The sequence below is a fragment of the Idiomarina piscisalsi genome (assembly GCF_003987095.1).
Classification (GTDB): Bacteria; Pseudomonadota; Gammaproteobacteria; order Enterobacterales; family Alteromonadaceae; genus Idiomarina; species Idiomarina piscisalsi.
The window spans coordinates 57672-115342 of the sequence record NZ_PIQA01000004.1; the positions used below are offsets into that span (position 1 = coordinate 57672).

Annotated in this window: 49 protein-coding genes and 2 tRNA genes (2 of these 51 cut by a window edge); 29 read left to right on the forward strand and 22 right to left on the reverse strand. The window is 48.5% G+C overall.

What is annotated here, in order from left to right; all coding sequences use genetic code 11:
• Both glyS and glyQ read right to left on the reverse strand, forming a co-directional pair.
• Positions 1-1809: the 5' portion of a glycine--tRNA ligase subunit beta gene (gene glyS / locus CWI73_RS06810; RefSeq protein WP_126752096.1), read on the reverse strand. The gene continues 258 nt to the left of window position 1, outside the view; 1809 of the gene's 2067 nt are visible here — the first part of the coding sequence; its start codon is at positions 1807-1809; its stop codon lies off the left edge, out of view.
• A 13-nt stretch (positions 1810-1822) separates the two neighbouring features.
• On the reverse strand, positions 1823-2734 hold the full coding sequence (gene glyQ, locus CWI73_RS06815) for a glycine--tRNA ligase subunit alpha (protein WP_126752097.1): 912 nt from the start codon (positions 2732-2734) through the stop codon (positions 1823-1825).
• A 93-nt stretch (positions 2735-2827) separates the two neighbouring features.
• Between glyQ and CWI73_RS06820 the strand changes: the two genes are divergently transcribed.
• Positions 2828-3427 carry a DNA-3-methyladenine glycosylase I gene (locus tag CWI73_RS06820; protein WP_126752098.1) on the forward strand — a complete coding sequence of 200 codons (600 nt, stop codon included), beginning with the start codon at positions 2828-2830 and terminating at the stop codon, positions 3425-3427.
• Between the two features lie 26 nt (positions 3428-3453).
• Positions 3454-3945 carry a GNAT family N-acetyltransferase gene (locus tag CWI73_RS06825; protein ID WP_126752099.1) on the forward strand — a complete coding sequence of 164 codons (492 nt, stop codon included), beginning with the start codon at positions 3454-3456 and terminating at the stop codon, positions 3943-3945.
• A gap of 18 nt (positions 3946-3963) precedes the next feature.
• On the opposite strand, the gene tusA is transcribed toward CWI73_RS06825, so the two are convergent.
• The 3 genes from tusA to fadB form a co-directional block, all read right to left on the reverse strand.
• A complete protein-coding gene (gene tusA / locus CWI73_RS06830; RefSeq protein ID WP_058576471.1) occupies positions 3964-4203 on the reverse strand; it encodes a sulfurtransferase TusA in 240 nt (79 codons plus the stop codon).
• Positions 4204-4477: 274 nt separating this feature from the next.
• Positions 4478-5641, reverse strand: coding sequence for an acetyl-CoA C-acyltransferase FadA (fadA, locus tag CWI73_RS06835; RefSeq protein ID WP_126752100.1), 1164 nt, complete (start codon positions 5639-5641; stop codon positions 4478-4480).
• A gap of 20 nt (positions 5642-5661) precedes the next feature.
• Positions 5662-7818 (reverse strand): fatty acid oxidation complex subunit alpha FadB, encoded by a 2157-nt coding sequence (gene fadB / locus CWI73_RS06840; RefSeq protein ID WP_126752101.1) that lies wholly within the window; start codon positions 7816-7818, stop codon positions 5662-5664.
• A gap of 87 nt (positions 7819-7905) precedes the next feature.
• On the opposite strand from fadB, the gene CWI73_RS06845 reads away from it, so the two are divergent.
• Genes CWI73_RS06845 through CWI73_RS06855 form a run of 3 tightly spaced genes read left to right on the forward strand, consistent with a single transcriptional unit; the run spans position 7906 to position 11902 of the window.
• Entirely contained in the window at positions 7906-9915 is a 2010-nt protein-coding gene (locus tag CWI73_RS06845) for a transglycosylase SLT domain-containing protein (RefSeq protein WP_241968856.1), read from the forward strand.
• 9 nt (positions 9916-9924) lie between these two features.
• Positions 9925-11274, forward strand: a complete 1350-nt coding sequence (gene pepQ, locus CWI73_RS06850; protein ID WP_126752102.1) for a Xaa-Pro dipeptidase — start codon at positions 9925-9927, stop codon at positions 11272-11274.
• Position 11275: 1 nt separating this feature from the next.
• A complete protein-coding gene (locus CWI73_RS06855) occupies positions 11276-11902 on the forward strand; it encodes a YigZ family protein (RefSeq protein WP_126752103.1) in 627 nt (208 codons plus the stop codon).
• On the opposite strand, the gene trkA is transcribed toward CWI73_RS06855, so the two are convergent.
• The 4 genes from trkA to def are packed head-to-tail and all read right to left on the reverse strand — an operon-like array spanning position 11899 to position 16068.
• Positions 11899-13275 carry a Trk system potassium transporter TrkA gene (trkA, locus tag CWI73_RS06860; RefSeq protein WP_126752104.1) on the reverse strand — a complete coding sequence of 459 codons (1377 nt, stop codon included), beginning with the start codon at positions 13273-13275 and terminating at the stop codon, positions 11899-11901. The two genes, CWI73_RS06855 and trkA, sit on opposite strands and share 4 nt — an antisense overlap.
• Positions 13272-14600, reverse strand: a complete 1329-nt coding sequence (gene rsmB, locus CWI73_RS06865) for a 16S rRNA (cytosine(967)-C(5))-methyltransferase RsmB (RefSeq protein WP_126752105.1) — start codon at positions 14598-14600, stop codon at positions 13272-13274. Before rsmB ends, trkA begins: the two co-directional genes overlap by 4 nt.
• On the reverse strand, positions 14597-15544 hold the full coding sequence (fmt, locus tag CWI73_RS06870; RefSeq protein ID WP_126752106.1) for a methionyl-tRNA formyltransferase: 948 nt from the start codon (positions 15542-15544) through the stop codon (positions 14597-14599). The genes rsmB and fmt overlap by 4 nt, the downstream gene beginning before the upstream one ends.
• Positions 15544-16068 carry a peptide deformylase gene (gene def, locus CWI73_RS06875; protein ID WP_053954113.1) on the reverse strand — a complete coding sequence of 175 codons (525 nt, stop codon included), beginning with the start codon at positions 16066-16068 and terminating at the stop codon, positions 15544-15546. The genes fmt and def overlap by 1 nt, the downstream gene beginning before the upstream one ends.
• 63 nt (positions 16069-16131) lie before the next feature.
• Between def and dprA the strand changes: the two genes are divergently transcribed.
• The 7 genes from dprA to polA all read left to right on the forward strand — a co-directional run bounded on the left by dprA (position 16132) and on the right by polA (position 23663).
• Positions 16132-17169: a DNA-processing protein DprA gene (dprA, locus tag CWI73_RS06880; protein WP_241968857.1), complete on the forward strand. Its 1038-nt coding sequence runs from the start codon at positions 16132-16134 to the stop codon at positions 17167-17169.
• Positions 17170-17172: 3 nt separating this feature from the next.
• Positions 17173-17646, forward strand: a complete 474-nt coding sequence (locus CWI73_RS06885; protein WP_126752107.1) for a DUF494 family protein — start codon at positions 17173-17175, stop codon at positions 17644-17646.
• Complete coding sequence (locus CWI73_RS06890) at positions 17646-18158, forward strand: DNA topoisomerase family protein (protein ID WP_126752108.1); 513 nt, start codon at positions 17646-17648, stop codon at positions 18156-18158. Before CWI73_RS06885 ends, CWI73_RS06890 begins: the two co-directional genes overlap by 1 nt.
• A gap of 32 nt (positions 18159-18190) precedes the next feature.
• On the forward strand, positions 18191-18751 hold the full coding sequence (gene tsaC, locus CWI73_RS06895; protein ID WP_126752109.1) for an L-threonylcarbamoyladenylate synthase type 1 TsaC: 561 nt from the start codon (positions 18191-18193) through the stop codon (positions 18749-18751).
• The gene (gene hemF, locus CWI73_RS06900) at positions 18744-19661 is read left to right on the forward strand and encodes an oxygen-dependent coproporphyrinogen oxidase (RefSeq protein WP_126752110.1); all 918 of its coding nucleotides are present in this window, start codon (positions 18744-18746) and stop codon (positions 19659-19661) included. The genes tsaC and hemF overlap by 8 nt, the downstream gene beginning before the upstream one ends.
• On the forward strand, positions 19658-20500 hold the full coding sequence (gene aroE, locus CWI73_RS06905) for a shikimate dehydrogenase (RefSeq protein ID WP_126752111.1): 843 nt from the start codon (positions 19658-19660) through the stop codon (positions 20498-20500). Before hemF ends, aroE begins: the two co-directional genes overlap by 4 nt.
• A 397-nt stretch (positions 20501-20897) precedes the next feature.
• Positions 20898-23663 carry a DNA polymerase I gene (polA, locus tag CWI73_RS06910; protein ID WP_126752112.1) on the forward strand — a complete coding sequence of 922 codons (2766 nt, stop codon included), beginning with the start codon at positions 20898-20900 and terminating at the stop codon, positions 23661-23663.
• Positions 23664-23784: 121 nt separating this feature from the next.
• Here the strand turns inward: polA and CWI73_RS06915 are convergent, their stop codons facing one another.
• Together CWI73_RS06915 and yihA are read right to left on the reverse strand one after the other, a co-directional pair.
• On the reverse strand, positions 23785-24723 hold the full coding sequence (locus tag CWI73_RS06915; protein ID WP_126752113.1) for a DMT family transporter: 939 nt from the start codon (positions 24721-24723) through the stop codon (positions 23785-23787).
• The gene (gene yihA / locus CWI73_RS06920) at positions 24713-25324 is read right to left on the reverse strand and encodes a ribosome biogenesis GTP-binding protein YihA/YsxC (RefSeq protein WP_380298940.1); all 612 of its coding nucleotides are present in this window, start codon (positions 25322-25324) and stop codon (positions 24713-24715) included. The genes CWI73_RS06915 and yihA overlap by 11 nt, the downstream gene beginning before the upstream one ends.
• Positions 25325-25525: 201 nt before the next feature.
• Here yihA and CWI73_RS06925 point away from each other — a divergent pair, with 201 nt between their 5' ends.
• The 4 genes from CWI73_RS06925 (at position 25526) to cysE (ending at position 28473) form a co-directional block, all read left to right on the forward strand.
• Complete coding sequence (locus CWI73_RS06925) at positions 25526-26152, forward strand: c-type cytochrome (RefSeq protein ID WP_126752114.1); 627 nt, start codon at positions 25526-25528, stop codon at positions 26150-26152.
• A 624-nt stretch (positions 26153-26776) separates the two neighbouring features.
• The gene (gene yihI, locus CWI73_RS06930; RefSeq protein ID WP_126752115.1) at positions 26777-27193 is read left to right on the forward strand and encodes a Der GTPase-activating protein YihI; all 417 of its coding nucleotides are present in this window, start codon (positions 26777-26779) and stop codon (positions 27191-27193) included.
• A complete protein-coding gene (locus CWI73_RS06935; RefSeq protein ID WP_126752116.1) occupies positions 27193-27651 on the forward strand; it encodes a DUF2489 domain-containing protein in 459 nt (152 codons plus the stop codon). The genes yihI and CWI73_RS06935 overlap by 1 nt, the downstream gene beginning before the upstream one ends.
• A gap of 9 nt (positions 27652-27660) precedes the next feature.
• Positions 27661-28473 carry a serine O-acetyltransferase gene (cysE, locus tag CWI73_RS06940; RefSeq protein WP_126752117.1) on the forward strand — a complete coding sequence of 271 codons (813 nt, stop codon included), beginning with the start codon at positions 27661-27663 and terminating at the stop codon, positions 28471-28473.
• Here cysE and CWI73_RS06945 read toward each other — a convergent pair.
• The 3 genes from CWI73_RS06945 to CWI73_RS06955 all read right to left on the reverse strand — a co-directional run bounded on the left by CWI73_RS06945 (position 28470) and on the right by CWI73_RS06955 (position 31154).
• Entirely contained in the window at positions 28470-30041 is a 1572-nt protein-coding gene (locus CWI73_RS06945) for a methyl-accepting chemotaxis protein (protein ID WP_126752118.1), read from the reverse strand. The genes cysE and CWI73_RS06945 overlap by 4 nt on opposite strands.
• Before the next feature lie 179 nt (positions 30042-30220).
• Positions 30221-30427: a cold-shock protein gene (locus tag CWI73_RS06950; RefSeq protein ID WP_006954095.1), complete on the reverse strand. Its 207-nt coding sequence runs from the start codon at positions 30425-30427 to the stop codon at positions 30221-30223.
• Positions 30428-30608: 181 nt separating this feature from the next.
• On the reverse strand, positions 30609-31154 hold the full coding sequence (locus tag CWI73_RS06955; protein ID WP_053954127.1) for a hydrolase: 546 nt from the start codon (positions 31152-31154) through the stop codon (positions 30609-30611).
• A gap of 183 nt (positions 31155-31337) precedes the next feature.
• On the opposite strand from CWI73_RS06955, the gene purE reads away from it, so the two are divergent.
• Together purE and CWI73_RS06965 are read left to right on the forward strand one after the other, a co-directional pair.
• The gene (gene purE / locus CWI73_RS06960) at positions 31338-31829 is read left to right on the forward strand and encodes a 5-(carboxyamino)imidazole ribonucleotide mutase (RefSeq protein ID WP_126752119.1); all 492 of its coding nucleotides are present in this window, start codon (positions 31338-31340) and stop codon (positions 31827-31829) included.
• Positions 31826-32914 (forward strand): ATP-grasp domain-containing protein, encoded by a 1089-nt coding sequence (locus tag CWI73_RS06965; protein WP_126752120.1) that lies wholly within the window; start codon positions 31826-31828, stop codon positions 32912-32914. The genes purE and CWI73_RS06965 overlap by 4 nt, the downstream gene beginning before the upstream one ends.
• A gap of 19 nt (positions 32915-32933) precedes the next feature.
• On the opposite strand, the gene CWI73_RS06970 is transcribed toward CWI73_RS06965, so the two are convergent.
• Genes CWI73_RS06970 through CWI73_RS06980 form a run of 3 tightly spaced genes read right to left on the reverse strand, consistent with a single transcriptional unit; the run spans position 32934 to position 36453 of the window.
• Positions 32934-33584: an alpha/beta hydrolase gene (locus tag CWI73_RS06970; RefSeq protein WP_126752121.1), complete on the reverse strand. Its 651-nt coding sequence runs from the start codon at positions 33582-33584 to the stop codon at positions 32934-32936.
• The gene (locus CWI73_RS06975; RefSeq protein ID WP_126752122.1) at positions 33584-34405 is read right to left on the reverse strand and encodes a prephenate dehydratase; all 822 of its coding nucleotides are present in this window, start codon (positions 34403-34405) and stop codon (positions 33584-33586) included. The genes CWI73_RS06970 and CWI73_RS06975 overlap by 1 nt, the downstream gene beginning before the upstream one ends.
• On the reverse strand, positions 34402-36453 hold the full coding sequence (locus CWI73_RS06980) for a S9 family peptidase (protein ID WP_126752123.1): 2052 nt from the start codon (positions 36451-36453) through the stop codon (positions 34402-34404). Before CWI73_RS06980 ends, CWI73_RS06975 begins: the two co-directional genes overlap by 4 nt.
• 129 nt (positions 36454-36582) lie before the next feature.
• Between CWI73_RS06980 and alr the strand changes: the two genes are divergently transcribed.
• From alr to cydB, 3 genes are all read left to right on the forward strand, one after another.
• The gene (gene alr / locus CWI73_RS06985) at positions 36583-37674 is read left to right on the forward strand and encodes an alanine racemase (protein WP_126752124.1); all 1092 of its coding nucleotides are present in this window, start codon (positions 36583-36585) and stop codon (positions 37672-37674) included.
• A gap of 124 nt (positions 37675-37798) precedes the next feature.
• A complete protein-coding gene (locus CWI73_RS06990) occupies positions 37799-39187 on the forward strand; it encodes a cytochrome ubiquinol oxidase subunit I (protein WP_126752125.1) in 1389 nt (462 codons plus the stop codon).
• Between the two features lie 3 nt (positions 39188-39190).
• Complete coding sequence (gene cydB / locus CWI73_RS06995; protein WP_126752126.1) at positions 39191-40192, forward strand: cytochrome d ubiquinol oxidase subunit II; 1002 nt, start codon at positions 39191-39193, stop codon at positions 40190-40192.
• Positions 40193-40359: 167 nt separating this feature from the next.
• Here cydB and CWI73_RS07000 read toward each other — a convergent pair whose 3' ends face one another.
• Entirely contained in the window at positions 40360-41895 is a 1536-nt protein-coding gene (locus tag CWI73_RS07000) for a leucyl aminopeptidase family protein (RefSeq protein WP_126752127.1), read from the reverse strand.
• A gap of 192 nt (positions 41896-42087) precedes the next feature.
• Here CWI73_RS07000 and CWI73_RS07005 point away from each other — a divergent pair, with 192 nt between their 5' ends.
• From CWI73_RS07005 to CWI73_RS07025, 5 genes are all read left to right on the forward strand, one after another.
• Positions 42088-43650, forward strand: a complete 1563-nt coding sequence (locus tag CWI73_RS07005) for a serine hydrolase (protein ID WP_126752128.1) — start codon at positions 42088-42090, stop codon at positions 43648-43650.
• A 63-nt stretch (positions 43651-43713) separates the two neighbouring features.
• Positions 43714-43790: transfer RNA gene (locus CWI73_RS07010), tRNA-Arg, on the forward strand.
• Positions 43791-44006: 216 nt separating this feature from the next.
• Positions 44007-44780, forward strand: a complete 774-nt coding sequence (locus CWI73_RS07015; protein WP_126752129.1) for a type IV toxin-antitoxin system AbiEi family antitoxin domain-containing protein — start codon at positions 44007-44009, stop codon at positions 44778-44780.
• A gap of 6 nt (positions 44781-44786) precedes the next feature.
• Complete coding sequence (locus tag CWI73_RS07020) at positions 44787-45713, forward strand: nucleotidyl transferase AbiEii/AbiGii toxin family protein (RefSeq protein WP_126752130.1); 927 nt, start codon at positions 44787-44789, stop codon at positions 45711-45713.
• A 404-nt stretch (positions 45714-46117) separates the two neighbouring features.
• Positions 46118-46194: transfer RNA gene (locus CWI73_RS07025), tRNA-Arg, on the forward strand.
• Positions 46195-46667: 473 nt separating this feature from the next.
• Here CWI73_RS07025 and CWI73_RS12590 read toward each other — a convergent pair.
• Together CWI73_RS12590 and CWI73_RS07035 are read right to left on the reverse strand one after the other, a co-directional pair.
• Positions 46668-47699, reverse strand: coding sequence for a helix-turn-helix domain-containing protein (locus CWI73_RS12590; protein ID WP_241968859.1), 1032 nt, complete (start codon positions 47697-47699; stop codon positions 46668-46670).
• Positions 47677-48612, reverse strand: coding sequence for a GGDEF domain-containing protein (locus CWI73_RS07035; RefSeq protein WP_241968860.1), 936 nt, complete (start codon positions 48610-48612; stop codon positions 47677-47679). Before CWI73_RS07035 ends, CWI73_RS12590 begins: the two co-directional genes overlap by 23 nt.
• Positions 48613-48810: 198 nt before the next feature.
• Between CWI73_RS07035 and CWI73_RS07040 the strand changes: the two genes are divergently transcribed.
• Together CWI73_RS07040 and CWI73_RS07045 are read left to right on the forward strand one after the other, a co-directional pair.
• Entirely contained in the window at positions 48811-51351 is a 2541-nt protein-coding gene (locus CWI73_RS07040; protein WP_241968861.1) for a TonB-dependent receptor, read from the forward strand.
• A gap of 36 nt (positions 51352-51387) precedes the next feature.
• On the forward strand, positions 51388-53193 hold the full coding sequence (locus tag CWI73_RS07045; protein ID WP_126752132.1) for a phytase: 1806 nt from the start codon (positions 51388-51390) through the stop codon (positions 53191-53193).
• Between the two features lie 67 nt (positions 53194-53260).
• Here the strand turns inward: CWI73_RS07045 and CWI73_RS07050 are convergent, their stop codons facing one another.
• A complete protein-coding gene (locus CWI73_RS07050; protein ID WP_126752133.1) occupies positions 53261-54664 on the reverse strand; it encodes a purple acid phosphatase family protein in 1404 nt (467 codons plus the stop codon).
• Positions 54665-55100: 436 nt separating this feature from the next.
• Here CWI73_RS07050 and CWI73_RS07055 point away from each other — a divergent pair, with 436 nt between their 5' ends.
• Positions 55101-55838 carry an endonuclease/exonuclease/phosphatase family protein gene (locus CWI73_RS07055; RefSeq protein WP_126752134.1) on the forward strand — a complete coding sequence of 246 codons (738 nt, stop codon included), beginning with the start codon at positions 55101-55103 and terminating at the stop codon, positions 55836-55838.
• 85 nt (positions 55839-55923) lie between these two features.
• Here the strand turns inward: CWI73_RS07055 and CWI73_RS07060 are convergent, their stop codons facing one another.
• Positions 55924-57671, reverse strand: partial view of a S41 family peptidase gene (locus tag CWI73_RS07060; protein ID WP_126752135.1) — the 3' portion only. 1459 nt of this gene lie beyond the right edge of the window; the window shows 1748 of its 3207 coding nt (coding positions 1460-3207); its start codon lies off the right edge, out of view; the stop codon is at positions 55924-55926.

The following is a 57671-nucleotide window of genomic DNA, read 5'->3' on the forward strand; positions in this document are numbered from 1 at the left end:
GTTTGGTTGAACCTTACCGTCTATCGATTCCTTAGATTTCGCCAGTATATTACCTACGCGTTTATTCGCGGCAGCTAAGCTCTCTGCTGAATCCAGCGATTTAAACGCATCAACGGCCTTAACACGCTTGTCGAAATCAACCGGTTTTGACGGAGAGCGAGCAAGCACCGCCTGAATGACGTCAACGGAAATGCCTTGCTCTTGATACCATGGGCGGAAACGTCCGAGTAGGAAGTCGAAGACATCCGCTTTTACCGCTTGGTTAGATAGCTTATCTCCAAAACCTTCGGCAGAGGCTGCTAAAAGCTCATTTAAGTCGAGTGGTAAGTCACGCTCAACCAATGTGCGTAAAAGCCCAAGTGCAGCACGGCGCAGAGCAAATGGGTCGCGGTCACCTTTAGGCACTTGGCCAATACCGAAAATACCGACCAGGGTATCTAGCTTATCTGCAAGTGCAACGGCACATGCCTCTTTGCTTTCGGGTAAATGGTCGCCCGAGAAACGAGGCCAGTAGTGTTGCTCTATAGCCTCTGCAACACTGGCAGTTTCGCCATCATTAAGCGCGTAGTGTTTACCCATAACGCCTTGAGTTTCGGGGAACTCTGAAACCATATCGGAAACCAAGTCAGCCTTACACAGCAAACCGGCGCGTTTAGCTGCTTGAGCGTCCGCTTTAAGAAGCGACGCAATTTTTCCTGCCAATTTAGCGATACGACGAGCTTTGTCGCCAATACTGCCAAGTTGCTTCTGGAAAAGAACCGAATCGAGTTTGGCGACTCTCGATTCAAGAGACTGTTTCTTGTCGGATTCAAAGAAGAACTGAGCGTCAGCCAGGCGAGGGCGAATGACTTTTTCGTTACCGTGAATGATTTGCTGCGGGTCGCGACTTTCAATATTCGTAATGAATATGAATTGCGGCAGTAACTGGCCGTTACCGTCCTCGACCGGGAAGTAACGTTGGTCATCTTTCATGGTGACAATAAGCGGCTCTTTAGGTACGTCCAAAAAGCCTTTATCAAAACTTGCTGTTAAAGCAACTGGCCATTCGACTAATGCAGCCACTTCTTCGACTAAATCATCGTCCTGAATAACGCGACCACCAAGTTCGTTTGCTAAGCGCGTAACTTCGGACTGGATAATATCAATGCGCTCTTCGAAGTTAGCGATCACTTTCGCTTCACGCAGCTTGTTTAAGTAGTTGTCGACATGATCAAGCTCGAAGCCGTCTTTGGAGTGGAAGCGATGCCCCTGAATAAAACGAGCGCTTTTCGTTTCCAATACTTCGGCATTAATGAGTTCATCGCCAAGCATGACTGTCAGGGTGTGTACCGGACGAATAAATTGAGCCGTACTGTCTCCCCAGCGCATGGGCTTAGGAATAGGCAGTGTCTTAATCGCTGACTCAATAAACCCTTGCGCTAACTGCTTTAAAGACTGGCCTTTAACCGTTGTTTTATGAAGTAGCCATTCGCCTTTATCGGTTTTTAAGCGCTCAGCCTGGTCAACCGTAATGCCATTAGAGCGAGCCCAGCCTTCCGCTGCCTTGGTCGGGTTACCAGCATCATCAAAGGCAACGTTAACAGCAGGACCTCGTTTTTCTACAACTTTGTCCTGTTGTTCTGTCTCTACCTGATTCACAAGCACCGCTAAACGACGTGGTGTCGCATAAGCGTCTATGCTCTCGAAAGACAGCTCGGCCGATTCTAAACCTGCTTGTATGCCCGACTTAAAACTATCACGTAATGCTCTTAAAGCCTTTGGAGGAAGCTCTTCCGTGCCTAACTCAATCAGTAAATTGTCTTTATTCACAGCTATGCTCTCCTTAGTCTTCGGCTTTCTTGTCGGCCAGAGGGAAGCCTAAAGCTTCTCGTGCCTGATAATAAGTTTCAGCAACTGCCTTAGCCATGGTACGTACTCGCAATATATAACGTTGTCTTTCGGTCACGGAGATTGCGTGTCTGGCGTCCAATAAGTTGAATGCATGAGAGGCTCTCATGACTTGCTCGTAAGCAGGAAGTGGCAATGCTTTCTCTATGAGTAATTCACATTCTTTTTCGCAGTCTTCAAAGCGCTGAAAAAGAACATCGACATCGGCATACTCGAAGTTATAAGTCGACTGCTCAACCTCATTTTGATGGAACACGTCGCGGTACAGAATTTTACCGCGTGGACCGTCTGTCCAAACTAAGTCGTAAATGCTGTCTACGCCTTGAATATACATTGCCAGGCGCTCAAGACCGTAAGTAATTTCGCCGGCAACAGGTCGACACTCTAAACCACCCACTTGCTGGAAGTAAGTGAACTGGGTGACTTCCATACCATTGAGCCATACTTCCCAGCCTAAGCCCCAGGCGCCCAGAGTAGGCGATTCCCAGTTATCTTCTACAAAGCGTATGTCGTGAGTTAGCGTATCAAAGCCCAACAGTTCCAGAGAGCCCAGATAAAGCTCCTGAATGTCCTTTGGCGACGGCTTCATAATGACCTGAAACTGGTAGTAGTGCTGAAGGCGGTTTGGGTTTTCGCCGTAGCGGCCGTCTGTTGGACGGCGGCAGGGCTGCACATACGCAAAGCTGGCAGGCTCTGGCCCTAAAGAGCGTAAGAACGTCATGGGATGGAATGTACCTGCACCCACTTCCATATCGAGCGGTTGCACCACCGCGCAGCCTTGCTGAGCCCAGTAATCTTGTAAGGCTAAAATAAGCCCCTGAAAGGTTTTTACATCGTATTTCGACATACGCTTTCTCTGCTTTGTTATTTGTGGTTGACCGATGGTCGAAAAATATGCGTAGATTATACCCTCTGAAGCGCCTTGGTTATAGGGGATGACATGACAAATAATGCGCCAGAACGGTGTTCATGGTGTGAATCTGCTGACGATTACCGAGCTTATCACGACAATGTCTGGGGCAGACCGGTCAGTGACCCGCAAGAGCTCTTTGCTAAGCTTTGCCTGGACGGGCAGCAAGCAGGTCTCAGCTGGATAACCATTTTGCGCAAACAAACGGGCTACGAAAACGCTTTTTTAAACTTTAACCCACGAGCTATTGTGGCAATGAGTGACGAAGATAAAGAAGCGCTGTACACCAACAGTGATATTATTCGCAGTAAGAAGAAAATAGACGCCATTTTTACCAACGCCGAAGCTTATTTAAAGCTGGAAGAGCAGGGTATTAAGTTTGAACAGTGGTTATGGTCTTTTGTTGGCGGAAAGCCCGTTATTAACAAGTACAAAACACAAGCGGAAATACCCACCGAAACAGAATCTTCCAGGGCGATGGCAAAAGCGTTGAAAAAAGCAGGATTCAAGTTCGTTGGCCCCACCATCTGCTATGCTTTTATGCAAGCAGTTGGTATGGTTAACGACCATGTTATCAGTTGTCATTGTTACGAACCCGTCGTAAAACAGATGAAACAATTTACGTTATAGAACGTTGTCAAAAGAGCGAAGGAAGAATGATTGAAATAACACTGGCGGATTACAATAATCCCAAACATCGCAGCGCGGTTATCGCTATGCTCGACGCTTATGCCAAAGACCCAATGGGCGGCGGCGAAGGTATCTCAGACGAAGTGAAAGAAAACCTGATAGATGAAATGGCAAAAAGAGACCATGTATTTTCACTGCTGGCATACGATGGTGATACCCCGGTTGGTGTTGCAAACTGTGTGGAAGGTTTTTCTACTTTCGCAGCAAAACCGTTAATGAATATTCATGACATAGCCGTTATTCCCGAATACCGAGGGCAGGGCGTTGCTAAAAAGCTTTTAGAAGAAGTGAAAACGCTGGCGGAATTTCGCGGTTGCGTAAAACTGACTCTGGAAGTGCTTGAGAACAATGACCGTGCTAAACAGGCCTACAAAAACTTCGGGTTTGAACCTTATGAACTGGGCGATGTTGGACAGGCTGAGTTCTGGGAAATGTACTTAAATAAAGATAAAGCCTGATATCTGAACGTCAGGCTTTTAGTGGGATTTCCTGACCCAGTAGCGGTAAGGCATCTCTTCGGTTTCAGAGCCCACTAGTTCATGCTCCATAAACTCGCAAAAGCCCGGAATATCCCGGGTTGTTGCGGGATCATCCGCAATAATCAGTAACACCTCACCAACTTCCATTTTACGAATAGCCGCACGAACTAACATTACGGGCTCTGGGCATTTAAGGCCAAGGGTATCGAGTTCTTTGTCGCAGGTAATTTGAGTCATGACTTCTTTAAAAGACGTTAGGTGAAATTAACGGAGAGTTTAACACTTTCGCGCTTAATAGGTGAGGGGAGAGGAGCCATTTGGCAGCTCCTCCTTTTATTTAACGCAGGGTACTCAGAAACACGCCGTGAACCCATCCGTGGGGGCTTGACTGCAGCCATCCATGGCTGCAGACAGTTTCTGAGTACCCTACGTCAATTAACAGCGGAGGAGTTACCAAATGGCCCCTCTGCTGAGAGCGTCGTGTTAAACCGCCCTAACTTTGCTGTTTCTTTTAAACGCGTTCAAATACCGTCGCAATCCCCTGGCCAAGGCCAATGCACATGGTGGCTAAGCCAAGCTTCGCGTCTTTTTCTTCCATCAGGTTAATCAGCGTGGTTGAGATACGTGCGCCAGAGCAGCCTAATGGGTGACCTAAAGCGATAGCACCGCCGTTCAGGTTCACTTTCTCTTCCATTTTGTCGAACAGCTTCAAGCCTTTAAGAACTGGCAGAGACTGTGCGGCAAAGGCTTCGTTCAACTCGACAACGTCAATGTCGTCAATAGACACCCCAGCACGTTTCAGCGCTTTTTCTGTGGCTGGTACAGGACCGTAACCCATAATAGAAGGATCGCAGCCTGCAACCGCCATTGAACGGATTTTAACGCGTGGTTTGAGACCCAGTTCTTTGGCTTTGTCAGCAGACATAACCAGCATAGCAGCTGCGCCGTCAGACAAGGCTGACGAGGTACCTGCGGTTACCGTGCCGTTGGCAGGGTCAAACACCGGGCGAAGCTGTGACAGACCTTCTGCAGTGGTTTCCGGACGAATCACCTCGTCTTCTGTCACGCGTACCAGCTCACCGTCGGCGTTGTGCCCGTTAATTGGATAAATCTCTTTTGCAAAACGGCCTTCCACGGTCGCTTCGTGCGCTTTCTTATGAGAGCGCGCGCCGAATTCGTCTTGTTGTTCACGAGTAATACCGAACTTGCGAGACAACAATTCAGCGGTCATACCCATGCTGCCTGAAGCTTTTGCTACAGACTTGTTCATGCCCGGGTGAAAGTCGATGCCGTGAGTCATTGGTACGTGACCCATGTGCTCAACACCACCGGCCATAAAGATGTCGCCATCGCCGTTCATGATAGCGCGTGCTGCGTCGTGCAATGCCTGCATTGAAGAGCCACACAGACGGTTAACGGTAACGCCGGCCACTTTATGAGGAATGCCGGCAATTAACGCTGAGTTACGCGCAATGTTGAAACCTTGCTCCAGGGTTTGCTGCACACAACCCCAGTAAATGTCTTCCAGTTCTTCAACATCCACTTCCGGATTACGCTCAAGCAAGCCCTTCATCAGCGCAGCTGAGAGGTCTTCGGCACGAGTATGGCGGAAAACACCATTTTTTGAACGCCCCATTGGCGTACGAATACAATCTACAATGACGATGTCTTTCATTTTAATAACCTCCTCAAGCCTTACTTCGCGCTGGTTGTGTCAAAGTAAGATTTACCGGCTTTAGCCATTTCGCGCATGCCGTCGGTAACCTGATAAATTTCGCCCAGGTGCGCGTACTTGTCTGCCAGTTGAATAAAGTTGTCGATACCTACAGTTTCCAGGTAACGGAACGGGCCGCCACGGAATGGAGGGAAGCCTAAGCCATAAAGCAATGCCATGTCTGCTTCGGCAGCAGAGCCCACGATGTCTTCTTCCAGACAGCGAACCACTTCGTTCACCATTGGGATCATGCAGCGAGCAATGACTTCGTCTGCGTCCAGCTTTTTGCCTTGCTCACAGCCGAGTAATTCGTAAGTCGCCGGATCCGCTTCTTTGGTTGGCTTACCTTTTTTGTCGGTGCCGTAAACATAGAAGCCTTTACCGTTTTTCTGACCGTAACGCTCAGCAGCTGCCAGTTTGGCAATAGCGCTTGAGGTGTCACGTTTCATGCGGGTAGGGAAGCCATCTTCCATAACGACCGTACAGTGATCAGCGGTGTCGATGCCGACAACGTCGCTTAAGTACGCGGGGCCCATAGGCCAACCGAATTGCTTCTCCATAACCTTGTCGATGCCAACAAAATCGACGCCTTCGTCGACCATACCGGCAAAGCCTGCCAGGTAAGGGAACAATACACGGTTAACTAGGAAGCCAGGGCAGTCGTTTACGACGATAGGCGTTTTGCCAAGTTTCAGTGCGTAGGCGACTACCGCATTAACGGTTTCGTCTGAGGTTTTCTCGCCACGAATAATCTCAACCAGCGGCATCTTATGTACCGGGTTAAAGAAGTGCATGCCGCAGAATTTTTCAGGGCGCTTCAGGTTCTTCGCTAATTCAGTAATCGAAATAGTTGAGGTGTTTGACGTTAAAATAGCGTCGTCACCGATAACGCCTTCAATTTCAGCCAGCACTGAGCCTTTAATCTTCGGATTCTCAACAACGGCTTCTACGACAATGTCGACATCTTTAACGGCTTCATTCAGCAAGGTTGGGGTAATAGAAGACAAGACTTTAATCATCTTCTCGTTATTTACCTTACCGCGCTCAACGCCTTTTTTCAGGATCTTGCCGGCTTCTTTCATGCCCAGGTCTAAAGCGTCTTGCTTGATGTCTTTCATCACGGCAGGGACGCCTTTTAACGCTGACTGGTAAGCGATACCGCCACCCATAATACCGGCGCCTAATACACCCGCAGTTTTGATTTCTTTGGTTGCGGCTTTGGCGTATTTCTTCGACTTACCTTTAACAGCTTGATCAGCCAGGAATATACCAACCTGAGCCTGGCATGCGTCAGTTTGAGTCAGATCGAAAAACGCATTATTTTCTGCTTTCAATGCGCCTTCGCGATGCTCGCGAGCGCCGTTTTCAATTGCTTCTAGCGCCTTGTGTGGTGCCGGGTAATGTTTACCGGCTTTCGCTGCAATCAAGCCTTTTGCTGTAACCAACGTCATCATTAACTCAGTGTCGTTAGCTTTAAGCGGCTCTAACTTAGGCTGACGCTTGGCTTTCCAGTCTTGTTCGCCGGCAGCGGCAGCTTTCGCTAAATTCAACGCCGCTTTTGTCAGGTTTTCTGGTTCAACGACCGCATCGACAGCACCCACTTTCAGCGCGTCTTCTGCTTTGTTGTTTTTACCTGTGGTGATCCACTCTAAAGCGTTGTCAGGACCAATAACGCGTGGTAAACGCATCGTGCCACCAAAGCCAGGTATAAGGCCCAGTTTAACTTCAGGCAGGCCGATAGTTGCTGTGGTGTCCGCTACACGGTAGTCACAGGCTAATAGCGCTTCACAACCACCGCCTAATGCGAAACCTTTAACCGCACCAACGGTTGGTACCGGCAGGTCTTCTAATTGGTCAAATACGCGCGATGCTTTTGCGACCCAGCTGCGGGTCTTTTCTTGATCAGAGAAGAGTGTCAGGAACTCTGTAATGTCAGCGCCGACAATAAAGGTCGACTTGCTACTGGTGACAATGACGCCACGCAGGTCATCTGTATCTTTAAGTTTTGTCAGCGCTTCGCTGAATTCTTCTAATGTTGCCTGGTCGAATTTATTAACCGAGCCTTTCGCATCAAATTGTAATTCTGCGAAACCTGGTTCGATAAAATCGACCCGAATGCTTTCACCTTGATAGATCATCTTGGGTCTCCCACGACTTCCATTAATTTGTTGCTGTAAAGAAACTGATTCTGTTATAGCTTTGGGTTAAGGTAGAGAGAGTTTGGCGTGAATACGCTAATTTTTCAACGGTTATTTAAACATGCGTTTGAATTAATGAACAAGCAGTCGTTTATCCTACGTTACAGTCGAACTTGTATTTTTGCTTGCGCGGTTGCTATAAGCGGGTTTTCGCATGCAGAGCCTGCGGTGACAGAAGTCATGGCATCGGAGCAACGAGAACAGCAACGCGAGCTCTTTAAAAAGGCTGAATATGCAGCCAAAAGAGGGCGTTTAAATGAGTACCGGCAGTTACTCAAAGAGCTCGAAGGCTACCCTTTAAAACCTTATCTGGAGCTTGCTCGTCTGGAGCAGGTGGGGTACTTAGCCAACGAAGACAGAGTGTTAAAGTTCCTTGAAGATTATGAAGGCACGCCATTGGATTGGCAGCTGCGCCAACCCTGGTTAAGTTATCTGGCTGGCGAAGACGAGCACAAACGCTTCATTCGCGACTTTAGACACCCCGGAACCCTCACTCATCGCTGCCAGTTTATTCATGCACGCCGTAAACAGGACTTAGAAGACGGTCCCTTCAAGCGGCAGGTCGATGCTATTTGGCAACATGGCTTCTCTTTACCCCAAGCTTGCGACCCAATCTTAAAAGAATGGGCTGAATTAGGTGGTCGTACAGACGAACTGGTTTGGAAGCGTCTGCGATTAGCGGCTACCAGTGGTAATGCGACGCTTGTTCCCTACCTGACGGGCCTGCTTCCGGAACTGCAACAGTATCTTGGCGAGTTTTATCATAAGGTGCGTTACTCACCGGCTGCTTTAGAGGATGAAAGTTGGTTTAAAGGTCGTTATCCCAACAAAGAGGCTGAAATTGCGACCTTTGGCTTAAAAAAGCTTGTTTGGAGAGATGAGAATATTGCTTTACGAGCCTATAAAAAGCTTAAAGAGAGCCTCCCTTTTAATGATGAACAGCTCGCTGAGATAGCTGAAGAATTTGCGGTGGCGCTGAGTTTAGATGACCACCCTGAAGCAAGAATTTGGCATTCTCGAGTACCACCTGAAGCATTGAATGAAAGGGTGTTACAGTGGCGGTTAGCGGTGCATTTAAAGGATAATGATTTTGAAGGGCTAAGAGCCGTTATAAACGCGTTGCCTATCGCCATAAAGCAAGGGAACCAGTGGCGTTATTGGTTGGCGCGTAGTGAGGAGAAGCTGGGGAATGAGCTTGTTGCACAGGAGCTTTATGAGGATTTATCAGACGAGCGCCATTATTATGGCTTTTTAGCGGCTGCGCGATTGCAAAAGCCTATTAGCCTCGAGCAGGAAAAGCTGGAAGTAAGCGTACTTCAGTTAGAGCAGGTACGCAGCCACCCCAGTGTCCAGCGGGCTTACGAGTTTATCCAGCTCGAACGCTGGGTGGATGCTCGCAGAGAGTGGAATTATCTACTGACCCAACTTGACGGCGAAGAGCAAAAAGTTGCTGCGTATTTGGCAAGTGAATGGGGGTGGCACGATCAAGCCATTTGGACACTCGCGCAAATTGGTCATTTCGATGCAGTGGGTATTCGGTTTCCATTGGCCTATCAGGATATTTTAAGTCGTGCATCTCAGGCTGCAGGAATCGATGAAGAATGGGCTTTGGCAATAACCCGGCGAGAAAGTGCGTTTCGACACGATGCCTATTCTAGTGCGGGCGCGCGGGGGCTTATGCAAATACTGCCAAGTACCGCTAAAAAGCTTGATGGAAAGGGCAATTGGCGACGCCTGAATAACCCTTCAGTTAATGTGCGTTTGGGCACTTATTATTTAGGCCGCTTAAAGCATCGTTTCGAAAACAATTGGTTACTGGCAACGGCGAGCTATAACGCGGGCTACTACCGGGTGAAAGAGTGGCTGCCGGAAGATCCTATGGAAGCAGATGCATGGATTGAAACAATACCCTATTATGAAACAAGAGATTACGTTAAAGCGGTATTAAGTTATCAGCAGATTTATCGGATGTTGGGTGGTAAAGAAGATAATTTATTTGAAGACGTGATAGACATGAAAATTGTTGGTTCAGAATAGGACGACTTTATGACCACATCGGCCGGTTTATGGCGGTTGTTTCAAAGCCACATTGATGAATTGCAAAAGCGTGCAGCGCGCTTGTTAGAACGCGAAAATTTAGAGTTACTCGCGATTCATTCAGGTCAGCAAAAGCGCTGGTTTCTGGATGACATGAATTACCCGTTTAGAGCGAATCCTCACTTCAAAGCTTGGTGTCCAGAAACGCAATTACCGAACGCCTGGATTATCGTTCAACCAAAAACAAAGCCGACCTTGGTTTTGCTGGCAGCTGATGACTTTTGGCATACCGTTAAATCGGTTGAGTCTGAAGATTGGACGGCGGCGTTCCACGTGGAACATTTAAAAACACCTGAAGCTATAGAAACGCTATTACCTTATGACAAAAAGCACGCCGCTTATATTGGTGAGCATATCGAGGTGGCTAAAGCCTTAGGTTTTGAGAATATCAACCCAGACCCAGTATTGCACTTTTTCCATTATCACCGATTGTTTAAAACCGACTATGAACTTGCCTGTTTAGAAGAGGCGAATGAACTCGCCGCACGAGGGCACATAGCGGCAGCTGAAGCTTTTGCTGAGGGAGCTTCTGAATTTGAATGCTTACTGAGCTATATGTCAGAAACTAAGCAAGGCCAGAACGAGGTGCCATACAGCCACATTATTGGCCAGAATGAAAATGCCAGTGTGCTGCATCACTGGCAGCTTGCTACTGCAAATAAAACACCGTTGCGCTCAATGCTTGTTGATGCCGGCGCGGAGGTTTGCGGATACGCGGCAGACATTTCGCGGACTTGGTCTTACGAACATAACGAATACGAAGAGCTCATTGTGGCTGTCGATCAGATTACGTTGGCGTTGATTGATAAGTTGAAGCCTGGTGTCAGTTTCCCTGACTTGCACAAGCTTGCTCACGAACAAATAGCCAACTTGTTGTTTGCGTTTGGCTTTGTTCGTTGTAGTCCTGAGCAAATGATTGAAGAGGGCATTACAACGGTCTTTTTCCCGCATGGCTTAGGGCACCCACTTGGTTTACAAGTCCATGATGTTGGCGCAGCGCAAGCTGATGAGCGGGGGACTCCTATTCCGTCACCTCAAGGCCAACTCACGCTGCGAACAACACGTACGGTTGAAGCAAGGCAGGTTTATACCATAGAGCCCGGCATCTACTTTATTGAACCTTTGCTGAATAAGCTGGCGTCGTCGAATAAAAAACACCTGATTAACTGGAAGCGTGTCGACGAGTTTCGCCCGTTCGGTGGCGTTCGAATTGAAGATAACATAGTGGTGTACCGTGAAAAAAATGATAACTTAACGCGCCGAACAGAGCTGAAAGACTTTAAATTAAAGGTGGGTTAAGTTGTCAGACGAGAGCTATTTAATTGCCATAAGTGATGCTGAAGCAGAAATTGAAGTAAAAGGCAGTCGGTTTATAGCGTGTATAAGCCCTGCGAAAACCCCTGAAGAAGCAATCGACTTCAAAGAGTCAGTTAAGAAGCGCTACCCAAAAGCGAGCCACTATTGCACGGCTTCGATATTTGGTCACCCTAATGACAGTAACGGTTATGCTTATAGTGATGACGGTGAGCCCTCTGGAACGGCGGGCAGGCCTATGCTGATGGCACTGTGTGACGTCGGTATAGGACAGGTAACCGCTGTGGTTGTTCGATACTTTGGGGGAACGAAGTTAGGTACAGGCGGTCTTCAGCGAGCCTATAAAGATGCGGTACTTGAAGCTTTGCCTGACTTAGCTGCCGAAACCTTAATATTCAAAAAACCCTTTTCAGTCAATTTTGACTATACCGACCAAGGGGCTGTTGAGCCGCTTTTTGAGCGTTATGACGCTGAGGTTTGGGAAGCTGAATACAGCGACATTATTAAACAAGAAGTACGAATAGAGCCGTCTAAAGTGGATGAACTACAGGAAAAACTAAAGGCCGCCACACAAGGGCGTGTGCAACTGCGGCCTTATGAACCCATCGATTAAAAGAACATTGCACTGGGTTGGAAAACTCGCTCAACCTGATCAATGTACTTCTTATCCAGTAAGAACAGAATAACGTGGTCGTCCGAATGAATGATGGTTTCACTGTGTGCCATAAGCACCTCGTTACCACGCACGATTGCGCCGATGGTTGTACCCGGTGGTAATTTGATGTCTTTAATGGCTTTACCAACCACTTTTGAGGTGTCTTCGTCTCCGTGTGCGATGGCTTCAATAGCTTCCGCAGCACCCTTTCGCAGAGAGTAAACGTTAACAATATCGCCTCGACGGACGTGGGTCAGTAATGCCGACACGGTTGCTCGTTGCGGCGAAATGGCAATATCAATTTCTCCGCCTTGCACTAAGTCGACATAAGCACTGCGTTGAATAAGCACCATGGTTTTGCGTGCGCCCATACGTTTAGCCAGCATGGCCGACATGATATTGGCTTCATCGTCGTTGGTGACGGCAATGAAAACATCAATGTCTTCAACGTGTTCTTCTTCTAATAGCTTTTGGTCAGACGCATCGCCCCGGAAAATTAAAGTGTGCTCCAGGCGCTGAGACAATTCCTCGGCTCGCGCTTCAGAGCGTTCAATCAGCTTAACCCGATGATCACTTTCAAGCTGCTTCGCTAAGCCTGCACCAATATTACCGCCGCCAACAATCATAATTCGGCGATACTTGTCTTCAAGCTTTTGTAGCTCTTGCATGACCGTACTAATGTGTCGGGTATCCGCGATGAAGAATATTTCATCGTCGGCTTCAATAACCGTTGTTCCGGTTGGGCGAATAGGCTTACCTTGACGGTAAATGGCTGCGACACGGGTATCGATATTGGGAATGTGCTCGCGCAAGGTGGAAATAGCATGGCCCACCAGCTTACCGCCATAATAAGCCTTTACGGCAACGAGAGACGCACGGCCACCGGCAAACTCCATAACCTGCAAAGCGCCGGGGTAATCAATAAGCCGCTTAATGTAATTGGTAACGAGCTGCTCAGGTGAAATGATGTTATCGACCGGCGCATCCTGATTATGAAACAGCTGATCTTTGTAGCGAATGTATTCTTCTGAGCGAATCCGGGCAATTTTCTTTGGCGTATTGAAAATAGAGTACGCGACCTGGCAGGCAATCATATTGGTCTCATCGCTGCTGGTTACAGCAATAAGCAGGTCGGCATCGTCTGCCCCCGCACGCCTTAAAACGTCCGGGTGAGCGCCATTTCCTGCTACCACGCGCAGATCATATTTGTCCTGCAGGTCGTCTAACAAATCGGCGTTTGTGTCGACAATCGTGATATCGTTCTTTTCACCGACTAAGTTTTCAGCAAGCGTGCCTCCAACCTGACCAACCCCAAGTATGATAATTTTCATTGTGCTTTTTTGAGTCTCGCGTAAAAGAATCCGTCGCCGTCAGCTTCACCGGGTAAAATTTGCAACATATCCCGATTCGCCTCTATGGGTATGAGAGTAGCATCGCTGTGCTGTTTTAGGAAAGCCTCAACCTGCGTTTGGTTTTCATCTCGTAATATAGAGCACGTCGCGTACAGAAGTTCGCCGCCAGGCGCTAATGTTTCCCATAACGCCCTCAATATTTTGCCCTGAAGCTCTGCAAGCTCGCTTATGTCGCTCTGGCGGCGCAGCCATTTGATATCGGGGTGACGACGAATAACACCGGTAGCCGAGCAGGGGGCGTCTAATAATATACGGTCAAAGGACTTGCCGTCCCACCAGGCTGAAGTATCTGCAGCGTCTGCGCAATGAACCTCTGCGAAGAGTTGCTGACGTGTTAAGTTCTCTTTAATGCGTTCTATTCGGTTTGCATCGAGTTCAACCGCTTGAACGGGGTAATCAAAAGTGTGTCTTTCCAACAGGTGTAACAATTTACCGCCTGGCGCCGCACAACAGTCGAGCACACGATGATTGGCGTCCACGTTTAAGTAATCTGCCGCAAGTTGGGCTGAACGATCTTGTACGGAAACGGCACCTTCGTGGAAGCCGGGAAGTTTATCGACAGAGCAGGGGGTTAACAGCTTAATGGCATTACGGGCCTGAGGGTCTGCAACTGCTTCTATGCCTCCGTCTTGCAGCTGACGAAGATAATCATCACGAGAAAACAGCCGCTCATTGACCCGCAGCCACATTGGCGGATGCTGGTTATTTTCCTGAAGAATAACCTCTGTCTTATTACCGTGGTCGTTTTCTAGCTGCTGAACCAGCCAGCGCGGGTGATTTTGGTTGTTGTCTTCAGGTAATTGGCGTTCAAAGTTGTCGTTTGCCTCGGGCGCTTCTCGCAATAGCTGGCGTAACACCCCGTTAACCAAGCCTTTGTTATTTCGCTTTTTTAAAACGGCAGCGGCTTCTACCGTCGCGCTGACGGCCGCATGGTCTTTTATCCGCTGGCAATAGAGCTGATAAGCACCGACCAGCAACAGATAATGCAGAATCTTAAGCTTACCTTTAAGGGGTTGCTGAAGCTTAGCACCTACTAATTTGTTTAATGTCGGCAGGACACGCAATACACCATAGCTTATTGCACTTGCTAAGCGTTTATCTGACGCAGAAAGCGTTGCTGTAGCATTGGGTAAAGCGGTCGATAGAGACTCACCTTTTTCCAACACCTGAAAAAGCGCAGTGGCAGCGGCGGCTCGGCTCGCGGCTCCTGAGCCATTACTTTCGGTTTTATTAGGCTCACTCATGATAGCTGTAGGCTTTCAGCAAATACTTTGGCGTAACCGTTTATCAGCGTAGCAGCGGGCTGTGGTTTCTTGCCCGGCATCTGCGCTTTAGTAATTCTTAGAACACCGTCTCCGGTGGCAACATCAATGCCGTCATTGGAGCTTTGTAGGATAGTTCCGGGAGCCTCCCGGGTTGCTCCTTGTGCAATTTCAGCTTCGAGTATTTTAATGGTTTTCTGTTCACCCAGTTGGTCAGACTCGCACCAACTGACAGGCCAGGGAGTAAATGCGCGAGTACATCGCTCTATAAAAGCGGCGGACTCATTCCAGTCTATTTTCGCTTCTGCTTTGCTGAGTTTTTTCGCATAAGTGGCTTGTGTATCATCCTGAACGGTTGCGTTCGCCTGATATGCATCCAGGTCTCTCAGCGTTTCAACTAAAGCTTGTGGGCCAAGTGCTTCCAGCTTCTTATACAGCGATGCGGAAGTTTCGTTAGGGTCAATTGCGCAGCGCTTTTCCAGTAGTACAGGGCCTGTATCTAACCCTGCTTCCATTTGCATAACAGCAACGCCTGACTCTGTATCGCCTGCCCATACCGCTCGTTGAATAGGGGCTGCACCTCGCCATTTTGGTAGCAGTGAGCCGTGAACATTCAGGCAACCTTTAGCGGGAATATCGAGCGCCGCCTGTGGCAACAGTAAACCATAAGCGACAACAATCATGACATCCGGTTTTAATGCCTGGAGCTGTTGCTGTGCTTCCTCCGTTTTCAGCGACTCGGGCTGAAATACGGGTAATTGATTGGCTTCAGCCAGCTGCTTAACGGCGCTAGGCTGTAATTTTTTCCCGCGCCCGGCAGGGCGGTCAGGTTGGGTATAGACACCGACAATATCAAAGTCAGTGTCTAAAAGGTGCGACAAGTGCTGTGCCGCAAAGTCAGGAGTTCCGGCAAAAACGATGCGCATTATTGGGCTTCCGAAGCAAACTTCTCTGCTAAACGCTGCTCTTTTTCAAGCTTCTTGCGAATGCGCTCACGTTTCAATGGCGATAGGTAATCTACAAACAGCTTGCCGTTTAAATGGTCAATTTCGTGCTGGATACAAATAGCCAGTAAGCCTTCTGCATTCATTGAGAACTCTTCACCATTTTTATCCAACGCTTTAACAGTAATGGTCTCGGCCCGTTCAACTTTGGCGTAAACCCCCGGGAACGACAGGCAGCCCTCGTCATTTTTAAAATGCCCTTCGGCCTTGGTTATTTCCGGGTTAATAAAAACCAGTGGTTCATTTTGATCTTCGCTGCAGTCAGCGACAAACAAGCGCTGGTGCACGTCTACTTGCGTCGCCGCAAGTCCAACACCTTGTTCGTCGTACATGGTTTCGAACATATCATCGATAACCGCACGGATAGAATCGTCTACTTTCGCAATTGGTTGTGCGACTTTACGTAAACGTTCGTCGGGATATTTAAGAACTGTCATTTTTGCCATAGAAACCTCCAAAACTTCATCTACCCTATAGTTTACCTTAAATTGACCGGTGAAGGACAGGGCATGGATGCTGAGCAGTTATGTTTATTAATGGGGGCGTCAAGGGCGTCAAACAAGGTACAGAAAGCCGCGAGGGAGTGTGCCTCTATTGCCGAGCTATCTGAACGATGGGGGCAATCGTTTAAACCGGTCGACCCTAAATGGGTGAAAGCGGCGAAAACATGGACGCAAACGGAGCGGCAGGGAGTCATTTCGTATTTTTGTGATGACTATCCTGAGCCGCTAAAGTCTATTCAGAATCCGCCGTGGCTGCTGTATTACCGGGGGCGCAAAGAATTGTTGCAAGGCGTCGGAGTGGCTGTTGTCGGCAGCCGAAAAGCATCGCACAGTGGCTTGCAAATTACGGACTGGATAGCAAAAGACTTGGTTGCTGCAGGTATCGTGGTGGTAAGCGGTCTGGCAATGGGTATTGACGCACAGGCGCACAAAACTGCGGCGGATAAAGGCAAAACCATTGCGGTGCTTGGGACAGGAATCGATCAGTATTACCCACGCAGAAATAAAACGCTGCAAGATTTCATTGCTCATCAGGGGCTGCTGATTTCTGAATTTCCGCCGGGACAGACTGCCAGAATTGATCACTTCCCGCGCCGCAACCGTATTATTAGTGGTATTAGTCAGGCTGTTGTGGTGGTCGAGGCGGCTCGTAAAAGCGGCTCTCTGTCGACGGCTATTCATGGTCTTAATGAAGGTCGGGAAGTGGGGGCGGTACCGGGCTCTGTGCTGATGCCGGAACACCAGGGCTGTCATTGGTTATTACAGCAAGGCGCTAAGCTTATTAACACACCACAGGATATTCTTGATTGGTTTGGGGTAAGCGCTACCGGCTCGGTCGATGGCGGCGAACCGCACGAAGAGAATCAAAGCTTGGCAAACTGCCGTTTGTTCGCTAGTCTGAATTCAGAGCCACGAACAATTGATGACATGGTACAATTGTCCGGACTCGAGGTTGCTGAAGTCATGGAGAAGATAGTGTTATACGAATTAGAAGGACTTGTGGCAGCCGTACCAGGCGGTTATATCAAAGTGGGGAGGCGCTAAATCATGTTTGATATCCTCATGTATTTATTTGAAAACTATATCCATTCTGAAATGGAAGTGGTGGTCGATCACGACGAGCTGACCAATGAATTAACGCGCGCTGGTTTCCGTGAACAGGAAATTCAAAAGGCGTTAGCGTGGTTAGAGTGCTTGGCCGACTTACAAGAGTTAGAAACTAAATCCTACATCGATGCATCAGCCACTCAGGCAACTCGCATTTATACGGCCGATGAAATGACTCGTCTGGATAGCCAGTGTCGTGGTTTTATCATGTATCTGGAAAACTTGGGCGTGTTGGACTTTGCTACGCGTGAAGTGGTTATTGATCGTGTCATGGAGCTGGAAACAAGCCGCTTTACATTAGACGACCTAAAATGGGTTGTTTTGATGGTGTTGTTTAATGTGCCCGGACAAGAAGCCGCTTATGATCAGATGGAAGGGCTTCTGTTCGAAGAAGCAGACGGACCCTTACATTAATGTCCGCTGATGAACGCTGCCCGCGTTGTCAGCGGCTGTTAGTTATAAAGCATGTTGGCCATAACAGTTTTTTAGGCTGTACAGGCTACCCGGACTGCGACTACAAGCGTGGCTTAAGAGAACAGTCTGAAATAGAGCCGGAAAACTTAGGCGTTCCTTGCCCTGAGTGCGGCGAAGAATTGCAACTGAAAAGCGGTCGCTATGGCTTATTTGTCGGGTGCAGTAACTTCCCGGCGTGCGAGTTCGTTACTGAACCTGATGCGGGTAATGACGACACCATTCAATGCCCTGAGTGTAAAAAAGGTCAGCTACGACAAAAAACCTCCCGCCGAGGCACCGTATTCTACGCTTGCGACCAGTACCCCACCTGCCAATTTACGGTGAATCAGCCTCCCGTGGATGAGTCTTGCCCCAAGTGTGGTTTTGCACTGCTAGTGAAGCGAAAAACGGCCTCCGGTGTGCGAAAAGTCTGTATACAAAAGCAATGCGACTATAAATCTGACACGCTATAATACCCCGCAACGATTTAACGAGAGAGAGTGCTATGTCTCACGACTGGGAAGCCGCGAAAGAGGCGGTAAAAACCGGGGTGATAGCGTACCCAACAGAAGCCGTTTTTGGGCTTGGCTGTGACCCGTCCAACGAAGTTGCTATTCAACGATTACTCAGCTTAAAACAGCGCCCTGCAGAAAAAGGCGTTATTTTAATTGCCGCTGACTACAGCCAATTGCTGCCGTACGTCGATGATACCGCTATACCGCAAGATAAACGGTTCTCCGTGCTTTCTCACTGGCCGGGGCCTGTGACGCTTATTCTGCCAGCAAGGAAAACAACGTCGCGGCTGCTGACTGGCGGGCGAGACACTATTGCTGTACGTGTGTCAGCTCATGAAGCGGTAAGAGAGTTATGCCGTGGGCTTGGTCATGCATTGGTGTCCACCAGTGCCAACCTAACTGGCGAAGAGCCGGCACGTACCGCCGAAGAAGTTAAACAGCAGTTTGGTGATAAAGTCAGCTGGGTAATGGATGCCCCAACCGGCGGCGCTAAGAACCCGACTCGTATTATCGACCCATTTAGCAATAAGGTGCTTCGAGACGATGCATAGTAGCTATTTAACGCAAGTAAAAGACTACTTAATGGCACTGCAGGACAGTATTTGCCAACAGCTAGAAGAGGCAGACGGTGCAGAAAAGTTTCAGGAAGACAGCTGGGACCGCCCAGGCGGGGGCGGCGGGCGCTCACGAATATTGAAAAACGGGGCTGTTTTTGAGCAAGGCGGCGTCGGTTTCTCGCATGTGTATGGTGAAAAAATGCCTGCCTCTGCAACTGCGCATCGGCCGGAGCTTGAAGGTCGTGACTTTAATGCCTGCGGCGTATCGTTGGTGTTGCACCCTAAAAACCCATTCGTACCCACTGTTCATATGAACGTGCGCTTTTTCATTGCACAAAAAGAAGGCGAGGAGCCGGTCTGGTGGTTCGGTGGTGGCTTTGACCTAACTCCGTTTTATGCGTTTGAAGAAGACGTTGTTGGCTGGCATAAAACCGCGAAACAGGCGTTAGACAGCGTTGATGAAGCCTTTTATCCAGAATACAAACAATGGTGTGACGACTACTTCTTCCTTAAACACCGCAATGAGGCGCGTGGTGTGGGTGGTGTTTTTTTTGATGATCTGAACGACCGACCATTCGAAGAATGCTTTTCGGTAATAAAGGCGGTGGGTGGTGCGTTTACCCGGGCTTATTTACCGATAGTGGAGCGCCGTAAAGATACGCCTTACACGGAGCGCCACAGAGATTTCCAGCTGTATCGCCGCGGGCGTTATGTTGAATTTAACCTGGTTTGGGACAGAGGCACTTTGTTTGGCCTGCAAACAGGTGGCCGTACGGAATCAATTTTAATGTCGATGCCTCCGCTTGTGCGTTGGGAGTACAACTGGACACCGGAGCCTGGTTCGCCCGAAGAACAGCTAACATCTTATTATTTGCAACCCCGAGACTGGCTGGCAGAGAAATGACGAACCCAGTGCGTTTAGGTGTTTTCGGCAATCCGGTGGCCCACAGCTTGTCACCAATCATTCATAGTTTGTTTGCAGAGCTTCGCGATGAACGTATTTTGTACGAGCGAATGCTTGCAACGCCGGCTTATTTTCCAAAAGCGGTAGCGCAGTTTTTTCGAAACGGTGGCTCGGGTGCGAATGTTACCTTGCCGTTTAAAGAGCAAGCTGCACAACTGGCGAACACCTTAACGGATAGAGCGCGGGTTGCTGGCGCAGTAAACACTTTAATAAAAGTCGGTTCAGGCCTTGTTGTTGGAGATAATACTGACGGTGAAGGTTTAGTTAAAGACTTAAATAGCGAGGGTTTTGATGTAAGTGGGCGCTCACTTGTCTTGTTGGGTGCGGGCGGCTCGGCTCGCGGCGTGTTACCGGCATTACTGAGTTTGAATCCGGCGAAGGTGTATTTGGTTAACCGAACGTTGGAAAAAGCCCAGGTGCTTAAGCAACTGCTTGTCGATTTGAGCGTTCACGGTGCCGAAAATATTCAGGTTGTATCAAATGCCGAGAGTATTAACGAACAGGTTGATGCAGTCGTAAACGCCACCAGCAGTAGTCTTCACAATATCGACATTCCATTGCCGGGGAGTTTTGCGGATGATGCATGGGGCTATGACTTAATGTACAGCGACACTCCTACCCATTTTCTTAGACAACTGGAAAAGGCTGGCGTTAAAAACCGTGCAGATGGCCTGGGTATGCTGATTGAGCAGGCGGCGTCCTCTTACCAATTATGGATGGGTGGTGAACGACCGGATACGACCTTTGTTATGTCTAAGTTAAGGCCTAGAACCTATTGATTTATAAGCAATTTACGAAAAGTCTTATAAGGCTTAAAAGTTACCGAACAAAAGAATATAAAAAAATGGATTTTGGTAGTAGATCATCCCGAATTTTGTGGTAGTCTGTTTGACCGGTTTGGGAAAGTTTTTCAGTCTTGCTGAAACCTAAATCGACAAGTTTCCACAGAGAAGCTTGAATGATAAAAATAATAAGGTATGTCAGGGTACCTGCCGTTTTAAATCCCTCTATATCAATAAGTTAGCTATTTTAAAAGACACGGGGAAACTTTGTTTTCTGACTGTGGCGAAATACGTTGTTAACAAACATATCAACAGCTTATGCACAGGGTGTTCAGTGGTGCGAAACCCTCAGATGTGGCATCCTATAGGAAATGCTTAATCGGACACAAAACCTATGTCGGCAACAGTTCCTGAGAACCCCTTTATTCTTGTTGATGGCTCATCGTACTTATTTCGTGCTTTTCATGCGCCACCACACTTAACCAACTCGAATGGCGAGCCAACCGGCGCAATATACGGCGTAGTAAATATGCTTCGCAGTCTTTTGAAAAAGTATCAGCCGTCGCACATGGCGGTGGTTTTTGATGCCAAAGGCAAAACGTTTAGAAGCGATATTTACGAAGAGTATAAAGCGCACAGGCCGCCAATGCCGGATGACCTCAGAAGCCAGATAGAGCCGCTGCACAATATCGTAAAAGCCATGGGCCTGCCGCTGCTTTGTATTGACGGTGTCGAAGCCGATGATGTTATTGGCACATTAGCCCAGCAAGCGGGTGACCAAGGACGTTTCACCTTGATTAGCACTGGCGATAAAGACATGGCGCAGTTGGTGAATGAGCATGTCATGCTAATTAATACCATGACTGATACCTTGCTTGATACCGACGGTGTTGAGAAAAAGTTTGGGGTTAAGCCTGAACAAATTATTGATTACTTGGCACTTATGGGTGACAGCTCAGATAATATTCCGGGTCTTCCAAAAGTGGGCGAAAAGACTGCGCAAGCGATGCTTCAGGGCATACCCAGTATTGATAAAATTTACGAAGATGTTGAGGCGGTAACATCTTTGTCATTCCGTGGGGCTAAGTCTATGCCGGATAAGCTTCGTGAGTACAAAGATCAACTCCTCATGTCGCGTGAGTTGGCCACCATAAAGCTCGATGTAGAGCTACCCATGCACCCGGATGATCTCCATATTCAACCGGCAGATTCGGAAAAGCTGGCCGAGCTTTATGGTCAGTGTGAGTTTCGCCGTTGGTTAGGCGAGCTTATGGAGCAGGGCGCTGCGACGGATCAAGCATTGGGTCAAGAAAGCTCTGATAAAGTCAGTAGCGATATCTCTTCGGAGAATTATAGAACTCTGCAAACGGAAAAAGATGTCGAAGACTATTTGAAGGAGCTGTCCTCAGCGCCGTTTTTTGCTTTTGATACAGAAACCACCAGTTTGAACTATATGCAGGCTGAGTTGGTGGGGGTGTCATTGGCGAAAGAACCCGGTAAAGCGGTTTATATCCCGGTAGGACATGATTACATGGACGCCCCTGAACAAGTCAGTCGTGACTGGCTGCTGGAAAAGCTGAAGCCGATTTTAGAAGGTGACAGCCCGAAAAAAGTGGGCCAGAACTTAAAGTATGATGCGCATATTTTACGTCGCTATGGCATTCGCCTGGGTGGTATTTTAAATGACACCATGCTGGCGTCTTATGTGTTTAATAGCGTCGGGTCACGCCACGACATGGACACTCTGAGCCTGCATTATCTAAACCATAAAACGATAAGTTTTGAAGACATTGCTGGTAAAGGCGCAAAACAGCTGACCTTTAACCAAATTGAACTGGAGAAAGCTGCGCCTTATGCAGCTGAAGACGCAGACATAACCTTACGCCTGCATGAAGTGCTTTGGAAAAAAGTCGAAGAAACCGGCAGTGAGCTGCAAAGTGTTTTAACCGATATCGAAGTACCTCTTATTTCGGTGCTGCGCGATATGGAGCAATACGGCGTTCGAATTGACGCTAATTTGCTGGGTAAGCAAAGTCAGGAAATTACCGAAAAACTGGCTGAGCTTGAGAAAAAGGCGTTCGACATTGCCGGTGAAGAGTTTAATTTAGGCTCGACCAAGCAGTTACAGCGTATTTTTTTCGAGAAGCTGCAGTTGCCGGTGATTAAGAAGACGCCTAAAGGGGCGCCTTCAACGGCGGAAGAAGTTTTGCACGAGCTGGCGCATGACTATCCGTTGCCGGATGTTATTTTGCAGCATCGTAGCTTGTCTAAGTTAAAATCGACCTATACCGACAAGCTGCCGAAAATGATAAACCCGGATACGGGACGTGTGCATACCTCGTATCAGCAAGCGGTTGCCGCAACCGGACGACTGTCATCGACGGATCCGAACTTGCAGAATATCCCAATTCGAACCGCAGAAGGACGCCGCGTTCGCCAGGCGTTTGTTCCGGAAGATGGCTATAAAATAGTGGCTATCGATTACAGTCAAATAGAACTGCGTATTATGGCTCACTTGTCGCAGGACAAGTCACTGCTGAATGCCTTTGCCGAAGGGCTGGACATTCACCGGGCAACGGCAGCAGAAGTCTTTGGATGCAAAACTGAAGAAGTAACTGATGAGCAGCGTCGACAAGCTAAAGCAGTAAACTTTGGGCTTATTTATGGTATGTCGGCATTTGGTTTGGCGCGTCAGCTTGGTATTGCTCGTAACGATGCACAGCATTATATGGACAAATATTTTGAGCGCTTCCCGGGCGTGTTGAAGTATATGGAAGACACGCGTAAACAAGCGAAAGAGCAAGGGTACGTTAAGACCTTATTTGGTCGTCGTTTGCCTTTGCCGGACATAAAAGCAAGTAACGGAGCGCGTCGAAAAGGTGCTGAGCGTGCGGCTATCAACGCACCAATGCAGGGCACGGCGGCTGATATTATTAAAAAGGCGATGCTGCAGGTGGCGGACTGGATAGATACAAATAACTGCAAGGACGATGTGCGCATGCTAATGCAGGTTCACGATGAACTGGTCTTTGAGATAAAAGAAGCAAAACTGGACGACTATATTAAAGAGTTAACAGCAGTTATGGAAAACGCTGCACGCCTTGATGTGCCTCTAATTGCAGAGGCAGGAAAAGGAAAAAACTGGGATGAAGCACACTAGATTCAAAAAAAGCTGAACTTTTTTTGAGCACCCTAGTCAGATTAATTGAGGGAAATAATCCACCCTCAACAAATTGTTCTCCCTGGATTACTTTTTACCCGGCTCTTTTGAGCCGGGTTTTTTATGCGCTTTTCTGAGTCGAGTTGTTTTTGTCCCGCGCAGGCATCCCCGCAAGCCCGGAGCGGCCCTTACGGTTAGCAAACCAAACACCAACCAAAATAGCTGCCATACCGACACCATGCTGAAGCCAGAAAGGTTCACCGTCTAGTACACCCAGCAAAACCGCAACAACCGGAATAAGGTACGTCACTGAGCTGGTAAATACTGTGTTCGTTAAACGAACCACATGGTTAAAAATAACTAAGGCGCCGGCCGTACCAATAATTCCTAAAACCAATATCGACACTAAAGACAGCATTGCGCCCGGTTGTTGAACTTGCGTCATAAAGTCAGTGCCAGCAAACAGATAAATCGTTGCAGGTACTGCAGCCATTAATAATGAAATGCCGGTTATTGTCAGTGGTGCGAGGTCGGTTATTTTATGCTTTATCAGATTCAGGTTAAGGCCATAGCAAACGGTTGCAGCCATGACTAACAGTGCGTAGAGATTAAAGTTCCAGCCGCCGTTAGCGGATGCGGTAATGAGCAACAGCGTGCCACCTAAACCAATAATAATGCCGATAACTTGAGCTATACGAGCAGACTGGTGAAAAAACAGGGCACCGATAACCAGTGTGGTGATAGGTGTAAGTGCATTCAGCACGCCGGTGACACCGCTGGCCAGTTGCGTTTGTGCAATTGCGAACATGAAAGCCGGTATGAAGCTACCGACTAACCCAACGCTGGCTAATTTCAACCAATGTTTACGCGTTATTTTATTCAAACGCTTCGCAATAAATGGTGCTAACACAATGCCGGCCGAGCTGATTCTTAACGCACCGACTTCCATTGGACCAAAAGCGATAAGCCCCTTTTTAATCAGCAAAAATGAGCTACCCCAAATAAGAGACAGCAGCCCTAACAGCAACCAGGCGCTTAATGGGTGTTGGTTATCCGTCATCTTGGCTGCCAAACCACTCATTAAGTTTGTTTTCGAGCTGCTCGACGCCAATGCGCTTTAATGACGAAAAGGCTTCGACCTGAACATCTCCGTTGAAGGCAATAGCGGCTTGCCGAGCTTGTAGAACGGTTGATTTACGAGCACCTTGCTTTAATTTGTCTGCTTTTGTCAGCAACGCCAGTACAGGAATGCCGCAGTCCGCAGCCCAGTAGATAAGCTCTTGATCAGTTTCACGGAACGGATGGCGAATATCCATGAGTACCACAATGCCTTTTAAGCTATCGCGCTTTTGCAAGTATTCAGCCAATGCTTTTTGCCATTTCTCTTTAACAGCCATAGGGACTTTGGCGAACCCATAGCCGGGTAGGTCGATAAGTCGCTCTCCACTGTCGAGCTCAAACACGTTAATTAGCTGCGTACGGCCCGGAGTCTTACTGGTTCTTGCCAGCGACTTCTGCCGTGTAAGCGTGTTGAGAGCGCTTGACTTGCCGGCGTTTGAGCGTCCGGCAAAGGCTATCTCTATTCCCGTATCAGGCGGTAACTTGGTAATATCCGGCGCGCTGGTAACAAAGCTGGCGCTTGCGTAGTTCAAAGGTTTCATCGACACAGATAGGGTCACTTATTGGTTAAAAAAGCAAAGACAGACGCCATTATGAATGATCTGAGCACGTCAGCCAACGATGAATTCCAGATAGATTAGCTATTAATCATTTAATCCACACAAGTTTTGTGTAAAATAGCAACCTGTTTAAGGTGATTTGTTGGGGCGCATGGCGCCATCCAGAACAGAAGAGAAGCAAACATGAAAAAATTCGCAATCTTATTGGGACTTTTCTTCGGTACCACGGGTATCGCATTAGCGCAAAGTGGCGATGCCGAAGCTGGTAAAGAGAAATCGCAGGTATGTGCGGCTTGTCATGGGCCCAATGGTGAATCTCCGACCGATATGTACCCGCACCTGGCCGGTCAGCATGAAAAGTATCTGTTAAAGCAATTAAAAGACTTTAAACTGGCGTCTGAAACAGGCGGCGAAGAAGGTCGAAATAACGCCGTAATGATGGGCCAGGTTGCTAGTCTGTCTGAGCAGGACATGGCCGATTTAGCCGCTTATTTTGCGTCTCAGGATGAGCCTAAAGGGGAAACGCCAAAAGACTTAATTGCTAAGGGCGAAGATTTCTTCCGTCGTGGTAACCCAGAAACTAATGTTCCTTCATGTGCAGGTTGTCACGGACCTCGTGGTAACGGAATGGGCTTGGCGGCATTCCCGGACATTTCAGGTCAGCACGCAGCTTACACTAAGTCTCAGTTGGAAATGTTCCGCAGCGGCGAACGTGCAAATGACCCCAATGGTATGATGCGCGGTGTTGCTGAAAAGATGACAGATGAAGAAATTGAGCTGATGTCAAAATTCTTAAGCGGCTTGTATTAAGCCTCTTTACAAGCCAATAAACAGACTAAAAGCGGCTTAAAGCCGCTTTTTTTATGGTTAAGCTAATAATAAGTAAGCTGTTTTCCCATTGTTAACAAAAAGTAATAAAAAAGTTGGTTTTTAGATCAAGAAAGTTGTTGAATTAATATTTGGTTCAAGTATTGTAAACAACGCTCGAGGACGATGTAGCCTGACAAAAACAAAAATAATTGGCACAGAACCCTTGAGAAAATAATAAAAAGACTGTAAAAATACAGCTGACTCGATACAAAAAAATAACAAGAGGTCGAGGAGATTATCGAAAAGTTAGATTTCGTTTTTATAAACGGTCATCTCATTTATCGATAATCCAGGGAGTAAATAGCCGAGAGGCTTGCGGTTGCTCCATTTAATAATAACAACAATAAAAGCAGGTTACGGAAGACCGCAATAACAAACTCGGAAGCAGTGACAACCATTCTCATAGTAGCAGTGCGCTGCCCATCTTATGAGAAAGCAGGCGATGGAAACATCGCCTTTTTTCTTTTCTGCCCTCATTATTATTCCAACAATGACGTTTTACGCATTCTTGCGTTACAATACCCCTATATCTTTACTTTAAAGTTTTCCTAACCAGGAGCGACAATGACTCGCCGAAAGAAAACACGTAAAACAGGTCCTTTGGCGCCTTCGAAGCAGCCAAAAGACAAGCGCCCAAGTGAAACAAGCACTAAAGGTAAAAAGAAAGGGAAAGGTCTGCGACCGGGCCAGCGGCATTTAGAGAATCAAAAAGCAGGTGTTGCTCAAAGTAAAAGTACGGACGAGAAAGATCCTCGCATTGGTAGCCGCCGTAAAATAGAGCTCGTGATGACGCCTGAGCAGGAGCTTCAGCAGCTGCAAAATGATGAACGTTTGCAGCGTTTGGTCGAGCGCTTTGAGGAAGGTGAAACGCTCAGCGCTGACGATCAACGTTATTTGGACGAAAAGTCAGAGCGTTATGAGACACTTGTCAGCAAGCTGGGCTACGAGCTTGATGACGACTGGGATGATGAGGAGTACTAATGTCCAGTGAATTACTTTGGGTGATAGCCATACTTGGGCTCGTTATTATTATTGGGCTTGGCTGGTATGCCACAACGCTAATGTTACGCCTGCGGGGTCAGAATAATATACGTAAAGCGGCGGTGCAAAAGCGTATTGATAGGATTGATGAGAGTATTATTACGATTGCTAAAGCGATGCAGCAAGAGCAATGCCCGCTTTCTGAGGGCTGTCTGCGCATTGTTGTGCTGCTTGATCATAGACCGGAAGCTGTAAAATATGACTACTCGCAGGATTACCCGGCGATGCACGACATGTATGAAAAAATAAAGCACATGCCGACGCATGAAAACCGTAAGAAGTTTCCGAAGAAAAAAATTCGCGCACTTGATGATGAGCGTGAAGGTTATGAGAAAACGATGCGCGACATTATTCTTGCAGACGTCGACAAGCTATTGAAAAACTTTCCCGCCGCCTGAGGAGGCCGCATGGCGTTTTTTAAAGGAATGAAAGAAGATATCGCCAGTGTATTCGACCGTGATCCGGCTGCTCGAAACACAATGGAGGTGCTGTTCCATTATCCTGGACTGCATGCCATTTGGTTTCATCGCATAAGCCATAAACTCTGGACTTGGAAGCTTTACTGGTTGGCTCGTTTTCTTTCAAACGTCGCGCGCTGGTTGACCGGAATAGAAATTCATCCCGGAGCCAAAATTGGACGCCGTTTTTTCATTGATCACGGCATGGGTGTCGTTATTGGTGAAACCGCTGAAATTGGTGATGATGTGACCTTGTATCATGGGGTTACTTTAGGGGGCACCAGCTGGCATAAAGGCAAGCGACACCCAACGTTGAAAGACGGTGTTGTTATTGGTGCCGGCGCAAAGGTGTTGGGTCCTCTAACCGTTGGACAGCAAGCGAGAATTGGCTCGAATGCCGTGGTGGTACGGGATGTTCCTGAGTTAACGACGGTTGTTGGCATACCCGCTCGCGTGGCGAAATCGGGGGTCGATAAAGAGACCAGCGAACGTCGTGAGAAAATGGCAAAGGAATACGGCTTCGATGCGTATGCGATTTCAGCGGACAACCCCGATCCGGTGGCGACTGCTATAGGTCGTATGCTCGATCATGTGCAAGTTTTGGATAATAAAGTTTCAGATCTGTGCCAGGCGGTCAATAAGCTTGGTGGGGATGTTTGTGGTGAAATTCCTGAAGTCGATGTTGATGATGTGGACTTTTTGGAAGAAACCGAGCGCGCCGCTGAGCGACGCGCTCATCATAAAGAGCAAGATAACCCTTAGGACTTCAAGTCGAAACGTTCAATAAGCGAGTAGAGCTGTTTTATGGTTGCTTGCAGCTCTGTGCTTGAGTGTTGTGTCTGTTCAGACGTAGCCTGAGTGGAACGAGCGGTGTCAGCAATGGAAGTGATTTGTTCACTAATGTGTTCTGCAACACCGCTTTGCTCTTCAACCGCCGATGCCATTTGGGTCGACATATCTGAAATTTCCTGAATAGCCGTTGATATTTCACCTAACGCCGCATCGGCTTCACGAACCTTGTTAACTCCGTCCGCTGCGGCTTCTTCGCCTTTATTGGATACAGACACTGCGTTGCTGGCTTTGTCGCGCAGCTGTTGAATAACCTGATGAATGCTGTCTGTTGACTGCGTTGTGCGCTGAGCCAGGTTACGTACTTCGTCGGCGACTACCGAGAAACCCCGACCGTGCTCACCAGCGCGAGCGGCTTCAATAGCGGCATTGAGCGCCAGCAGGTTGGTTTGGTCAGCAATAGATGAAATTAAATCTGCTGCTTCGCCAATAGCTCCAGTTGACTGATCGAGCTCATGGACTGTTTGAGCAATCTCTTTAACTGCATCGTGCAAGCTGACAATGACATCACTTGCCTGACGGGCTAGACGGACACTGTTCTCAACGTTCGCATTAGCAGACTCGGCTTGCTGTGCATTACGCTCAACGGTGTCGGCGACCTCTTGAATAGCTGAGGACATTTCGTTCATTGCCGTTGCCGTTTGCTCGGTCGATGCTGTTTGTTTGTCAATTTGCGTCTTACTGTCAGCTGCTTGCTGATGCGTGTCTTCTGCAATAGTGAGAAGTCCCGACACTGCGTCCTTCATGCGGCTTAGTGCGGTTCTATTACGTGCGCCTTCACTTAGCAACTGCATTGCCAGTTTTGCTTCGCGGCCCTGCATATCGAAATAGGTCATACCGACCAGCTCAGAGTCGAATGCTTCCGGGCGTAGGTTGAGTAGCCCTTGTAGCATACGGCCAATATAGGCGCCGTAAGCAAAGGTCGTTACCGCGGTTGCAGCCAGTGCAATGAGCGCTGAAATGGGCTGGCCCATTAAGGCAATGACGGCACTGGCTACGGCGCCTGGTATTACTACGGGCATCAAGTCTTTGCAGCTAAGCCATAAACGCTGTGCTAAAGGTAATGCGTGCTTGCCTGCGTTTAAGCGATCATAAATGTTTTGTGCTCTTTTCTTTCGAGAGTCCGACGCTGCAACGCGAACGGATTCAAACCCTTTAGGCTTTCCGTCTTCCATAATGGGCGTGACATAGGCACTAACCCAATAGTGGTCGCCATTCTTACAACGGTTTTTGACAAGCCCCATCCAGGGTTTACCGCGTTTAATGGTCTTCCACATGTTTTCAAATACGCTCGCAGGCATATCCGGGTGACGCAGAATGTTGTGTGGCGAACCAATGAGCTGGTCCCGTGTATAACCGCTGACCTTGACGAAGTCCTCATTGCAGTGACGAATAACACCTTTTAGATCTGTCGACGAAATTAGCCGATAGTGTTCGGGAAAGCGGTGTTCTTTGCCGGTAACCGGACCATTATTTTTCATAGCAACCTTTATTACAGAAGTTTGATTAACATCAACATTAGTAAGGTTATCGTATTTTTGGGGGGAAAGTTTAGGGAAAACCGGAATAAAGTTGTTTTTTCCATAAAAAAACGCCGCTTAAAAAGCGGCGCTTCGAAATTCTTTAAAACGCTTAATGCACAATGTGCACTAAGAGTTCCTTACATAGGAACTACGTTTTCAGCTTGAGGACCTTTAGGACCTTGAGCAACGGTGAAAGAAACTTGCTGGCCTTCAGCCAAAGTTTTGAAACCGTCTGCTTGGATAGCGCTGAAATGTACGAATACGTCTGCGCCATTTTCTTGCTCGATGAAACCGAAGCCTTTTGCTTCGTTAAAGAATTTTACTTTACCAGTAGTAGTAGACATGCTGATATTTCCTCGTAGTGCATGTTAAAAACAAAAATGCTCAAAAAACTTGGTATTACTTGGACTTACAAAACGAGGTACAGCAAAAAGGACTTCGTAAATAATCTCAAATCAATAGCCGAAATTTTCTCAGCGGCTTCGAGTATACGCTTAATACAGCCCGAGTCAACAAGACCTTGTTTTATTTTAACCAGTTACGACTAATGTGGCGGAAAGTATCGGTGCCAGACTTCTCAAGCCATTCAAACGCCGCCATTTCGGAGGTAATAATTTCAACGCCCGAGTTTCTCATGCGCTCTATCGCACATTCTTTGTCTGTGGGACGTCGTGAGCCAACAGTGTCAGACGGCAAAAACACCTGGTAGCCGGCGTTTTGCATATCAATGGCAGTTTGCATGACACAAACGTGAGTTTCCATCCCCATGACGACAATGTGTTTTTTATTGTATTCACTAAGAACATCGCGAAACGTTTGCTCTTTCAATGCACTGAAGTGCGTTTTCTCAACCACACGACCGGCTTCAATAATTTCCTGCAAAGAGCTGACGGTGTAGCCCAGGCCTTTAGGGTATTGCTCGGTAATTAAAATGGGTACGTCCAGCTGCATAGCAATTTCACCCAGCCAGCGCATACGAGAGGTGACAATGTCTCGCTGGTGAATGGCCGGTAACAGCCGTTCCTGAGCGTCGACAATAAGAAGCAGCGAGTCTTGGGCTGAAAGCAACATGGAATACCTCATTAGCAATGTTTTATTGCATTCTACTTTAGCGGATTAACAAGACGATTAGCAAAAAGTCGTAACCTGCTTAAAAAATCCGCAGTAAATTTGCAGTCGCGCCCGCCAATAGCTACAATTCCCGCCTTTCCAAATGCAGATGCACATCCAAAACAGTAAATAAAAGGTGACACCATGGCTCCGGTATTGATTCTAATGGGTTCCCAGTCCGATTGGCCGGTAATGCAAAAAGCAGCAGAAATGCTGGAATCGCTGAACGTAAAATGGCAGGCGAAGGTCGTTTCTGCGCATCGTACGCCGGACTTACTTAAGTCGACGATGGAACAAGCCGAGCAAGACGGAGTGCCTGTGGTTATTGCCGGCGCCGGTGGCGCTGCTCACTTGCCGGGTATGCTGGCGGCTTATACGGCTATTCCTGTGTTTGGTGTGCCGGTTCCAAGCAAGCAGTTAAAAGGTTTAGACAGCTTGTTATCAATTGTGCAAATGCCTAAAGGTGTGGCTGTTGGTACTCTGGCGATTGGTGATGCCGGTGCGGCCAATGCGGGTTTGCTGGCGGCTCAGGTAATTGGCAGCTTTGACGGCGAAGTACGCAAACGCGTCCATGAATTCCGCAAAGCGCAGAAAGAAAAAGTGATGGCTAACTCAGATTTGGAGCTGCCAAAATGAAAATTTTGATCCTTGGCAACGGACAGTTAGGTCAAATGCTGGGTAAAGCCGTTATTCAGCAGGGGCATGAATGTGTTTTATACAGTGACCGGCTGGATAAGGTGATGGCTTTAGGTAGCCAACAACCTTTGGCGATGACGTTAGCCGAGGCCAATGACTGGGCGGATGTAACCACCTGGGAGCACGAGCACTTAGGCGAAGAGCTGGTTGCTAAAACTGCCGATAAGTTCTTATTAAAAGCGGAGCGCTTTAACGGTTTAGTTGATCGTCGTACGCAAAAAGCGCTTTGTGATGAGCTGGATATTCCGACTTCGGCCTGGAAGGCTTATGAGAATGTAGCTGAGCTGACGGCTATTTTAGAAAGTTGTGACCATGCGGTTGTTATTAAGTCGGCGAAAGGCGGCTACGACGGCAAGGGCCAGTGGCGCTGGAAACCGGGTGAGGACACTGCTGCTGTCGCTGAAGAGGCAGGGCAACGCCCGGGTATTGTTGAAGACATGATTAACTTTACCGACGAAGTGTCGGTTGTTGGTGCCCGTTCACACAAGGGGCAACAGCGTTGTTTTCCGCTGACCTTAAATGTTCATACACAGGGCATTTTGTCTTACAGTCTGGCTGGCGCAGAGCACTTTTCTAAAGAGCTTGAAGCGTTGGCTAAAGAGCATCACAAGAAGCTGACCGACGCACTGGATTACGTGGGCGTATTAGCTATTGAGTTCTTTGTCGTTGGTGAAGGCGAAAACCAACATTTGCTGGTGAACGAAGTGGCTCCGCGGGTTCACAACTCCGGGCATTGGACGATGAGTGGTGCTAACTGTGACCAGTTCAACCTGCACATTCGTGCTATTACCGGTTTACCGCTGCCCGAACTGCTCATTGCGCCTACTCTGATGGTGAACGTCATTGGTGTTGCGGGTATTCCTGAAGCTTTATGGGAAGCGGCTGCTGCCGACTGCCATTGGTATGGTAAGGATGCGCGACCCGGTCGAAAAGTGGGCCACGTGAATATAATGATCGACTCGTTTGAGCGCGGTGAGAACCTGGCCTCAACCTGGGCGGATAAACTGCAACTGTTAGTGAGTTAACGCTCGTTGCGATGAGCGGTTAAAACCGCTCATCCAGCCATTTCTGCATATCCTGAACCTGTTCTAAGCACAGCGAGTGCGGCATTGGGTAGGTTTGATACGTCACTGAAAACCCTTTCTCTTTCAAAATTGCGCAGGCTTTCTGACCAAGAACTTCCGGAACCACAGGGTCCTGAGTACCGTGCTGAACCAAAATTGGCAACTGTGCATTGGCTTCATTAACCTGAATATCACCGGCGGTGGCAAAGTACGTAGAATGCGCCATTAAACCCGCCAGCGGTTTCGGATAGGTTAAAGCGGCTTCATAACCCACGGCACCACCTTGAGAGAATCCGGCAATAATAATGCGTTTACTGTCGATGCCCTGAGCAATTTGCTCGTCTATCATGGCGTGTACTTTAGCCGCCGATTCGCGTAGCTGTTTGCTATCTATTTGGCGGTCGATACTCATATCGGTAATGTCGTACCAGGCAGGCATGACCATGCCCTGATTGATGGTTACCGGCATTTGCGGTGCGTGAGGAAACAAAAAGCGAACCTGCGCATTGGCAAATTTCAGGTGTTCGGTCATAGGGACAAAGTCATTGCCCGAGGCACCCAGACCATGTAGCCAAATGATAACGGCGTCGGCTGTGCCTGCCGGTTCGTGTTTTATGACTTCCAGAGACATTACTGCTTTCCTATTTCTGCGGCAGGGTACGAACCCAGCCAGTGAATGTTATTCATAGCGGCCAATTCTTCAAGAGCCGAAGCGACACCTTGTTCGCTGCGGTGGCCATCAAAGTCGATAAAGAAATGATAGTCACCAAACTGACTACCCGCCGGCCGTGACACTATGGAGGTTAAGTTAATTTGCTGCTTTGCAAACACCTGCAAGCTGTCGACCAGCAAGCCGGGATGGTCGTTGTCATCAATGAGCAGCAAACTGCTTTTCCAGCGCTGGTCTTTATTGAATTCAGGCTCTTCAGAAGTTGCAGATAATACCACGAAGCGCGTTTCGTTGCGTGGGTTGTCAGCGATATTGTTATTCAAGATCTGCAGCGTCTCCGGGCAACTAATGTGTTGGGGAACTATGGCTGCAGACGCCGCTTCAGCCGCTAGCAGAGCTTGAAGCGAGGCGGCATTACTGGCCGTATGAATAATGGGCAGCCCGAGCTTGTGTAAGTACTGATTACATTGTCCGGCTGCGACAAACTGCGCCCATATCTGTGTAGGGTTCGCGCTGTTGCTGAGGCATTGGAAGCCGACAGGAATACGAATTTCTGCCTGGATGCGTAAGGGTCGTTGCACCAAATAGTCGACGACCGGAGAAACGAAGCCTTCGGTCAAATTTTCAATAGGGACAACGGCAGCATCGCATTCTCGTCCAACCGACGCCAGGCAGCTGACCAGGTTATCCAGTAACTGAATATCGTGATCTTGTTCCGGCTGGAAAAGCCCCGCTGCAACCTCCGAAAAGGTGCCGGCAGGGCCTAAAGTGGCTAGTTTCATTTCTTATATTGCTCGAACCAGGCCAGTGCATGTTCAATTTTGGCAATCATGTTGGAAGGTCGAGCCGTAACTCCGTGAAAAGCGCCCGGAACACGAACCATAGCTGTATCTACTTTTTGCAGCTTTAATGCCTGGTAGAACTGCTCGGTTTCCGATATCGGTGTGCGACGATCCTTCTCGCCGGTGAACAGCATGACCGGTGTTTCAACGTCACCGACCATAGACAGCGGCGAGCGCTGCCAATAGTGCTCTAGTTCTTCCCATGGCATACCCGGGAATTGGTTGGTGATTTGGCCTATTGAGCTGTCAGCCGTCAGTACTTTACTGACCCAGTTAATAACCGGGTTAGTGGCTGCCGCGGCGTTGAAGCGATTGGTCAATCCGACTGCATAGGCTGTGGCGATACCGCCTGCCGAGCCGCCGGCAATAAACAGGTTGTCTGAGTCGGCAATGCCTTTATCAATGAGTAAATCAATGCCAGTCATGTGGTCAGCAAAGTCATAAGGTGACGAGTAATTGCCGTCCAACAACATGGCGAAGTCTTTACCGTAAGAAGTACTGCCGCGGTGGTTTACATAAAGCACCACATAGCCCTCGGCTGCATAGCGTTGGTGTTCTGCGGCAAAATGCGGACCATAAGACAGGTGAGGACCGCCGTGTATTTCTAACAGTAACGGGTACTCCTTGTTTTCATCGTAATTCGGCGGAGTAATATACCAGCCATGAATCTCCTGACCGTCATAGCGTGACTCATAGCGAATTTCGTGAACTTCACCCAGCTCACGGTGGCCGAGCAGATCTTCATTTAACTGAGTAAACTGAACCGCTTCACCACCTTGTGGCTGATAACCGACATCGGCGGGGCGATATTCAGACCCTTTGGTGTAGGCAATAGCACCGGTTTTTGAGGCTGTAAAAGAGCCCATGGTATAAGGGCGGCTGACATAAACGCCGGAAACGTCATCCACTCGGTTTGTCAGTTCATTGCTTAAAGTGACATCAGCAACAACAGTTTTCCCCTGATCGGCGTATGAAACCGCCAGTGATTCATTGCCAGTCCACTGTGGCGAGCTAAAAGAACGGTCAAAGTCAGCTTGAAGTTCTGTCTCTGAGCGTTCGCTCCAGTCCATGACCCACAATTGTGACTTATGGTAAGGCACTGGCTCGTTCGAGCTGTGTAAGTATGCCAGTCGCTCGCCGTCAGGAGAAAACTGCGGTGACGACTCACGGCCAGGCTTGTCAGTGACCTGTGTTACTTCTTTTGAGCTCAGGCTGACGCTGTAAAGGTCACTTTCATTCACCTGATATGCCCAGTCTTCAGAGCGGTTTCCGGAAAATACGATTTGGCTGTCGTCTTCTGTCCAGGCTAAGGGTCCGCCATGTCGATAAGGGCCTTCGGTCAGCTGGCGAGCAGTACCACCCTCAGCCGGAACCACAAAGAGTTGTGTATGCGCCGGCTCCAGAACGCCTTTACCGTCGCGCTGATAATAAGCTTCTTCCACTATAATCGGTGACTTAGACCACTTTGCGCCTTTCGGCTTCTTTGGTTTTTTTACGCTTTTAGCGAATGGCGTCGGTTCAGCATTCACTGACATGGTGAAAGCCAACTGAGAATCATCGTTAGACCAGCTAATGCTGCCCGGACTGTTGTTTACGTGAGTGACTTTGGCGGTGCGCTGCTCTTTAATCCAGTGCACATGAATTTGGTTCTTTTCCGAGCGGTTAGAGGCAAAAGCAAGGCGGGTACCATCGTTTGACCAGGCTAGGCTACCGTAGCTGAATTCATCGTCAAAAATCGGTAAATGTTGACCGGTTTCGGTATCAATCAGCCATAATGAACGACGAGTATTGTCTTTCATGTCGTCGAAGCTGTTGCGGATGTACGCAATATACTTACCGTCTGGTGAAATACTGACTTGATTGGCGTATTCAAGCTGGAAAATATCTTCCGCCTGAAAGGTCGTTTTGGCGGTTTCCTGAGCCAAAGTTGGCGCGGAAGTGAAAAGTAGCGCTAAGCTACCTGCGATAACGGATTGCTTTAACCACATTGTTGTTCTCCTTTCAGTTATGGCTTTACGTTACTCAAGCTGACGAAGCGATGCAAAGAGTTCCGTTCAAATTCGCAGAAAATACGGTAAACTGACACTCTGTTCCCAAAGCAGGTATAAGGAAAACGCATGCACTACCGCCAAACTCGCGCCGAAATATCGACCACAGCAATAGCGCATAACGCTAAGTGGGTGCGTAAAACGATGGTGGGTGGCAAGCTTCTGGGAGTGGTTAAAGCAGACGGTTACGGGCATGGCGTTACTCATGCTGCCAATGCGTTAGAGCCGCATGTCGACGGTATGGCGGCTGGTTTTATGGAAGAAGCGTTAGCGGTTCGCGAAGCTGGGTATCAGGGACCTTTGGTCATTTTGGAAGGCTGCTTCTCGGCGTCAGAGCTGGCTGTGTGTGCAGAATATAATTTAAGCCCCGTTGTTCACTGTGAGCAGCAATTACAGGCTATTGAACAAACTGCGTTAAATAAGCCGCTGTGGGTATGGTTAAAAGTCGACACAGGCATGCACCGCCTGGGTTGGTCTGAAGAACAGTCGCAACAAGCACTGGTGCGATTAAACGCAAGCCAGAATGTGGCGGATGTTACCCTCATGTCGCATTTAGCAAATGCGGACGCAGACCATAAGCTGAACGCAGAGCAAAAGCGACTGTTCTGCCAGTTGTCTGAGAGTATCAAAGGCTACCAAGCTCGCAGTTTCCACAATTCAGCGGGCTTATTGAACCCGGAAACCCAGTGGGTATTGCGAGACAATGATTGGGCTCGGGCGGGATTGTTGTTGTACGGCGTTAATCCGTCAACGGTCACAGAAGTGCAGGATAGTTTGAAACCAGCCATGCGTCTGGTTGCGCCGATTATTGCACTGCATAAGCTTGAGAAAGGAGAGTCAGTTGGCTATGGCAGTGCGTGGACAGCCCAGCGGACAAGCCTTATAGCAACTGTGGCAATGGGCTACGCGGACGGGTATCCTCGCCAGGCTGAAAACGGAACGCCTGCCATGGTTCGTGGGCACGAGGTAGGCGTAGCAGGGCGCGTGTCTATGGATATGCTGACCATAGATGTGACAGATGTTGCCGATGTTCAGATAGGCGACGATGTTGAGCTCTGGGGGCCAAATGTCGATGTGCGTCGAATTGCCGTATGTGCCGGGACTATTTCCTGGCACTTGCTCACAGGTGTTAGCGTGAGAGTGCCTAGGGTTAAGGTCTAGAGCCACGCCGCGCTATTAGCCATACAAAAAGTATGGCGACTATTAGTATTTGTCCTGCAAGCGCACCTGATCTTTATCAATAAAGACGTATACTTAAGGTAAACCTAAATAACAGGTGTTTGCCATGTTTGAGAGTTTTGACGCATTGTTCCTGGCGCGCTTTCAGTTCGCTTTCACTATCGCGTTTCACATTATTTTTCCTGCGTTCACCATTGGTGTGGCTAGCTATTTAGCTGTGCTTGAAGGGCTATATCTAAAAACCAGAAATCCGGTTTATCAGAAATTATTCCGTTACTGGGTCAAAATCTTCGCCGTTGCTTTTGGTATGGGCGTGGTGTCCGGCATTGTGATGAGTTATCAGTTTGGGACTAACTGGTCGGTATTCTCAGACAAAGCAGGGCCGGTTATCGGGCCGTTAATGGGTTACGAAGTACTGACTGCGTTCTTCCTTGAAGCCGGGTTCCTTGGTGTCATGCTGTTTGGTATGAACAAAGTGGGTGAAAAGCTGCACTTCTTTGCTACCTTGATGGTTGCAATCGGTACGGCCATTTCTGCTTTCTGGATACTATCGGTAAACAGCTGGATGCAGACCCCAGCCGGCTACGCCATGAATGACGTTGGTCAGTTTGTGGTGACTGACTGGTTTGAAGTGGTATTCAACCCTTCTTTTCCGTATCGGCTGGCGCATATGCTACTGGCCGCTTATTTAACCGTGGCCTTTGTCGTTGGTGCCGTCGGTGCCTGGCACTTGTTAAAAGACAAAACCAACGCCGCGGCACGCAAAATGTTTTCCATGGCCATGTGGATGGCGTTAATTGTTGCGCCGCTGCAAGTCTTTGTGGGTGACCTTCATGGGCTGAATACTCAGGAATATCAGCCCGCCAAAGTTGCCGCAATGGAAGGGCACTTTGACACCGAAGCCCGGGCACCACTGTACTTATTCGGATTGCCCAACGAAGAAACGGCGGAAGTGGACTACGCCTTAAAAGTACCGGGGCTTGCCAGCATTATTCTTAAGCATGATATTAATGCAGAAGTCACTGGTCTTGACCAATTTCCGCGTGAAGATTGGCCCCCAGTAGCGACCGTGTTTTGGTCATTCAGAATCATGGTCGGAATAGGACTTTTGATGGTGCTGGCGGGACTATGGTCAGGTCTGCAGCGTTTACGCGGAAAGCTTTATGACAACAGCCTGCTACTGCGCTTTAGTGTGTTCATGGGTCCCATGGGGTTTGTTGCTGTAATTGCTGGCTGGATAGTCACTGAAGTGGGTCGTCAGCCCTGGGTTATTTATGGCTTATTGCGCACAGCCGATGCTGCATCTCCTATTGATAAAGCGGGTGTCGCAGGCAGTCTGATAGCCTTTATTGTGGTTTACTTCCTCGTTTTTGGCGCCGGTACGTTCTATATTCTGCGCAAAATGGCAGCGGATCCTGCAAAAGTAACGATTCCCGAGTATGCCAAACATAAGCCGACAATGGCGGCTGAGCGCATTTACGATGAGGAGGCCTAAGCTATGGATTACGCACTGATTTGGGCAATATTAATTTCGGTCGCCGTATTTGCGTATGTTGCGCTTGACGGTTTTGATTTGGGTATTGCATTGCTTTTCCCCTGGTTTAAAAAAGAAGAAGATCGCGATGTAATGATGAACACTGTGGCGCCAGTCTGGGATGGTAATGAGACCTGGCTGGTACTAGGCGGTGGTGGCTTGTTGGCGGTGTTTCCGCTTGCCTACTCTGTGCTCATGCCTGCACTTTATATGCCGGTTATTGCTATGCTGTTGGGGCTCATTTTTCGTGGTGTGGCTTTCGAGTACCGCTTTAAAACTAAGCGAGCAAAAGGGGTTTGGGACTTATCCTTTATTATTGGTTCATTAATAGCGGCTTTGAGTCAGGGCATTATGCTGGGCGCAATGCTACAGGGTATTGAGGTAACAGACCGAGCCTATTCCGGCGGCTGGTTTGACTGGCTCACCCCATTTAGCTTCTTTTGTGGTATTGCTGTAGTTATTGGCTACATGATGCTGGGAGCGACTTGGTTAGTCATGAAAACCAAAGGTGACCTGCAGCGTCAAAGCTATCGGGCGGGTTGGTACAGCGCTATTCTTTTAGTGGCCTGTATTGCTTTTGTGAGTCTTTATTTGCCTTACGTTGACAGCTACATTGCTGAGCGTTGGTTTACTTACCCCGCATCGGTTGGCTTGTGGGTGTTACCAGTATTGTTGGTGGTTATTACTCTGGGCTTACTGCGATCGTTACAAAAACGGCAGGAAGGGCGGCCGTATTTGTGGGGCCTGGGGCTGTTTCTTCTGTCTTTTGCCGGGTTTGCGGTCAGTATTTTCCCTTACCTGGTACCGCGCAGCATTACTTTGTGGCAGGCCGCCGCGCCTGAAAACAGCCTGAAGTTTCTGCTGGTTGGTGCCGTGGTACTCTTGCCGATTATCTTTGCCTACACCGGTTATACCTATTGGGTGTTCAGAGGTAAGGTAGACCCAAACAGCGGGTATCATGACTGATGAAACCGGTACTTAAAAAGTGGCTGTGGTTTGTCGGTTTGTGGTGCCTGGGAGTGCTGGCTGTCACCTTAGTTGGCGGCCTTATCCGTTGGGCTTTATTGTAGAAACAGAAGGTTGGGTGAAGGCACCCATTGGCGGGTGCCTTTTTATTTGAGACCTAAAGTTACTTAGTTTTCTAACTGATGAACCCACTCAGTTAACAAGCGCACTCCAAAGCCGGTTGGTCCTGCCGGATGAATACCGGTATCCGAACTGACCATTGCGTCAGCAGCCATATCGATATGGATCCACGGCGTGTCACCGGCAAAGTGCTTAAGAAACGCTGCACCTGCCTGTGTGCCCGGAGAGCCAATGTTACGAATATCGGCCAGCGGGCTGTCGATAATGCCGTCATAGCCTTCTAAAGGCAGTTCCCAGACTTTTTCACCTGTTACATTGCCAGCCTCAATAATGGCTGTGCGTAAGTCGTCTTCAGACGCAAATAAAGCGGCATAACCGGTACCCAATGCACCAACTTTCGAACCGGTTAAGGTCGCAATATTGGCAATGGCGCGAGGTTTGAACTTGTCGTTGGCATACCAGTTACCGTCGCCAAGAATCAGACGACCTTCGGCATCGGTGTTGGCAATTTCTACCAAAGTCCCGTCACCAGCTCTAACGACGTCGCCCGGCAATGTTGCTGAACCAGAAATAAGGTTGTGCGACAGCGGTGCTACAGCAACCACATTGACCGGAGCTTCTTGTGCCGCTAGCGCCATAACCGCGCCAATAACGGCTCCAGCACCAGCTTTGTCGGTTTGCATGCGCAAAATAGACGAAGAACTGGTTTTTAAGTTATAGCCACCAGTGTCAAAGGTATTGCCTTTACCGACCAATGCAATTGGGTCGGCGTTACTGCCTTTATAGTGCGCGGCCAGCAGGTAAGAGCCGTGTTGGCTGCCCTGGCTAACACTTTTTAATAAACCCATACCCATTTCGTCGACCTGCTCAGGCGTGACAATGGTCAGCTCAATGTTTAAGTCTTTCATGGCTTCCTGAGCTAATTTCACAATAGCTTCAGGGTAGCCGTCGCTGCCGGGCAGAGCGGTAATGTCGCGGGCAACAAATACGCCTTCAGCAATAGCGCGAGAGGCCTGGTATTTTTTCTCTGCCATGTCAGGGCTTTTTACTAACCAGTGATAAGCCGCTTGCGGACGCTCTTTTGGTTCGGATTGATAACGGTCAAAGCGGTAATTACGTAAATCCATACCGTGAGCAATGTGAGCACTCAATTCGGCGGCAATGCCCGGGTTGCTAATAAGGCGTGTGTCGAAAACAACGTTTTCTAATTCAGGCTTTAAAACGGCCGCAATAGACGCTCCTAACTTTTCTGCTTCAAAACGGGAAAGTTCAGTCGGATTTCCTACGCCCGCCAGAAGCAGGTGATTGGCTTTGGTGCCTTCTGGCGCAATCACTGTTGTTAACTGTGACGCTTCGCCTTTAAATTCTTCAATCTCTGCTGCGCGGCTAACGGCACTTGCGTCAGAGCCTGACCATTCTGGTAGCTCAACTGCCGTACCTTCCGGCACAAAAATAACGCGAGTTTTGGTGTGTTTGTTTTCATCAGAAAAGCTCGTGGACGTGTCCAGGTAGTCACTTGCCAACGCAGGCAGCGACAAAACCGAAGAAACAGCCAAAGCACTCATGACTTGTTTTAACGACATAGTGTTTTCCTTGAATTAGGTTTTCTTGAGTTGTCTGCGTTTACTATAAAACCATAACCCACTGACAGGCAAAGCGATTAAGGCCAAACCCGATAAAAGCACGACGAATTCATTGTCCGCTATAGTTGATACTGATAAAAACAACACAGGTTGTGGTAGTCTGAGAGAAAACAAGAAAAAGGTCATACCATCATGAAAACATTATCTAAAATTCTGTGTGTTAGTGCAGCTGCTGGTGCGTTATTGGCTTGCTCTGAAAGTGCAAAAGTTGAGCGGGAAGAGGGCGTCTCACTGGAGCAGAAAATTCGTCAAACCGCCGAACAGTCTCTGGATGCTTTTAACATTCCGGGCCTTGCGGTTGTTGCGGTTAAAGACGGTGAAGTCATTTTAGCTGAAGGCTTCGGCGTACGCGATATTGAGTCACAAGAGCCGGTTACGCCAACAACTTTGTTCGGTATCGCTTCTCATACCAAGGCCTTTACCGCTGCGGCTATGGCAACCCTGGTTGAGCAGGGAAAAGTGGAGTGGGACGATAAAGTCATTGAGCACTTACCAAGTTTTAAACTAGCAGACCCATACATCACTCGTGAGCTGACCATTCGGGACTTACTGAGTCACCGTTCTGGCCTTGGGTTAGGTGCCGGCGACTTGATGATTTGGCCGAACACCGACAAAACCACCGACGAAGTCATTGCCGGCTTGGCCAATGTGCCCATTGAACATGGCTTTCGTGAACGCTTTGACTACAACAACTTGATGTTTGTGACAGCAGGTGAGGTGATTAGCGAAGTCTCGGGTATGCCGTATCATCAGTACGTTGAGCAAACGCTGTTTGAGCCCATGCAAATGGACGAAAGCACTATTGGATTTTCTCGTATTGATGCTAGTTACGACAATGTGGCGGTAGGCACCATTGAAATGGACGGTGAACTGCATCGGTTCCCGCTCGACTTTCTTGAGGACTTCTCTGCGGCGGGAGCAACGGCAGCAAGTGTTGATGATATGAGCCGTTGGCTGCTGACTCTGCTGAATGAAGGCGAAACACCGACCGACAGACGTTTATTTAAGGAAGAGTCGTTGCACGATATGTGGCAACTGACCACGCCACTGCCGGTGTCGGCTGATGCGGCAGAGCAAGGCACATACTTTCGTGGCTATGGGTTAGGTTGGTTCGTAAAAGACTATTATGGTGTTAAGCATGTGTCTCACAGCGGCGGTATTTTGGGAATGCTGTCTTTTACAACGGTTATTCCTGAAAAAGAGTTCGCCATTACTGTTATGAGTAATCAGCAGGCGTTTGGTGCGTTGACCGCAATAGTGCAAGAGTCTCTGGAAGTAGTTCTGGATGTGCCGGACCAGGAATGGGTCGCAAAGGAAAGTAAGAAATATCATGAGTTCATTCAGAAAAAGACGGACTTTAAGGTAGAGGCGGTTGATGATCCGCAGCCATCGCTGGCGCTATCGAAATATGCGGGAACTTATACCGACGCCTGGTACGGCGATGTCGTTATATCTGAGAAGGGCGACGCTCTGCACATAGATTTCACCCATACCGATATGCTGAAAGGTTCGCTGGAGCACTACAACGGCAATACCTTTATTGTGCGTTGGGATGAACCCTTGTTAGAAGCCGATGCCTTTATTGATTTTAATGTGAATAGAAACAACGAAATAAAGACAGCAACAATGGAAGTGGTAGCTGACTTTACGGACTTTAGTTTCGACTTTCACAACTTAAAACTCGAGAAGCAGTAACCACGCCAACTCTGGACATAGCGAGGGCCAGTCCCTATAATGCCCTCGCTTTCCAAAGCATGCGCACCCTTAGCTCAGCTGGATAGAGCGTCGCCCTCCGGAGGCGAAGGTCATAGGTTCGACTCCTATAGGGTGCGCCATATTCTATGTATCTCGCAGCGTTAGTTATTACTAACTTTTTATTTTCTTGTGTCCATTCCGTGTCTTAATTGACTTCTATCAACGGTTTGCGAACTTCTAAAAGTACGTCATCAAACACCGTGGGTAGTCATTTTATTAAACTTATAGTTTGATTAATTAAAAATACACGTCAATAATTAACGTTTATATCTAAATTTTTAAACTGAAGGCGCCTGATGCTAAACCATGAAGCAAGGAAAACATTAAGACTAAAGCTACCTTTGGGCATGGTAGCAACGAAGCGTTGGCTACAAGAGCAGGGGTTAAGTTTGCACTACATCGACAACTCAGTCCGAAGAGGAGCCTTAGTTGTAGTTGCTCCCGGAGTTTATTATCGAGAAGAATCTTATCCTACTTGGCAGGGTGTGGTCGCTTCACTGCAGCGAATGGTCAGGCCCCCTGTCCATATGGGAGGGCTAAGTGCGGTAGCGTTACATGGTGTAAGCCATTTCGTAAATAACAGTGGCAAGCCTCTAGTTGACTTATACTCTCCCGATAAGCTCCCAGTCTGGATTGATAAGATAAATGTAGAAGCCAATTTTGAATGGCATGGTACGAAACGTCTGTGGCCTGAATCATTAATGAACGAACAGCGCGTTATTCGTCATCATCAATGGGCAAAGGGCCTGCCGGAAATAACGTATTCATGTGTTGAAAAAGCTTACTTAGAAGTTCTTAACGAGGTACCTAAGCATGTCAGCTTTGAGCACGCTGACGCCCTCCTTCAGGGGTTGCATAACTTATCACCTCGGAAGCTGGATACGTTGTTAAAAGCCTGTCTTAACGTAAAAGTCAAACGGCTATTCTGTTGGCTAGCGGAGCGTAATCAACAGCCTTGGTTTAAACACTTAAACCCAAGCGAATATGATCTAGGCTCAGGCAAGAGGGTCATAGCAGTAGATGGCCGCCTGGAAAGTAAATGGCAAATTACGGTTCCCAAGGAGATGTAAATTATCATGGATAGAAATAGCGTTTATTATCGTCAGGTTCAGCTGCTTATGCAGGTGCTACCATTTGTTGCGGCTCATGACTGTTTTGCGCTCAAAGGCGGTACAGCGATTAACCTATTTGTCAGAGATTTTCCAAGGCTGTCGGTTGATATTGACCTCGTCTTTTTACCTATGATGGACCGGGGTGAGGCACTTCAAATGATCACAAGTCACCTGGAGCAAATAGCAAAGAATCTTACCGCAGCGCTGCAAGATGTGACTGTCATACGCTCATTTGAAGTTAAAAAGGACGCGCTCCGTTTATTGGCGGAGCGTGATGTTGGCGGTACAAAGGTTCAGATAAAGATAGAACTGTCACCTGTTCTTCGAGGAACGGTCTACGAATCAAACGCTTTGAGTGTTACTGAAGCGGTTGAAAATGAATTCGGATTCGCGGAAATTTCAGTGGTCAGTTTTGCCGACCTCTATGCTGGTAAAATTTGCGCCGCACTCGATCGGCAACACCCTAGGGACTTGTTTGACGTCAAACTACTCTTGGATAATGAAGGCCTCACTGATGATATTCGTAAAGCGTTAATTGTTTATATGATCAGCCACCCGCGTCCTATTTCGGAATTATTACGACCCAATTTCAAAGATATTGCTGCCCTTTATGAGGGGGAATTTAAGTCGATGGCAGACATTGATGTCCCGCTAGTGGAGCTTATGGCTGCGCGTGAGGAAATTGTAAAACGTATGCATGCTACATTTACTGACGAGGAGAGGTCGTTTCTTTTGACGTTTAAGTCACGCAAACCGGATTGGTCATTACTCGGAATTGCGAATATTGAGCAGTTGCCTGCTGTTCGTTGGAAACTGAATAACCTCCAAAAAATGAGTGAGGAAAGGCACCGGATAGCTTATAACAAACTTAAGGAAGCTCTCAATTCATAACGCGCGTCGTGTTCTTCCTAAACCACTTTACCCCGTACCCCTTGCCTTAAGCCCTATGGGCTTAAGGTAGCACATTTACTCAGTTTTATTTCAAATTTGGCGCGGTTTTTATATTCTTTTTCATGTGCTTTTTGTTCGGAGTTACCTCCGAAAACTTTCGTTGGCCTTAAATCCGATGTATTTTTGGCATAGTTCGATGTGTCATGTTTTGCAGCTTGTTGGCCTCACTAGTTGAAATACCTGGCTAAATGGCCTGATCAAAAATCGTCTGTAAGCCTCGCCACACCTGATAAAACCACTTTCGTAGGTATGGTACCACTTAACCACTTTTCGTTGGGGTATACTCCGGAGGCAAAGGTCGTTCGGTAAATAGGCACAGTGGTTAGAAGTCAAAATTTGGAAATGCGCCCGTAGCTCAGCTGGATAGAGCGCCGCCCTCCGGAGGCGGAGGTCACAGGTTCGACTCCTGTCGGGCGCGCCATTTTACTGGCCTGCAGTGATTTTCTTCCTTTCGCATCTACTCTAAATTCTTTTCTTTGCTGATTTTTCGGTGGATCAAGGCTGTGTCCATTCTGTGTCCAGATTGTGGCCTGAGATTTTACAACCGTACTAAAAAACAGTGAGTTTGACCTTTACCTCTGGAATGACCCCAGTACCATTGACACCCTGACACCTCAAAATGAGGTTTGCTCGAACTGCTTGGGGCTGATGCCACCTAGATGGTTATAGGTGTCTATCAAATCAGTGGAGATTCATAAAGACTGAAATTACGTTCTAGTTTCTTCGTCATCTTGCCTGCTAATTGTGTTTTCGTACATGATAGCACCTATAATGAGATGGCCAAATTTGGTTTGCCATTACACTTCTAAATTTATTATGTCTATAGGGCTTCACCTAGATTTTAGGAACATCTCAAGATATTAGGGGAAGTTTCCTAGAGAGCATCCTGCGTCGTTAACCAAGTAGGCGTTGCCTGAGTTCATCAGGCGCCAGACCAAGCCATCGCTTACAGGCGCGACGAAAATTGTTGGGGTTGCTGTAACCGAGTTTCTGCGCAAGTTCGCGGTTAGTGCCACCGGGTTGCTGCAACAAATCCAGCAGCTTATACAGCCGCACTTGATCATAAAATATTTGATAAGACTGACCAAAACTGGCGAATAGGCGTTTGCATGAGGACACGCTAAGCCCCATGACCTCTGACAGCTCACTTAGTGAAACGTCCTCAGAGCGGTTAAGCCGCAACAACAAATAGCGAAAAATACGTTCAAGTTGCGTGGGAGTTGCTAAAGATTGCCGTTGTATCTGACAAAAATAGCGTGCTTGCTTTAATTGTCCCGGCTTCACAGTTCGGCACTGAATCAGTTGTTGGCGGGGTATTACAAGGCGAGTAATCTCGCGTACATGAGTTTGTACTTGCCATTTTCGCCACACTGGAAGGGGAGTTATGTCCGGTGGCAGGTGCAAACACCAATGATGAAGATCATCGCCACGCAACTTGGCAATAGACACGAATAAGGCAATAGTCAGTTTTATGCTGGCGCACCGCGCTGCGGTAGTCATTTTATTGCGGCTGCCTGAAAAAGGAATGATGTCGACGACAAGCTCTTTAGGTCTCTGCTGCGGTAACAGAATCACATTGGGAATCACTAGATCGCGGTAGCGATAACTATATCGAAGCGCATCAGCAAGACTGGCGGCTTGTAAACTCAAATCAACCAATGGGTTTAGTGCACTTCGACAAAAGGTCTCGGCTATCAATTGCCATATCTGTGGCTCGTTAACCTGGCATTCAACCTGTCCCAATAATTGTTGCAACTGACAGTGGGAAATCCGGTAGTCAGCAGTTTTTATGCCGTCATAATAGGGAGGTAAGTCTCGCAGTAACTCATCAGTATTGATGCCCCGCTGCCGCAGCAGTGGCTGCAGAGCAGCCAGCCACGGTTTAGCGTACAACAAAGGTGAGTTAAGCGAGCGTCCGGGCTGCACGTGTATCCCCTTGCTGGGTGTCGGCACTGGTATTTTCGGTAGCTTCATGAAGCATATCAATAGCCTGCTCTGCGTTGGCTTCCTTTACTTCGTGCAGGGTAACCTGGCAACCCAGATAAGCAGGCGTATCCAGCTCATTGGTAATGGCATTGGCTAATCCCTTAAGCAATTGACGAGCCTGTGCGTAATCGGTGTTTGGCAACAGAACAAGAAAGCGGTCGCTGTGCTCGCGACACACACAATCGCAGGGTCGTAGCAACAATGAAATCAATTCGCTGACGTGATGCAAAAGTTGATCACCGGCGACGCTACCATAACTATGATTAAAACGAGAAAAACAAGTCAGGTTAAGGTGAGCGATACACAGTGGTTGTGTTGACTTGGCGACATCAGCGATTTCGCGTTGTAGCAAATAATGGAAATAGCGTGCGGTATAAAGCGTTGTCAGAGGATCTAACCATTGGTGGTCGCGCAACACTTTTTCCCGTGTGGCCAATTGTCGAGTAACCTGCAGATGTTCTTTGCGCCATTCCAGCGCACCGATGGCGATTAGCATAAGACCCAGCGGCTGAGGCAGCGATTCGAGCCAGCTTATCAGGCGCAAATCGTCGGGGTAGTGAACAAACTCATCGAGTAGGTCGAGACTCAGGGAAAATATCAAAATGAGGCCACCGCTGTAAAAATGCTCCGTCACTCGCCCTTGAGGGCGTGTTGATACCATCAATATCAAACCAAGCACCGCAAGTATCAGAGTTGATGCTTCACCGAGTACATCAAAAAAATCAATGATTGTTAGCGCTTTTGCTGAACCTAACTGATAACTGAACAGTAACGCCAGAGCCATCACCAGAATCATTAATGCCACTCTCCAGTTACTTAACTGTATTATCCAGGATGGTTTTTTCGTATACACCTTAGGCTCCGTTTATCGTGCAAAATTGCTGTAACCATAACCTGCGTTTATGACAAAGCGGTGACACCTTGATACCGAGTTGAGCTAATACGACCCGAATCAGAACAGCTCGAAATGCCTAACCGGCAACCGTTGTAGTGTCATGAAAGCCGCCTAGGGTAGCAAGCGTTAACCCAAACAACTCAGGTGAGGATGATCATGAAAAAGTCGTATTTGGCCTATGCCATTGCCGTGTCTTGTATAGTGACAGGAACCGCACAGGCTGCTATGCAGCAAAAAGAAACACAACAAAGTTCTGAAAACGAGCAAAAGGCTCTGGAAGAGGTCGTGACCATAGGTTACCGCGACTCGGTTAAGCGAGCCGTTCAGCAGCAGCGCGAATCAGATGGAATCATTAACGTGCTAAAAAAGGACGATATGGGAAAACTGCAGGATGACAGTGTCAGTGACGCCTTACAGCGTATTCCCGGTTTATCGGTGGAGCGCGATCAAGGCGAAGGTCGGTTCATCCGCATTCGTGGTCTGGCCCCGGATCTTAACTCGGTATCCTACAATGGCACCGTTTTGGCTGCCCCTGAGGCCGGTCGCCGCGCGGTAGCGTTAGATGTTATCCCGTCGGACTTACTGGAATCGGTGGTGGTGAATAAAACACTGACGCCGGACATTGCTGCCGGTAGCCTCGGTGGTAATATCGAGCTGAAAAGCATGACCGCCTTTGATCGTGACGGAGCGTTCTACTCATTGGGTGCAGATCTGGGTTACAACCAGCAGGCGTCAGAGACCAACCCTAAAGTTTCTGGTGTAATCAGCAATACGTTCGATATCGGCGGTAACGACGACAGCTTTGGGGTTGCCTTAGCCGGTAGCCATCAGGAACGCTCGTTTACCACGGATAATGTCGAAACCGGCGGTAACTGGGACTTTGATGAACCGGGCCTGGAAGAGTTTGAACAACGTGCCTATGCCGTCACTCGTGAACGGACGGGCTTAGCCCTTAACCTCGACTACCGGCCAACTGAAAATGCCGAGTATTACCTGCGCACGCTCTACAGCGAGTTTGCTGACACTGAAATTCGCCAAGGCATCATTACTGAATTTGCTGATCCTCTGGTGGAAGGCTCAACCGGTGCCGGTGAGGTGGTGCGTGAACTGAAGGATCGCACAGAAACCCAGAAAATTCAGGCCTATGTACTGGGTACGGAACAACGCATGGGTGACTGGCAACTGACGGTGGAAGCGGGCACCAGTGAAGCCAGTGAGTCACAGCCCTTTGCCATCGGTGGCGCTCAGTTTGTGCAGGAGTTTGACGAGGGCCTCGGCTATCGTGGGGTGAAAAAACTGCAGTTGCTGGCACCGGATACGGCTTATCAGACTGGCGGTTATGATATAGATGAAGTTGAAGTCAGCGACGCCTATACCGAGGAAACCGAAAGCAACGCGAAAGTAGACATTGCTTACGACTGGATGCAGCCAAGCTATCAGGCGACTTTTAAAGCCGGGGTAAAAGTCAGTCAACGGGAAAAAACCGCCCGTGAAGACATATACATCTACGAGGACTTTGCGGACTTAGGTGTGAGTGGGTTAACCCTCGCGGATTATCAGACTGGTGAGGTCGATTACGGGCTCGATCGCTTTGGGCTGGGCATCAATGCCGGTGATTTGTGGCAGATGTTGGAGCCGCTGGATAGGGATGAGTTCTTCGACGAGGTAGAGTCGCGTATTGCCAGTTATGGCATCGAAGAAGACATCAGTGCTGGTTATTTTATGTTTGATATCGGGTTTGATCGTTGGCAGGTCATCGCCGGTGCGCGCTATGAACATGAAAAGCGCAGCGCAAACGGCAGCCGTTATAACGATGAAACCGACACCTTTACCCCGGAATACGCAGAATTCAGTGACGCCAACTGGCTACCGAGCCTGGTTACACGCTATGACGTAAGTGATGCCACTATCCTGCGTATGGCGTACAGCACCGGTCTGGTGCGTCCAAACTTCGAACAGGTGCGACCAAGTTACTTCCTGGAAAACGACGACGGCGACTTAAAGTCTGAGTTTGGTAACCCAGCACTGCAACCGTTGACTTCGCAAAATCTTGATATGGGTATCGAGCATTATGACGAGTCATTGGGCGTGGTATCGTTGATGGCGTTTTATAAGGACATTGAGAATTTCGTTTATGAGGCTGATCTGGCAGGTCGTTCGGGTTATGAAAACTTCGACGAAGCGGTGACCTTCATTAATGGTGATGACGCTTATCTGTATGGCCTGGAGCTGAACGTGGTTCACCAATTATCGGGCTTCAATAACTGGCTGGATAACGTCCTCATCAGCAGCAACGTCACCCTGACCGACTCCGAAGCCACAGTCGATTGGCTGGATGAAGGGCAGCTGCAAACTCGTGATATTGCTTTACCCAGTCAGTCAGACACTACCGCCAATTTGGCACTGGGTTATGAAACCAATCGCCTAAGCCTGCGTCTGGCCGCTAATTATAAGTCAGAGTACCTGGCGGAGCTGGGCGACATTGAGGACAGCCGTTACGACATCATGGAGGACGATAACTTGACCGTTGACTTTTCGGCGAAATGGGTCATCAACGACAACCTCAATGTGAGCTTTGCGGCTAATAACCTGACCGACGAGCCTTTCTACGTGTATACCGGCCAGAGCCGTTACAACGCACAATACGAGAGCTACGGGCGCAGCTACACTCTGGGTATTCAACTGATCAACTGGTAAATGAACGAAATCATGACAAACAAATTAGGAAAAACAATGAAACTTAATACGAGAACTGGCGCCGTTTTATCGGTACTGATGCTGACATCCGCCTGCGCTTCTGTTGCTGGGCAGACACCGATACGTCATCAGGCCGTGGCTGGGGATAGCACCGTGGTGGCGACGAATACCGGTGTTTATTTTGGCGGGCAACAACTGGTAGAAGGAGACTTCTTCCACTTAAAAGCGCTGAAATTAAAGTCCGGAGCGACTGTGTTTACAGCCGTTGAGGGGAACGATCAGCAATTGCACCTTTGGCAGGCTAAAGACGGCAAAGCAGAGCCGTTATGGCAGGGAGAAATTACTACTCGTGTGGTTGAAGACTTGTGTTTTTACGAGAGTCGTGAAAATCGGCAACTGTCGGTATTTTTGCTCGGTGGCCGTGGCGGTGCTGAGCAGCGCCTACTGCAACAGGACGGTCAATGGCTGCCACAGCCGCTGACCATTCGCGCCATGAATGTCCCTTTTGACAGCACGGCCTGCGCCGTATCGCAAGAACAGGGTAAACTCTATGTGGCTGAAGCCGATCAGGCCATCTGGGCATACAATGCCGAACCCGAGGTCGACGAAGGACGTGACTTAATCGCGGCCAAAGCGCCGTTCGGTGACATTCAAGCCGAATTGAAAGCACTGGAATTGATGTCCGATGGCAGTCTGCTGGCATTGGAAGAAGAAGCACCGCGGCTGTTGCTTTATCGTGCCGACGATAATGGCTATCAATTTGAGCGCGCGATGAGCTTTGACGGGATTAACGCGCTTACCGATATTTCGCTGACGGCTGATGGTGATGTGCTGCTAACTGAAGAAGACCTGAATGCGATGCAGACTGTGCAGATCGACGTAGTGGCTGCGACAGAGCCGCGGTCGCAACGGCCGGTCGCCCAGGTTGCGGCAACGCTGGAAACGCAGCCATCACCGCGCCGTGGTGATGCCATTGATGATCCAGCAGTATGGGTGCACCCCGATAAGCCCGCGGCGAGCCGGATATTGGGCACCGATAAACGCACCGGCCTGTATGTGTACGATATGCAGGGTAATATTGTGCAGGAATTGGCCGTCGGCCGTTTAAACAACGTTGATGTGCGTGGCAACCTGGCCGCTGCGACATTGCGAGATGACAACAGCATTCAGTTATTTTCCATCAGCGACGACGGCGTGCTGACACCTGCCGCTAACCAAACCACGGACATCGAAGAAATCTATGGGCTGTGCATGGGTTATGACAGTAACACTGAGCAAGCGTCTGTTTACATCAACGGTAAATCCGGTCGCATTCAGCACTACCTGGTTAATGCCGACGGTAGTTTGCAGTTAGTGCGAGAAATGCAGGTGCCGACGCAACCGGAAGGTTGTGTGGTCGATGACGCCAGCCAGCGTTTGTTTATCGGTGAGGAAGATGTGGCGGTCTGGTTGTTCGATGCTAAACCCGACGGCGGCAGCGACGGTGACATCATTATTCGGGTAGCGGAGCATCCGCAACTGGTGGATGACATTGAAGGACTCGCTTTTGCCCGTATTAACGATGAACCCATGTTGTTTGTGTCCAGTCAGGGTAATGACAGTTATATTGTATTCGATGCGCAGGCCCCGTGGGCGCAGCGCGCCCATTATCGCATCCGCACTAACATTGAATTGGGCTTGGACGGCGCTTCGGAAACCGACGGTATCGAGGTAACCACACACTCATTAGGTGAGGGCTTTGAACAGGGTGCGTTCATTGTTCAGGACGGTCGCAACCGGATGCCGGAAGCTGGGCAAAACCTGAAGCTGGTGCCGCTGCAACAGATCATCGATCTGCTCTGAGCAGCAGTTATTGGTTCGGCATAAAAAAACCGGCTTCGAGCCGGTTTTTTGTGGGGTTTCGAACGCGCTATTTTTTAATCGGCTGTGCGTAGATAACGTCCGTGCCGTTCCAGCAGCGATCGTCACGTGCTGGCGCTGGGCTCTGACAGCGACGTTCAGCCGTATCCGGCCTCTGATCCGTCAGGCGCTTGGTGCCGTCAGCGCGCTTATGCAATATAAAAGCATCGTACAGCTCGCCGGTGGCGGTGTAAGAACGGTACGCTACCTGTTGCTCGGAAAACGCCAGCGTCTGGAACAATTGCGTGTCTTCCGCGGTACGGTGCATCACCCGTTGTGCTTCATCGCTGACCAAATACATTTTCGGTCCGGCAACCGAAACCACGTAAACAGGCCCCGAATGGTCGGACAATTGACTGTGGCGTCCGTACGTATGGTCATGTCCCTGCAAGACAAAATCGACATCGAATTGTTCGTAAATAGGCTGCCAGTATTTACGTAAAGGCGGATTATCACGACCTTTCGATACCGATTGAATGGGGTGGTGATGAAACACCACGGTCCAGCGGTTGGGGTTGTCGGCTAATACGTTCTGCAGCCACTCAGCCTGACGCTTAGCGTGTGCTTCATCTTGTAACGCCTCGGTAGAGTCCAGTGCTATGTAACGCACGCCCTGAACGTCGCTGAAATAAACGGTGTCAGACAGCGCTTCTGGACCGTTACCCGCCACTGGATAGTGTGCTGTCCAGTTTGGCAGCAGGTGACGTATCGGATTGTCATCATCACTGCTGAATTCGTGATTTCCGGCTGCCGGTAGCTGGTTAACGGTAGCTGCCATCCAGTCCACGGCTGCGAACCACTCGCCCCATTCGTCATCGTGGATGCCATCACGGGAGTTCACCAAATCACCGGCGTATAACATGACCTTGGCCCGTGGTGCGGTGCGCAGACTTTCTCTTACGGTCCGTGAAAAATGAGAATAAACCGAATTTTGCGCGTCGCCAAAATACAACGCCGTGTAAGGACTAAATGTTGCTGCTGGGGTTCGGAACTGGTACCAATCACTCCAGGTATCGTCGCCGCTGACACGATAAGCGTACAGAGTATCCGGCGTTAATCCGTCAACGGTGACACGATGGTGCTGTGCTTTGCCGTTAGCGCTGGTTAAACTAACGTGTTCAGCGCTGTGCTCCGTTGCCTTCAGATGCAAACCAGGCGAGGGCGTTGCTGTGGTAATTTGTAAAAGCGCAGGCTCTGACATTACCCGAGTACGCCAACTAAAAGTCTGACTGTGGGCGGGGGAGGCAGTCGCAATCAGCGCCACGCGATCTGGAAATGCAGATACTCGGTAACGAATTTCTCCTTCGGGTACTGAGGTATTGGCAGACTGAGTATCAACCGCACTCATGGTTTCGCTGGTCGTTAAGATCAGCGCCATAGTGCAAGCGACCTTGGTTAAGGATGACAGATGCATAAAGGTTCCTTTTGCGGATAAAAGATTTAGCTTATATCGCTCAAGTGACACCGGTGTTGCGGATAATTCGCATGTTGAGCTAAAAGGAGTCAATGCTGAAATACTTGTTCAGTAGCATAGTTAATTTGGCTATTAGATTAATGCAAGTTACAAACTGACAAGGCAACGTTTTGATGTCGGAAAATTTCTACATGAGCTCTTAGGCTTTTTGGCGCGGATAAAAAAATTTGGAAATGCGCAAAGGTCATAGGTTCGACTCCTATAGGGTGCGCCATCTCAGCGAGACTTTCCTTGATAGTAATCACTTACTAAGAATTTAGTATGTGCAAAACTGTGTCCAGAATGTGCCCGAACATTTCCAGACTAACGTTTCATAAACTAAACTCAGCTTGCCACTGTACATTAATAACGTACTACAACATTAAAAGGCGAGAGAGTGTTAAAGCCAAAGGTTTTGTTTCCTCAGCAGTTTATTCACAAACACCCTATTCATCATGGGGAAGAGTTTGGCGTGCTGTGTTGGAATACGCAAAAATTGACCGAGAAGCCAGAGTTTCAACGTACCTTAGCAGGCGTTTTAACAGACTATCCGAGTTTGTTTTTGTTACTTCAGGAGGTGAAGCTGAGTGCAAAAAATAATTGGCTGCTGCCGAACTGGTCTTATGCGGTGGCGCCGAATATGCAAACCCGGCGCTCTGTCTATGGCGTTCTTACGGCAAGCGGTTATGCGTTTAAAGAAGCTCAGGCTCGACTGAGCAGCAAGCGCGAAGGCATGTTCGCCACCCATAAAAGTTACATGCTCTCTCATCATTCGTTGGCAGAGGACGGCTCACTGCTGGTCGTCAATGTCCACGCGATTAACTTTGTTCGTGCGCGCCAGTTTTCCCAAGAAATAGAGCTCATCAAAGAAGAAATACTAGAACATAAAGGACCGCTTATTGTGGCGGGTGATTTTAACGTGTGGAGCCGCCAGCGCCGGCTAAGCTTGCTGCAGTTCTGTCGAAGTGTGGGTCTTCGGCAAGCAATTATGGTCGACCCACATCATGTTAAGGCTTACCGACAGCATCCACTTGATTTCATCTTTTACCGGGATCTCACACTGCAAGAAACACTAGCTATCGATACCAGTAAAGTATCTGATCACAATCCGCTTTATGCGCGATTCAGACTATAGCTACTCAGAACTAGCGTTTTGCCAGAAAAAAAGTGAGCCCCTGCTACAGAGCTCACTTTCCCTCTTTACCTTTCAATAAAACGCTCTACAGAGTTTTCAATAACTCATCAACTGCACGTTTTAACTGAGGATCCACGTTTTTGGCTTTATAAGCCGGCGGGTTGAATACCTCGATATCGGGCTGTGCCGGGGTAAAGTCCATATTGGCGTCGGACTCCTTAACCCACCAGCCTCTAAATGGCATCCTGATAATAGACCCATCAACAAGACGTTCAGCGCCGGTACTGATTACCGCACCAAAGGTGGGGCGACCAACCAATTTGCCGATGCCTAAGGCTTTATAAGCATGAGAGAAGATTTCAGCATTTGAATAGCTGTTTTCGTTACTCATGGCAATAGATGGCTTGGTCCACGCTGACAAAGGTAAGCGCTCAGAGTAGGGGTATTTCTCTCTGAACTTATTCTGGTCTTTGTCTAGGTCGTCAGTAGCACCACGAGGAATGGTATAAGCGTGCTGTTGAACGTTTAATACGGCCATCAGGTAGTCGGTTGTCCAGCCCCCGCCGTTATAACGCACGTCAATGACGATACCGTCTTTGCCGTAACCGGCAGCCATTAGCTCCCGCTCAAAACGCTCAAAGCTGGTCCAGTTCATACCGCGAATATGCAAGTAACCTAAGCGTCCGTCGGAGTACTCTTCGGTCATTGCACGGCGCGTCTCGACCCAGTTGTCGTACTTCTCATCGCTCAAGCTGGTGGTTGGCCACAGCACGACTTCTGTGTCCTCATTGGCACGCTTGATGTTGAGCAACACCCGTTGGTTTGCGTAGCCATTCAGCAACTCATAAAAGTTGGTGTCTTTGACCGATTGTTGATTGACTTGAGTAATGACATCACCGACTTGCAAGCGGCTTTCATCGCGGGCCGCAGGGCTTTTATTAAGAACAGAAGTGACCTCTAAGCCTGCATCGGTTGGTATAACCTCAACACCCACTAAACCGGTTTGGGTTTTTTGGGTCTGTTTTTGGTTTTCACCGCGATATAAGCCCATATGGCTGGCGTTAACCTGGCCCAGCATCAAGTTGAAGATATACTGAAAATCTTCTTTGGTTGACGCTTTTAATGCTAAAGGACGGTACTTTTCTTTTAGCTCCTGCCAGTCATTGTCATGAAACTCAGGATCGTAAAAACCGGCATTAAGTGCTTGCCAGGCCTCGTCAAAGATCTGTTCACGCTCGGCCATATGCTCGATGTTCTGTTGAGACACGGTCGATAAGGTTTCAGGCTTGTCTTTTTTGGTGTCTACTTTGACTAACTGGCCTTTACCGGTTAACGCAAACAAGTGCTTGCCGTCGTTACTCAACGATAAGCTACGCGGTCTTTTATTACCATCAATGACCTGCTTTTTGTCCTCACCGTTCCACTTAATCTTGAACAGATCCTGGTCCATTTTAAAGTTCTGACGACCAGCACCACCAATGGTGTAATAAACATGCTCGCCTTCTTTGTCGAACGCTAAGCCCGATTCATTACCAGCAAAACGCGTGACCTGAACCAGTCGTTCATAGATGCGATCTAAATCAATTTGCATCGGCTCGACTGCTTTCTCATCAGCTTCGGAGTCGTTTTCGTCCTTTTGGGTATCGGCCGTTTCGTCTACAAACTCATCGCGCTTCCACTCTTCTTTAGAGCGTTGCCAGTCGCTTTCTGTTAACCAGGCAAACCAAATGTCGTAATCGCCATTATTGCGCATGGATGTGAAGCCTAGCTTGCTACCATCGGGCGACCAAACCGGGCTGTAATCGCCTTTCGGATGCATACTGACATTAACGG

What these genes read in the sequence shown, in the direction of transcription:
- CWI73_RS07000 (WP_126752127.1), bottom strand. Translation starts at nt 41,895, where the DNA reads ATGTCGTTAAAACAAGTCATGAGTGCTTTGGCTGTTTCTTCGGTTTTG.
- CWI73_RS07020 (WP_126752130.1), top strand. Translation starts at nt 44,787, where the DNA reads ATGGATAGAAATAGCGTTTATTATCGTCAGGTTCAGCTGCTTATGCAG.
- CWI73_RS06945 (WP_126752118.1), bottom strand. Translation starts at nt 30,041, where the DNA reads ATGAAAAATAATGGTCCGGTTACCGGCAAAGAACACCGCTTTCCCGAA.
- CWI73_RS06950 (WP_006954095.1), bottom strand. Translation starts at nt 30,427, where the DNA reads ATGTCTACTACTACTGGTAAAGTAAAATTCTTTAACGAAGCAAAAGGC.
- fadB (WP_126752101.1), bottom strand. Translation starts at nt 7,818, where the DNA reads ATGATCTATCAAGGTGAAAGCATTCGGGTCGATTTTATCGAACCAGGT.
- hemF (WP_126752110.1), top strand. Translation starts at nt 18,744, where the DNA reads ATGCATAGTAGCTATTTAACGCAAGTAAAAGACTACTTAATGGCACTG.
- CWI73_RS06925 (WP_126752114.1), top strand. Translation starts at nt 25,526, where the DNA reads ATGAAAAAATTCGCAATCTTATTGGGACTTTTCTTCGGTACCACGGGT.
- CWI73_RS06915 (WP_126752113.1), bottom strand. Translation starts at nt 24,723, where the DNA reads ATGACGGATAACCAACACCCATTAAGCGCCTGGTTGCTGTTAGGGCTG.
- polA (WP_126752112.1), top strand. Translation starts at nt 20,898, where the DNA reads ATGTCGGCAACAGTTCCTGAGAACCCCTTTATTCTTGTTGATGGCTCA.
- yihA (WP_380298940.1), bottom strand. Translation starts at nt 25,324, where the DNA reads ATGAAACCTTTGAACTACGCAAGCGCCAGCTTTGTTACCAGCGCGCCG.
- alr (WP_126752124.1), top strand. Translation starts at nt 36,583, where the DNA reads ATGCACTACCGCCAAACTCGCGCCGAAATATCGACCACAGCAATAGCG.
- glyQ (WP_126752097.1), bottom strand. Translation starts at nt 2,734, where the DNA reads ATGTCGAAATACGATGTAAAAACCTTTCAGGGGCTTATTTTAGCCTTA.
- pepQ (WP_126752102.1), top strand. Translation starts at nt 9,925, where the DNA reads ATGACCACATCGGCCGGTTTATGGCGGTTGTTTCAAAGCCACATTGAT.
- cydB (WP_126752126.1), top strand. Translation starts at nt 39,191, where the DNA reads ATGGATTACGCACTGATTTGGGCAATATTAATTTCGGTCGCCGTATTT.
- tusA (WP_058576471.1), bottom strand. Translation starts at nt 4,203, where the DNA reads ATGACTCAAATTACCTGCGACAAAGAACTCGATACCCTTGGCCTTAAA.
- cysE (WP_126752117.1), top strand. Translation starts at nt 27,661, where the DNA reads ATGGCGTTTTTTAAAGGAATGAAAGAAGATATCGCCAGTGTATTCGAC.
- CWI73_RS06820 (WP_126752098.1), top strand. Translation starts at nt 2,828, where the DNA reads ATGACAAATAATGCGCCAGAACGGTGTTCATGGTGTGAATCTGCTGAC.
- tsaC (WP_126752109.1), top strand. Translation starts at nt 18,191, where the DNA reads ATGTCTCACGACTGGGAAGCCGCGAAAGAGGCGGTAAAAACCGGGGTG.
- CWI73_RS07045 (WP_126752132.1), top strand. Translation starts at nt 51,388, where the DNA reads ATGAAACTTAATACGAGAACTGGCGCCGTTTTATCGGTACTGATGCTG.
- CWI73_RS07050 (WP_126752133.1), bottom strand. Translation starts at nt 54,664, where the DNA reads ATGCATCTGTCATCCTTAACCAAGGTCGCTTGCACTATGGCGCTGATC.
- CWI73_RS06965 (WP_126752120.1), top strand. Translation starts at nt 31,826, where the DNA reads ATGAAAATTTTGATCCTTGGCAACGGACAGTTAGGTCAAATGCTGGGT.
- aroE (WP_126752111.1), top strand. Translation starts at nt 19,658, where the DNA reads ATGACGAACCCAGTGCGTTTAGGTGTTTTCGGCAATCCGGTGGCCCAC.
- CWI73_RS06935 (WP_126752116.1), top strand. Translation starts at nt 27,193, where the DNA reads ATGTCCAGTGAATTACTTTGGGTGATAGCCATACTTGGGCTCGTTATT.
- trkA (WP_126752104.1), bottom strand. Translation starts at nt 13,275, where the DNA reads ATGAAAATTATCATACTTGGGGTTGGTCAGGTTGGAGGCACGCTTGCT.
- fadA (WP_126752100.1), bottom strand. Translation starts at nt 5,641, where the DNA reads ATGAAAGACATCGTCATTGTAGATTGTATTCGTACGCCAATGGGGCGT.
- dprA (WP_241968857.1), top strand. Translation starts at nt 16,132, where the DNA reads ATGGATGCTGAGCAGTTATGTTTATTAATGGGGGCGTCAAGGGCGTCA.
- CWI73_RS06955 (WP_053954127.1), bottom strand. Translation starts at nt 31,154, where the DNA reads ATGTTGCTTTCAGCCCAAGACTCGCTGCTTCTTATTGTCGACGCTCAG.
- def (WP_053954113.1), bottom strand. Translation starts at nt 16,068, where the DNA reads ATGGCAAAAATGACAGTTCTTAAATATCCCGACGAACGTTTACGTAAA.
- purE (WP_126752119.1), top strand. Translation starts at nt 31,338, where the DNA reads ATGGCTCCGGTATTGATTCTAATGGGTTCCCAGTCCGATTGGCCGGTA.
- CWI73_RS06975 (WP_126752122.1), bottom strand. Translation starts at nt 34,405, where the DNA reads ATGAAACTAGCCACTTTAGGCCCTGCCGGCACCTTTTCGGAGGTTGCA.
- CWI73_RS06825 (WP_126752099.1), top strand. Translation starts at nt 3,454, where the DNA reads ATGATTGAAATAACACTGGCGGATTACAATAATCCCAAACATCGCAGC.
- CWI73_RS06980 (WP_126752123.1), bottom strand. Translation starts at nt 36,453, where the DNA reads ATGTGGTTAAAGCAATCCGTTATCGCAGGTAGCTTAGCGCTACTTTTC.
- CWI73_RS07005 (WP_126752128.1), top strand. Translation starts at nt 42,088, where the DNA reads ATGAAAACATTATCTAAAATTCTGTGTGTTAGTGCAGCTGCTGGTGCG.
- CWI73_RS07040 (WP_241968861.1), top strand. Translation starts at nt 48,811, where the DNA reads ATGAAAAAGTCGTATTTGGCCTATGCCATTGCCGTGTCTTGTATAGTG.
- CWI73_RS06890 (WP_126752108.1), top strand. Translation starts at nt 17,646, where the DNA reads ATGTCCGCTGATGAACGCTGCCCGCGTTGTCAGCGGCTGTTAGTTATA.
- CWI73_RS07015 (WP_126752129.1), top strand. Translation starts at nt 44,007, where the DNA reads ATGCTAAACCATGAAGCAAGGAAAACATTAAGACTAAAGCTACCTTTG.
- CWI73_RS06990 (WP_126752125.1), top strand. Translation starts at nt 37,799, where the DNA reads ATGTTTGAGAGTTTTGACGCATTGTTCCTGGCGCGCTTTCAGTTCGCT.
- yihI (WP_126752115.1), top strand. Translation starts at nt 26,777, where the DNA reads ATGACTCGCCGAAAGAAAACACGTAAAACAGGTCCTTTGGCGCCTTCG.
- CWI73_RS06885 (WP_126752107.1), top strand. Translation starts at nt 17,173, where the DNA reads ATGTTTGATATCCTCATGTATTTATTTGAAAACTATATCCATTCTGAA.
- fmt (WP_126752106.1), bottom strand. Translation starts at nt 15,544, where the DNA reads ATGCGCATCGTTTTTGCCGGAACTCCTGACTTTGCGGCACAGCACTTG.
- CWI73_RS06970 (WP_126752121.1), bottom strand. Translation starts at nt 33,584, where the DNA reads ATGTCTCTGGAAGTCATAAAACACGAACCGGCAGGCACAGCCGACGCC.
- rsmB (WP_126752105.1), bottom strand. Translation starts at nt 14,600, where the DNA reads ATGAGTGAGCCTAATAAAACCGAAAGTAATGGCTCAGGAGCCGCGAGC.